Origin of the sequence: Alteromonas sp. 07-89-2 (genome assembly GCF_013113925.1) — a bacterium.
GTDB lineage: Bacteria > Pseudomonadota > Gammaproteobacteria > Enterobacterales > Alteromonadaceae > Alteromonas > Alteromonas macleodii.
Window position 1 is genome coordinate 1 of the sequence record NZ_VTYM01000029.1, and the last position, 51,037, is coordinate 51,037.

General features: G+C 43.7%; 46 protein-coding genes. 30 read left to right on the forward strand and 16 right to left on the reverse strand.

All coding sequences use genetic code 11. The features are described 5' to 3' along the window. Window positions 1–510 precede the first annotated feature (510 nt). From nrdA to F0261_RS16740, 4 genes are all read left to right on the forward strand, one after another. Window positions 511–2,832 (forward strand): class 1a ribonucleoside-diphosphate reductase subunit alpha, encoded by a 2,322-nt coding sequence (gene nrdA, locus F0261_RS16725; protein WP_014949648.1) that lies wholly within the window; start codon window positions 511–513, stop codon window positions 2,830–2,832. A 123-nt stretch (window positions 2,833–2,955) separates the two neighbouring features. After that, on the forward strand, window positions 2,956–4,086 hold the full coding sequence (gene nrdB, locus F0261_RS16730) for a class Ia ribonucleoside-diphosphate reductase subunit beta (protein ID WP_014949649.1): 1,131 nt from the start codon (window positions 2,956–2,958) through the stop codon (window positions 4,084–4,086). 12 nt (window positions 4,087–4,098) lie between these two features. Then, on the forward strand, window positions 4,099–4,371 hold the full coding sequence (yfaE, locus tag F0261_RS16735; protein WP_014949650.1) for a class I ribonucleotide reductase maintenance protein YfaE: 273 nt from the start codon (window positions 4,099–4,101) through the stop codon (window positions 4,369–4,371). 114 nt (window positions 4,372–4,485) lie between these two features. After that, window positions 4,486–5,223, forward strand: a complete 738-nt coding sequence (locus F0261_RS16740) for an SDR family oxidoreductase (RefSeq protein ID WP_171338505.1) — start codon at window positions 4,486–4,488, stop codon at window positions 5,221–5,223. Window positions 5,224–5,305: 82 nt separating this feature from the next. Here F0261_RS16740 and F0261_RS16745 read toward each other — a convergent pair whose 3' ends face one another. Further along, a complete protein-coding gene (locus F0261_RS16745) occupies window positions 5,306–5,548 on the reverse strand; it encodes a DUF2164 domain-containing protein (RefSeq protein WP_171338506.1) in 243 nt (80 codons plus the stop codon). Between the two features lie 326 nt (window positions 5,549–5,874). Here F0261_RS16745 and F0261_RS20020 point away from each other — a divergent pair, with 326 nt between their 5' ends. Both F0261_RS20020 and F0261_RS16755 read left to right on the forward strand, forming a co-directional pair. After that, the gene (locus F0261_RS20020) at window positions 5,875–6,045 is read left to right on the forward strand and encodes a hypothetical protein (RefSeq protein ID WP_253819445.1); all 171 of its coding nucleotides are present in this window, start codon (window positions 5,875–5,877) and stop codon (window positions 6,043–6,045) included. A 472-nt stretch (window positions 6,046–6,517) separates the two neighbouring features. Next, window positions 6,518–7,615, forward strand: coding sequence for an NADH:flavin oxidoreductase (locus F0261_RS16755; RefSeq protein ID WP_171338507.1), 1,098 nt, complete (start codon window positions 6,518–6,520; stop codon window positions 7,613–7,615). Between the two features lie 37 nt (window positions 7,616–7,652). Here the strand turns inward: F0261_RS16755 and F0261_RS16760 are convergent, their stop codons facing one another. From F0261_RS16760 to dapA, 6 genes are all read right to left on the reverse strand, one after another. Beyond that, window positions 7,653–9,986 (reverse strand): EAL domain-containing protein, encoded by a 2,334-nt coding sequence (locus tag F0261_RS16760; protein ID WP_171338508.1) that lies wholly within the window; start codon window positions 9,984–9,986, stop codon window positions 7,653–7,655. 65 nt (window positions 9,987–10,051) lie between these two features. Further along, on the reverse strand, window positions 10,052–10,507 hold the full coding sequence (locus F0261_RS16765; protein WP_367613872.1) for a GGDEF domain-containing protein: 456 nt from the start codon (window positions 10,505–10,507) through the stop codon (window positions 10,052–10,054). A 120-nt stretch (window positions 10,508–10,627) separates the two neighbouring features. After that, window positions 10,628–11,503 (reverse strand): DMT family transporter, encoded by an 876-nt coding sequence (locus F0261_RS16770; RefSeq protein ID WP_171338509.1) that lies wholly within the window; start codon window positions 11,501–11,503, stop codon window positions 10,628–10,630. A gap of 187 nt (window positions 11,504–11,690) precedes the next feature. Beyond that, on the reverse strand, window positions 11,691–12,404 hold the full coding sequence (purC, locus tag F0261_RS16775) for a phosphoribosylaminoimidazolesuccinocarboxamide synthase (RefSeq protein ID WP_014949658.1): 714 nt from the start codon (window positions 12,402–12,404) through the stop codon (window positions 11,691–11,693). Between the two features lie 12 nt (window positions 12,405–12,416). Then, entirely contained in the window at window positions 12,417–13,520 is a 1,104-nt protein-coding gene (gene bamC / locus F0261_RS16780) for an outer membrane protein assembly factor BamC (protein ID WP_014979413.1), read from the reverse strand. Window positions 13,521–13,532: 12 nt separating this feature from the next. After that, window positions 13,533–14,417 (reverse strand): 4-hydroxy-tetrahydrodipicolinate synthase, encoded by an 885-nt coding sequence (gene dapA, locus F0261_RS16785; RefSeq protein WP_061485944.1) that lies wholly within the window; start codon window positions 14,415–14,417, stop codon window positions 13,533–13,535. Window positions 14,418–14,595: 178 nt separating this feature from the next. Between dapA and F0261_RS16790 the strand changes: the two genes are divergently transcribed. Together F0261_RS16790 and bcp are read left to right on the forward strand one after the other, a co-directional pair. Further along, window positions 14,596–15,159, forward strand: coding sequence for a glycine cleavage system protein R (locus F0261_RS16790; RefSeq protein WP_014976680.1), 564 nt, complete (start codon window positions 14,596–14,598; stop codon window positions 15,157–15,159). Further along, the gene (bcp, locus tag F0261_RS16795) at window positions 15,137–15,601 is read left to right on the forward strand and encodes a thioredoxin-dependent thiol peroxidase (protein ID WP_014949662.1); all 465 of its coding nucleotides are present in this window, start codon (window positions 15,137–15,139) and stop codon (window positions 15,599–15,601) included. Before F0261_RS16790 ends, bcp begins: the two co-directional genes overlap by 23 nt. Window positions 15,602–15,761: 160 nt before the next feature. Here the strand turns inward: bcp and F0261_RS16800 are convergent, their stop codons facing one another. After that, window positions 15,762–16,835: an AI-2E family transporter gene (locus F0261_RS16800; protein ID WP_061485945.1), complete on the reverse strand. Its 1,074-nt coding sequence runs from the start codon at window positions 16,833–16,835 to the stop codon at window positions 15,762–15,764. 344 nt (window positions 16,836–17,179) lie between these two features. Here F0261_RS16800 and F0261_RS16805 point away from each other — a divergent pair, with 344 nt between their 5' ends. Further along, window positions 17,180–18,643, forward strand: coding sequence for a M48 family metalloprotease (locus tag F0261_RS16805; RefSeq protein ID WP_061485946.1), 1,464 nt, complete (start codon window positions 17,180–17,182; stop codon window positions 18,641–18,643). A gap of 17 nt (window positions 18,644–18,660) precedes the next feature. Here F0261_RS16805 and F0261_RS16810 read toward each other — a convergent pair whose 3' ends face one another. After that, complete coding sequence (locus F0261_RS16810; RefSeq protein WP_061485947.1) at window positions 18,661–19,173, reverse strand: TlpA disulfide reductase family protein; 513 nt, start codon at window positions 19,171–19,173, stop codon at window positions 18,661–18,663. 218 nt (window positions 19,174–19,391) lie between these two features. Here F0261_RS16810 and arsC point away from each other — a divergent pair, with 218 nt between their 5' ends. The 4 genes from arsC to F0261_RS16830 all read left to right on the forward strand — a co-directional run bounded on the left by arsC (window position 19,392) and on the right by F0261_RS16830 (window position 22,845). Further along, on the forward strand, window positions 19,392–19,745 hold the full coding sequence (arsC, locus tag F0261_RS16815) for an arsenate reductase (glutaredoxin) (RefSeq protein WP_014979417.1): 354 nt from the start codon (window positions 19,392–19,394) through the stop codon (window positions 19,743–19,745). Continuing rightward, a complete protein-coding gene (gene wrbA / locus F0261_RS16820) occupies window positions 19,745–20,335 on the forward strand; it encodes an NAD(P)H:quinone oxidoreductase (protein ID WP_014979418.1) in 591 nt (196 codons plus the stop codon). Before arsC ends, wrbA begins: the two co-directional genes overlap by 1 nt. A 76-nt stretch (window positions 20,336–20,411) precedes the next feature. Beyond that, window positions 20,412–20,834: a DUF2069 domain-containing protein gene (locus tag F0261_RS16825; protein ID WP_014979419.1), complete on the forward strand. Its 423-nt coding sequence runs from the start codon at window positions 20,412–20,414 to the stop codon at window positions 20,832–20,834. 43 nt (window positions 20,835–20,877) lie between these two features. Then, window positions 20,878–22,845 (forward strand): hypothetical protein, encoded by a 1,968-nt coding sequence (locus F0261_RS16830; protein WP_171338510.1) that lies wholly within the window; start codon window positions 20,878–20,880, stop codon window positions 22,843–22,845. Window positions 22,846–22,949: 104 nt separating this feature from the next. Here F0261_RS16830 and hda read toward each other — a convergent pair whose 3' ends face one another. Both hda and F0261_RS16840 read right to left on the reverse strand, forming a co-directional pair. Then, complete coding sequence (hda, locus tag F0261_RS16835; RefSeq protein ID WP_014979421.1) at window positions 22,950–23,687, reverse strand: DnaA regulatory inactivator Hda; 738 nt, start codon at window positions 23,685–23,687, stop codon at window positions 22,950–22,952. 6 nt (window positions 23,688–23,693) lie between these two features. Then, on the reverse strand, window positions 23,694–25,145 hold the full coding sequence (locus tag F0261_RS16840; protein ID WP_171338511.1) for a DUF2066 domain-containing protein: 1,452 nt from the start codon (window positions 25,143–25,145) through the stop codon (window positions 23,694–23,696). A 304-nt stretch (window positions 25,146–25,449) separates the two neighbouring features. Between F0261_RS16840 and purM the strand changes: the two genes are divergently transcribed. The 5 genes from purM to F0261_RS16865 all read left to right on the forward strand — a co-directional run bounded on the left by purM (window position 25,450) and on the right by F0261_RS16865 (window position 31,404). Continuing rightward, a complete protein-coding gene (purM, locus tag F0261_RS16845) occupies window positions 25,450–26,490 on the forward strand; it encodes a phosphoribosylformylglycinamidine cyclo-ligase (protein WP_014976688.1) in 1,041 nt (346 codons plus the stop codon). Beyond that, the gene (purN, locus tag F0261_RS16850) at window positions 26,487–27,137 is read left to right on the forward strand and encodes a phosphoribosylglycinamide formyltransferase (protein WP_014979424.1); all 651 of its coding nucleotides are present in this window, start codon (window positions 26,487–26,489) and stop codon (window positions 27,135–27,137) included. Before purM ends, purN begins: the two co-directional genes overlap by 4 nt. Then, entirely contained in the window at window positions 27,097–27,858 is a 762-nt protein-coding gene (locus F0261_RS16855; RefSeq protein ID WP_253819447.1) for a DUF3108 domain-containing protein, read from the forward strand. Before purN ends, F0261_RS16855 begins: the two co-directional genes overlap by 41 nt. 386 nt (window positions 27,859–28,244) lie before the next feature. Beyond that, window positions 28,245–30,707, forward strand: a complete 2,463-nt coding sequence (gene fadE / locus F0261_RS16860) for an acyl-CoA dehydrogenase FadE (protein WP_014976690.1) — start codon at window positions 28,245–28,247, stop codon at window positions 30,705–30,707. Beyond that, window positions 30,691–31,404, forward strand: a complete 714-nt coding sequence (locus F0261_RS16865; protein ID WP_014979426.1) for a CAP domain-containing protein — start codon at window positions 30,691–30,693, stop codon at window positions 31,402–31,404. The genes fadE and F0261_RS16865 overlap by 17 nt, the downstream gene beginning before the upstream one ends. Before the next feature lie 35 nt (window positions 31,405–31,439). On the opposite strand, the gene F0261_RS16870 is transcribed toward F0261_RS16865, so the two are convergent. Further along, the gene (locus F0261_RS16870) at window positions 31,440–32,075 is read right to left on the reverse strand and encodes a response regulator transcription factor (protein WP_171338512.1); all 636 of its coding nucleotides are present in this window, start codon (window positions 32,073–32,075) and stop codon (window positions 31,440–31,442) included. 173 nt (window positions 32,076–32,248) lie between these two features. On the opposite strand from F0261_RS16870, the gene cmoA reads away from it, so the two are divergent. The 9 genes from cmoA (at window position 32,249) to F0261_RS16915 (ending at window position 42,398) form a co-directional block, all read left to right on the forward strand. Further along, window positions 32,249–32,980, forward strand: a complete 732-nt coding sequence (gene cmoA / locus F0261_RS16875) for a carboxy-S-adenosyl-L-methionine synthase CmoA (RefSeq protein WP_014979428.1) — start codon at window positions 32,249–32,251, stop codon at window positions 32,978–32,980. A 53-nt stretch (window positions 32,981–33,033) separates the two neighbouring features. After that, window positions 33,034–34,032 carry a tRNA 5-methoxyuridine(34)/uridine 5-oxyacetic acid(34) synthase CmoB gene (cmoB, locus tag F0261_RS16880; protein WP_171338513.1) on the forward strand — a complete coding sequence of 333 codons (999 nt, stop codon included), beginning with the start codon at window positions 33,034–33,036 and terminating at the stop codon, window positions 34,030–34,032. A 94-nt stretch (window positions 34,033–34,126) separates the two neighbouring features. Next, complete coding sequence (locus tag F0261_RS16885) at window positions 34,127–34,999, forward strand: kinase (RefSeq protein ID WP_171338514.1); 873 nt, start codon at window positions 34,127–34,129, stop codon at window positions 34,997–34,999. Then, window positions 34,996–35,805 carry a mannosyl-3-phosphoglycerate phosphatase gene (locus F0261_RS16890; protein WP_014979430.1) on the forward strand — a complete coding sequence of 270 codons (810 nt, stop codon included), beginning with the start codon at window positions 34,996–34,998 and terminating at the stop codon, window positions 35,803–35,805. The genes F0261_RS16885 and F0261_RS16890 overlap by 4 nt, the downstream gene beginning before the upstream one ends. 12 nt (window positions 35,806–35,817) lie before the next feature. Next, window positions 35,818–37,041: a glycosyl transferase gene (locus F0261_RS16895; RefSeq protein WP_014949682.1), complete on the forward strand. Its 1,224-nt coding sequence runs from the start codon at window positions 35,818–35,820 to the stop codon at window positions 37,039–37,041. A 5-nt stretch (window positions 37,042–37,046) separates the two neighbouring features. Further along, the gene (locus tag F0261_RS16900) at window positions 37,047–38,801 is read left to right on the forward strand and encodes a sugar phosphorylase (RefSeq protein ID WP_014979431.1); all 1,755 of its coding nucleotides are present in this window, start codon (window positions 37,047–37,049) and stop codon (window positions 38,799–38,801) included. Between the two features lie 57 nt (window positions 38,802–38,858). Next, a complete protein-coding gene (locus F0261_RS16905) occupies window positions 38,859–39,572 on the forward strand; it encodes a phosphoglycolate phosphatase (protein WP_014979432.1) in 714 nt (237 codons plus the stop codon). Window positions 39,573–39,710: 138 nt separating this feature from the next. Beyond that, complete coding sequence (gene glp / locus F0261_RS16910; protein WP_014979433.1) at window positions 39,711–40,925, forward strand: gephyrin-like molybdotransferase Glp; 1,215 nt, start codon at window positions 39,711–39,713, stop codon at window positions 40,923–40,925. A 99-nt stretch (window positions 40,926–41,024) separates the two neighbouring features. Further along, window positions 41,025–42,398 carry an MATE family efflux transporter gene (locus F0261_RS16915; RefSeq protein ID WP_171338515.1) on the forward strand — a complete coding sequence of 458 codons (1,374 nt, stop codon included), beginning with the start codon at window positions 41,025–41,027 and terminating at the stop codon, window positions 42,396–42,398. A gap of 45 nt (window positions 42,399–42,443) precedes the next feature. Here the strand turns inward: F0261_RS16915 and F0261_RS16920 are convergent, their stop codons facing one another. The 3 genes from F0261_RS16920 to F0261_RS16930 form a co-directional block, all read right to left on the reverse strand. Further along, window positions 42,444–43,244 carry an NTP transferase domain-containing protein gene (locus F0261_RS16920; RefSeq protein ID WP_171338516.1) on the reverse strand — a complete coding sequence of 267 codons (801 nt, stop codon included), beginning with the start codon at window positions 43,242–43,244 and terminating at the stop codon, window positions 42,444–42,446. Between the two features lie 137 nt (window positions 43,245–43,381). Beyond that, on the reverse strand, window positions 43,382–44,563 hold the full coding sequence (locus tag F0261_RS16925; protein WP_171338517.1) for a VWA domain-containing protein: 1,182 nt from the start codon (window positions 44,561–44,563) through the stop codon (window positions 43,382–43,384). Further along, complete coding sequence (locus F0261_RS16930; RefSeq protein ID WP_039220753.1) at window positions 44,563–45,399, reverse strand: MoxR family ATPase; 837 nt, start codon at window positions 45,397–45,399, stop codon at window positions 44,563–44,565. The genes F0261_RS16925 and F0261_RS16930 overlap by 1 nt, the downstream gene beginning before the upstream one ends. Window positions 45,400–45,670: 271 nt before the next feature. Here F0261_RS16930 and cysK point away from each other — a divergent pair, with 271 nt between their 5' ends. The 3 genes from cysK to F0261_RS16945 all read left to right on the forward strand — a co-directional run bounded on the left by cysK (window position 45,671) and on the right by F0261_RS16945 (window position 48,053). Beyond that, window positions 45,671–46,636, forward strand: a complete 966-nt coding sequence (gene cysK / locus F0261_RS16935; protein WP_014949690.1) for a cysteine synthase A — start codon at window positions 45,671–45,673, stop codon at window positions 46,634–46,636. Window positions 46,637–46,879: 243 nt separating this feature from the next. Further along, on the forward strand, window positions 46,880–47,338 hold the full coding sequence (locus tag F0261_RS16940; protein ID WP_014949692.1) for a hypothetical protein: 459 nt from the start codon (window positions 46,880–46,882) through the stop codon (window positions 47,336–47,338). Window positions 47,339–47,738: 400 nt separating this feature from the next. Next, entirely contained in the window at window positions 47,739–48,053 is a 315-nt protein-coding gene (locus F0261_RS16945) for a hypothetical protein (RefSeq protein WP_253819448.1), read from the forward strand. Window positions 48,054–48,417: 364 nt separating this feature from the next. On the opposite strand, the gene F0261_RS16950 is transcribed toward F0261_RS16945, so the two are convergent. Next, window positions 48,418–49,464, reverse strand: a complete 1,047-nt coding sequence (locus F0261_RS16950) for an IS110 family transposase (RefSeq protein WP_049589043.1) — start codon at window positions 49,462–49,464, stop codon at window positions 48,418–48,420. Window positions 49,465–51,037 lie beyond the last annotated feature (1,573 nt).

The window sequence follows — 51,037 nt, forward strand, 5'->3', positions numbered from 1 at the left end:
CCATATATCGTGTTTATATAAAAACTATTTTCTAAGAATAAATTAATTTTTATGTCGAAGAAATAATTAAAAATGCTTGCAATCCAGATATTTTACGCTTGTAGAACGCTAAAAAGTTAGTTGTTACTAACATAAATTTCATGCCAGATTGAGTGCTTGAAATACCACCAGATATTGGGTTGCATTAAGACTAAAACCTCACTATCTTGTGTTTAATTCAGCACGTGATCCCAATGCAGATTTTCTGGGATCGCACAGATCGCTAACGGGATTATGGCAATGCCATATGCAGTGTGTGACATCAACCTCGCTGAAAATATAAATGCAGTGAAAAAATTAAATGAGCAGTCTCTACTTTGTACTTTCAGTATTGGTTTAGGCCGCTTTCGTGTGTGTTGTTATCTGGCGTGAGCCAATGGTGATAATGTCACTCACACTCAATAAATTAAAAATGAAAATGGGCATTACATAGCCCACGCATCAAGCGCTAACAGACAAACGGCCAGTAACATGAACAACAACTTATTAGTCACCAAACGCAATGGTGAAAAAGAGTCCATCGACTTAGAGAAAATCCACAAAGTCGTGACATGGGCAGCCAAAGGACTTAAAAACGTTTCAGTTTCACAAGTTGAAATCAAAGCACAAATCCAGTTTTATGACGGTATCAATACTAGCGAGATCCATGAAACGCTGATCAAATCAGCGGCAGATCTTATTTCTACTGATGCGCCAGATTATCAATACCTAGCTGCGCGCTTGGCCATTTTCCACCTTCGCAAAAAAGCCTATGGTCAATTTGAGCCGCCTGCCCTACTTGAGCATGTGGGTAAGATGGTTGATATGGGCAAATACGATAAGCACTTGCTTGAAGACTACACGCCTGAAGAATTTGCTGAAATGGACTCGTATATCGACCATTGGCGAGACATGAACTTCAGCTACGCTGCAGTTAAACAGCTTGAAGGTAAATACCTAGTTCAAAACCGAGTTACAGGTGAAATCTACGAAAGTGCACAGTTCCTATATATCTTAGTGGCGGCATGCCTTTTCGCAAATTATGACAAAGCGACGCGTATGGACTACATCCGCCGCTTCTACGATGCCGCTTCAACATTCAAGCTGTCATTGCCTACACCTATTATGGCTGGCGTACGTACGCCTACTCGCCAGTTTAGCTCATGTGTACTTATCGAAACCGGCGATAGCTTAGACTCAATCAATGCAACGGCAAGTGCCATTGTTAAATACGTAAGCCAGCGTGCTGGTATCGGTGTAAACGCAGGCCGTATTCGCGCACTAGGTAGCCCTATTCGCGGCGGTGAAGCATTCCATACGGGTTGTATTCCGTTCTACAAATACTTCCAAACAGCCGTTAAAAGCTGTTCACAAGGTGGTGTTCGTGGTGGCGCTGCTACGCTGTTTTACCCTATCTGGCATATGGAAGTTGAATCACTGTTAGTGCTTAAGAACAACCGTGGTGTTGAAGAAAACCGTGTACGTCACCTAGATTACGGCGTTCAGTTCAACAAACTAATGTACCAGCGCATGATGAAAGACGGCTATATCTCACTATTTAGCCCGTCTGACGTTCCAGGTCTTTACGATGCCTTCTTCGCTGACCAAGAGAAGTTTGAAGAGCTATACGTTAAATACGAAAACGACGACAGCATCCGCAAAAAGCAAATTAAAGCCATGGAGCTATTCAGCTTGTTCATGCAAGAGCGTGCAAGCACAGGTCGTATTTATCTACAAAACGTTGACCACTGTAATACGCACAGCCCGTTTAACCCAGAAGTTGCGCCAGTTCGTCAGAGCAACCTGTGCCTTGAAATTGCGCTACCTACTAAGCCGCTTCAGCACGTTAATGATGAGAACGGTGAAATTGCACTATGTACGCTGTCAGCGTTTAACTTAGGTGCGATTAAGTCACTGGACGAGTTTGAAGAGTTGTCTGACCTTGCAGTACGTGCGCTAGATAACCTGCTTGATTACCAAGACTATCCTGTTCCTGCTGCGTATAACGCAACAATGGGACGTCGTACGCTGGGTGTTGGTGTTATCAACTTTGCATACTACCTTGCTAAAAATGGCGTTAAATATTCTGATCACAGTGCGAACGGTCTAGTTCACCGCACATTCGAAGCAATGCAGTACTATCTACTTAAAGCGTCGAACAATCTTGCGAAAGAAAAAGGTGCGTGTCCTAAGTTTAACGAAACCACCTATTCTCAAGGCATCATGCCAATTGATAGCTACAAGAAAGATCTTGATAGCGTATGTAATGAACCACTTCATTACGACTGGGATGCACTTCGTGAAGAAATCAAAACTCACGGTTTGCGTAACTCTACGCTGTCAGCATTAATGCCGTCAGAGACGTCTTCTCAGATTTCTAACGCGACAAACGGCATTGAGCCACCGCGTGGTTTTATCAGCATTAAGTCGAGCAAAGATGGTGTTCTTAAGCAAGTTGTACCTGAGTACGAAACGCTAAGAGACCAATACGAGCTACTTTGGGATATTCCTTCAAACGATGGTTACCTACAACTTGTTGGTATCATGCAGAAGTTTATCGACCAAACTATCTCAGCGAATACCAACTACGATCCAAGCCGTTACGAAGGTAACAAGGTACCAATGAAGCTTCTTCTTAAGGACCTTCTTACTACGTATAAACTGGGTGTTAAAACACTTTACTATCATAACACTCGCGACGGCGCGTCAGACACCTCTGCTCTCGATGCTAAAGCGAGCGAGCCTATGCCACGTCAAGAAGAAGTGGTTGTAGAGGAAGATGATGATTGTGCAGGTGGTGCGTGTAAGATTTAGATCACGCCCCCCTGTTTAAATGGCAAATGCATAAAAGGAGTTAACTGCATTTGCCATTAACGTTTCGCAGCAAGAACACAAACAATAATACGCGTTAATCATTAAGTTTTTAGTTAGGCCATCATGAAATACACTACGTTTAATCAGCAAAGTACTAATCCATTGATCGAGCCGATGTTTTTCGGTAACCCCGTAAACGTTGCACGCTACGACCAGCAAAAGCATGCCATATTCGAAAAGCTTATTGAGAAGCAAATTAGCTTTTTTTGGCGCCCTGAAGAAGTTGACGTTTCTCGCGACCGTGTTGATTTCCAAAAATTGACCGACCCAGAAAAGCACATCTTTATTTCAAACCTTAAGTACCAAACCCTGTTAGATTCGGTGCAAGGCCGTAGTCCGAACATCGCGTTCTTACCTATTATTTCACTACCAGAGTTAGAAACTTGGGTTGAAACATGGTCTTTCTTCGAGACTATTCACTCACGTTCGTATACCCATATTTTGAGAAACTTGTTCTCAGACCCAAGCGAAATATTCGAAGATATCGTAGTGAATGACGAAATTAAGCGACGTGCTGCTGATATTTCTAAATATTACGATGATCTCATTTTCGCCACTCAGCTTTGGCAAACACAGGGTGAAGGCGTACATACAGTGAATGGTGTTGCACACACTATCAACATGTATGAGCTTAAGAAGAAGCTTTACCTATGCATGAACTCGGTGAACGCACTGGAAGCAATCCGTTTCTACGTGTCTTTTGCCTGCACATTCGCTTTCGCTGAGCGGAAGCTGATGGAAGGTAACTCTAAGATTATTCGTTTGATTGCCCGTGACGAGAATCTGCACTTATCTTCAACACAGCATATCCTTAATTTGTGGGCTAAGGGTAAAGATGACCCTGAAATGGCGCAAATTGCAGAAGAATGTAAAGAAGAAGCGCGTGCTATCTTCATGAACGCTGTTGAGCAAGAAAAGCAGTGGGCTGACTACTTGTTCCAAAACGGCTCAATGATTGGTTTGAATAAAGAAATTCTTTGCCAGTACGTTGAGTACATTGCGAATCAACGTATGTCTGCTATTGGTCTAGACACCCCGTTCGAGATAAGCAGTAATCCACTTCCATGGATGAATAACTATTTGAATTCAGACAACGTGCAAGTGGCACCTCAAGAGTCTGAAATCAGCTCTTATCTTGTTGGTCAAATCGACTCTGCCGTGAGCGAAGACGACTTTGCTGATTTTGAGCTGTAAAACTACAGCTTAATGAGCAGCAACGATAAATCACTCCGCATCGACGTTGTCGATGTGGGGGCGATTATTTCCCCTTCTGATTCCACTATCTTAAACGCCCTTGAAGCAGCGGACGTTCATATTCACTACCATTGTCGTGAAGGCTTTTGTGGTGCATGCCGCACAAAGCTAATTGAAGGCGAAGTTGAGTACACCACAGATCCCCTCGCCTTCATTGACGACGATGAAATTCTTCCTTGTTGTTGCGTGGCTAAATGCCCGCTAAAAATAAAAGTACCGCTGTAAAATCTTCATTCATCGCTCTTACTATCACTCTCACAGTGTTTCTGCGCGTTAGAGTAATCCACTTCAATAGTTTTACGTAGCAACTTAACACTAATCAAACGTAAGGATAATGTTATGAGCGAAGTTTCTGGAAAAGTTGTCATCATTACAGGTGCAAGTAGCGGACTTGGAGAAGCAACGGCGAAAATGCTTGCGGATAAAGGTGCTAAATTAGTGTTGGCCGCCCGCCGTGAAGACCGTCTTAAAAAACTTGTAGATGAAATTGAATCTTCAGGTGGCCAAGCTACTTATCAAACGGTAGATGTCACGAAAAAGGATGAAGTCAAGGCGCTTGCGAAAGCTGCCATAGATGCCTATGGGCGTATTGACGTGCTCGTCAACAATGCTGGTCTTATGCCGCTCGCTCCGCTTGACGAGATGAAAGTTGACGAGTGGGATCAGATGATAGATGTAAACATAAAAGGCGTTATGTATGGAGTAGCAGCTGTATTAGGACAAATGCGAGAGCAAAAAAGCGGGCATATTATCAATCTTTCCTCTGTGGCAGGTCATGTTGTGTTCCCTGGAGCAACGGTTTATTGCGCAACTAAATTCGCTGTTAAAGCAATAAGTGAAGGCATTCGCAGGGAGTCAAATGGTGAAATTCGCTCTACCAACATCTCACCCGGTGCAGTGGCGACAGAACTTACTGACCACATTTCTCACAAAGACTCAAAGCAAATGGCAGATGATATGTATAACGATGCTATCGATGCAGATGCTATTGCACGTGCAGTAACGTTTGCCATAGAGCAGCCTGGCGACGTAGACATAAACGAAATGATCATCAGACCTACCCGTCAGGAACTCTAATACAGCTCATTTCTAACGAAATGGTATTGATTGGCCGTCTAATGATTAAGCCTGCAATTGCAGGCTTAATTTGTTTCTGAATCTAAAGTACTTTTTCGATGGCATACAATTCTTCATCAATGACCTGTAAGCGAGATGCAACAACGGCTCTCGCGTCGTTTACGCCTTTATTATAAAACGATGCGCCCATTTCTTTACTAATGAAGTCGATAAGAAATTCTCCGTCAAATTGACCAAGTTCCACGCTTAATTCATCATCAAAATATCGTTGCAGTTTAGCGACTAGCGCGTCTTTTTCCTCACGGGTAAATGCAATATCACTCATTGTCATCCTTCATTTGTCACTTATAAAATGTCACGTTCTTTGTTTTAGACTCAACTATCGTTTTTCTTGCTCGTTAGCAATTATAAACGTTTTAACGTTAACACGCCGCACGCCTAATTTTAGATTTTTTTAGCATTTAGACTCGGCCTGGTATGATTTTCGTATACACCTTGTAGGCTTCTCTATTTTTAATTGCTGATTGTCTAAAAACAGTTATTTTAATGCAGAGTCAACATGCCCTTTTGTTCAAAGCACTACCGCAATAGTTTGCGTAGATAATTACATCAAAATGGGGCATCGCTTTCACGTAATTTGCGAGGTTAACAATGAAAGTTCTACCTATTATCGGAATAACAACCGTACTAGCAGCAAATAGTTTACCTGCTTGCGCCAACCCTAACCCTCATAAAGATAAATCACTCCCTCCGGGTATAGAGAAGAAGTATGAACGAACAGGTGAATTACCGCCGGGTTGGGAAAAAAAGCTAGCCGTTTGAAATCGTTTAGATCGTGATATTTACAACCATGCCCGTATCATTGTGCCTTTGGGAGAAGACGGGTTAGTAACAGTTCGTATTGAAAACAAAGTGGTACGCCTTATTCAAGCCACAAGGGAAATTGTAGAGATTTTAGATTAAGCCTGCTCATAGCTGAAAGAGAGCTTCTGATATGGAGCTCTTAGCTCACTTTTACTTATGGCTTACTATCAACATTTGAAAATTGACTTGCCCTCACTCGACAGTAGTATCTGGAATCGACCATAGTTTTTTAGTTGGATAGCCATCATGTTATTCCTGCAACACATCACGCAGGATATACTAGAGCCAGTTATTCTTTGTTGTAACATCAAGACTCAACAATCCCCAACTTAATGACTTGTTTAACACTTCTATAATAATGGCGGCGTTTCATTTTCTATGATGAAAGTACAAACGGCCCCAATTGCAATAAAGAAATCAGGAACAAAAAATGGCAGCTAACGCACTGTTTAAGCCTTACTCACAGGGCAACCTATCGTTAACCAACCGAATCGTTATGGCCCCCATGACTCGTCAATTTTCGCCTAACGGCGTACCTACCAACGACGTAGCTGGCTACTATAAGCGCCGCGCTCAAGGTGGCACAGGTTTGATTATCACCGAGGGCACCACAGTAAACGATAATGTCGCTACGATGGATTCAAATATCCCTCAATTCCATGGCGATCAAGCTCTAGCCGGTTGGAAAAATGTGGTAGATCAAGTTCACAGTGTCGGTGGGAAAATTATGCCTCAACTATGGCACGTGGGTATGGCGAGGATAGCGGAAAAAGCGCCTTATCCTGAACTTCCAAGTGCAGGGCCTTCAGGTTTATTCAAACCAGGAAAACAGGGCGCTGAACCTATGACCGTTGAACACATTGAATCCGTGATTACTGCCTTTGCACAAGCAGCAGCAGATGCCAAAACTCTCGGTATGGATGGAATAGAGATTCACGGTGCTCATGGTTATCTAATCGACCAGTTCTTCTGGGAAGGTACAAACCAGCGAACCGACAGTTGGGGGGGTAACATGGAAAATCGTGGACGATTTGCGGTTGAAATAATTAAAGCCATACGTGATGCAACCGGTCCCGATTTTCCGATCGTACTGCGTTATTCGCAGTGGAAACAACAAGATTACACCGCTCGTTTAGCGCACACGCCCCAAGAACTAGAACAGTTTCTTCTTCCGCTAAGTGAAGCTGGTGTAGATCTTTTTCATTGTTCTCAGCGCCGCTATTGGGAAAACGAATTTGAAGGCAGTGATTTAAACCTTGCAGGCTGGACGAAAAAATTAACAGGAAAGCCCACCATAACGGTAGGGTCAGTTGGCCTGAATGACGACTTCTTCGGCGCATTCAAAGGGCAAGATTCCAGCACTCGCTCAGTCGATGATTTACTTGAACGTTTAGACGCTGGCGAATTTGATCTGGTTGCTGTAGGAAGAGCGCTACTACAAGATCCGAACTGGGCAAACAAAATAAAAGAAAACCGCACCAACGAACTAGAGCAATACTCTGGTAAAGCGTTAGCAACGCTCTCTTAAGCCCGATTAAATTAAGCACTAGCGCGGCAAAGTTGCGCTAGTGCTTCTCCCAAAAGGACTCGAAGTCTGATTTGCTGAGCGGTTTTGCAATGAAATAACCCTGCGCATAATCACAGCCCATGCTTTTTAAAATATCGTATTGTTCTTGTGTCTCGACACCTTCCGCTACTACCTTTATTCCGAGTTTATTCGCCATCACAATAATGGCTTCGCACAGCACCTTATCATTGCTAACGTCAGTCATCGACTTCACAAAGCTCCTGTCAATCTTGATAAAGTCTGTAGGAAAGCGCTTTAAATAAGAAATAGAGCTGTAACCTGTACCAAAATCATCCAACGCGATATCAACGCCTGCTTGCCTAAACTGGAAAAGCTTCTTGGACACCATCTCATTGGCTTCCATTAATAAGTTTTCCGTGACTTCAAGAAGTATAGAACGCGCAGAGATCTTCTGGTCTAAAAGCAGGTTTAACCATTGAGTTATATTAGATTCTAAATTGAAGTAGTGGCTAGGTGACGTATTAATACTCACCTGCAGCTCTTGACGGTTTTGGGCTTTCCATTGTTTGATATTGGCACAGACTTCATTAAATACCCAATTACTGATATCAATGATGAGTCCAGATTCTTCAGCAAGTGGAATAAATTCATCAGGTGTAATTCTCCCCTTCGTGGGATGCTGCCATCGAAGTAACGCTTCAGCTTTCATCACTTTCTGGCTACTGAAACATGCAATTGGCTGGTACTCAATAAACAATTCTTTGTTCTTAACTGCATAGCGCAAATCATTCAACAAGGTCATTCTCTTGATTGCTGCAGTTTGCATGTCGTGGGTATAATACTGATAGTTGTTTTTACCGAGATCTTTAGCACCGTACATCGCTTGGTCGGCATTCTTTAACAGGCCTTTGACATCTTTTGCGTCGTCCGGATATAAGGTGACACCTAGGCTCGCGCTAGTATGCACACGTTCCAGCTCTAAACTATAAGGTTTTACGATCTCGCCAAGTAGCTTTTGTACGACCAGTTCTATAGAACTTAGGCCTTTAATGCCGTTTAGGATAATGACAAATTCGTCACCGCCTAATCGGGAAACGGTGTCATCTGAACGCAAACACTGCTTTATTCTTCTGGCGCTCTCAATTAAAAGCTTATCACCTATATCGTGACCAAGCGTGTCATTAATATCTTTGAAATTATCAAGGTCTAAGAATATCACTGCTACCTTATCGCTCTCTCTATCGGCAGCCTTAATGGCTAACTGCAAGTGATCCAACATAAGGTTTCGGTTAGGAAGTCCTGTCAAAGAATCAAAGTTGGCTTGCTTCCATATAAGTTGATTCGCCAGCTCTCTTTCAATAGCGATGCTAGCGATATGCGCGAACTGTTCGATTAAGCGCATTTCTTCCGCTGTCGGTACTGCTTTTTCTCTATGATAAATTGCAAAAGTACCAATAGCGTCACCATTAGCTCCTTGTATTGGCTGTGACCAACAAGAGCATACACTAGCGCGCAATGCTAAATCTTTCCAATCGATCCAAAAGGGGTGCGTACTGATATCTTCAACAATGGTCGGTAAGTTCGTTGCGGCTGTATTTCCACATGATCCCCTGCCTACACCAAACTCAACGCCATCGATAGCGTCGTTATAAAAGTCAGGTAAAGAAGGCGCAGCACCCTTTTTCAGCTTGCCATCTTCTAATAGCAGGATACTGCAAATTTGATCTGTGTATTCGGCCTCTATAGCATTCACAATGTCGTGGAGCACGGTATGCAATGACTCTGCATTTACCACTTTCTCTAAAATAGCGCTCCTCACCCGGGTGATTTTTTGTGTTTGAGCTAGCTTAAATTGATACTCCTCCAATTGAGTTGAGAGATCATTGAATTCTTGTCGCTGTAGTTCCGACTCTACAAGTTTTGCAAGCTGCTCTAATTGCTGTATTTGAACGCAATTGAATATTTTTGGATTATTATCTGACACACATAGCGTTCCCACCGCAAACCCTTCTATCATCAGCCTAACACCCGCGTAAAAGCGAATGTGAGGATAACCAACCACATAAGGATTATTTTTGAAGCGAGGGTCCTCTTGAGTATCTGGAACGACTAAGGTTTTGTCCTGCGCTATAGCATGGGCACAAAACGCGACATCCCTTTCTGTTTCAGTCATATCGAGATTAATAGCCGACTTAAACCACTGCCTACTGTCATCGACAAATGTGACCGATGCGAAACTACAATTAAAAATGCTACTCGCTAGTCGAGTAATACGGTCAAAGCGCTCTTCTGGTGGGGTATCGAGCACTCTCAGTTTGTTGAGTGCGGCCAGCCTCTCATTTTCATTTACAATAGTCGGGGGTGTGCGCACAACTCACTCCTAAATCGAACACGGTCGAATTGCGCACATTGTGCAACACGCTTTCAATAGCGTGGTTAAGCCAGTTGAACATTATTTCTGCCACTCTCTTTGGCTTTGTATAATGCGTCATCGGCTTCCGATAGTGCTGACTCAATAGTGTCATGATGTTCTTTTACATAAGATACACCCACACTAACAGTGATATCAATAAACTTCCCGTTCACATCTAGAGGTTTTTTACTTATTCGATCTCTTAACTTTTCAGCTAACTTGAAGGCGCCTGCGCGGTCGGGGTCGGGGTCGGGGTCGGTATCAGGCAATAACAGTACGAATTCCTCGCCGCCAGTGCGCGCTACGCAATCTGCATTACGCGAAGACATTTTTAAAATTTTTGCTACGTGCTTAATCGCTTTATCACCCATGTCGTGGTCGAGAGTGTCGTTGATACGTTTAAAAAAATCGATATCGATCATCACCACTGACAACGAACGCTTGTAGCGGTAACTATCCGCCGTTGCTTGTTGGAAAATTCAAATATTGCTCTTTAGTGCAAAAATACGCGTAAACGCTCCCCCTTTAAACTTATATAGAATTATTTCGCTACGGCGGAAAATAACGCTTTTGCTGTTTTAAACGTAGCGTATAAAACGCTATTTTTTTATAACCAAGTAGATGCCACCCAACGTAGCTATTGAAGCAACCAGGATCTGCATTGTGAGTGGCTCACCAAGCGCTATCCACCCCATCAGCGATGCTATGACAGGCACGCTCAGTTGCACTGTCGCGGCGGTGGTTGATTTGATAAGGGGAAGCGCGCTGTACCAAATAGCGTATCCGCAACCCGATGCAAACACCCCTGATGCAAGCGCGTAATAAACACCCTCGCTGTCTAAGACAAAATTATCTGTGCCCACGAAGCAAACCACCCCAACCAAAGGAACACAGAAAAACGCTGCAAAGACGAAATTACCCGATGTAGATAATAGGGCTGAGCTACTTTTTTTACCCAAAAGCGAATAGACGCCCCAGGCCATACCCGCCAAAACCATAACCGCGCCTGCTAAAAGAGGCGGTGCTGCCGCGCTAGGCAACAGTAAGATAACAAGGCCTAAAAATGCCAACACAAACCCCAACCACTGCCATTTTATAAACCGCTCGCCATTGAACAACCCTACGGAAATCATAGTGAGTTGCACGGCACCAAATAATAAAAGTGCCCCCGTTCCCGTGGACATTGAAATATAGGCATATGAAAAGCAGATAGCGTAAACGAACAACGAAATGCCACCGAGTACGCTGGCGTTGTTTTTTAGGCCATGAAAAAGGCCTTGAGAAGGCACGCTCCCACTTTTGCGACGTTGGAAATAAGAAGACAAAAGTAATAACGCTATCGCCCCGCTCGCTAAACGCAAGATAGTAAAACTAGCAGGATCTATATCGGTATTAGCAAGAGCCATGCGGCAAAGTAGCGAATTAGCAGCAAATGCAATCATGGCAATAGCGACCAATACAAAGGTTTTCAACAAACCGAATCTCCCTAGTTTTAAACGCAAAAATGCTTAGCAGTACACTAACTTATCCCGTAATGCATCGAAAAGTAAATGCTAAAACTTAAGAGACAATATTTTACAACGACGTCGACAGGCCAAACTGCCTAAAACGAAAAAGAGGACCGAAAGGTCCTCTTAAATTAGTCATTACTTGATGAGAGTTTTAAAGCGATAAGCCTAAGCGCTCGGCCACTTCAATATATGTCTCGACTACAGAGCCCAAACCTTGTCTAAAGCGGTCTTTGTCCATCTTCTTACGGGTTTCTTTATCCCACAAGCGACAGCCATCTGGTGTAAACTCATCACCTAGTACGATATTGCCATCTTTGTCGACACCAAACTCTAGTTTATAGTCTACAAGCAACATACCCGCGTCATCAAAGAGTGCTTTCAAAACACTGTTAACCTTGAAGGTCAATGCTTTCATTTCAGCAATTTGCGCTTCGGTTGCCCAACCAAATGATAAAATATGGTAGTCATTTACCATTGGGTCGTGAAGTGCATCATTCTTTAAGAAAAACTCGAAAATAGGTGGGTTAAGCTCTTTGCCCTCTTCCACACCCAGTCTGCGAACTAAAGAGCCAGCAGACAAGTTTCTCACCACACACTCAACAGGGATCATGTCGAGCTTCTTAACCAAAGACTCAGTGTCAGAAACCAGCGCCTCAACTTGCGTTGCAATGCCTGCTTCTTCAAGCTTTGTCATAATAAAGTGATTAAACTTGTTGTTTACTTCACCTTTGCGTTCTAGCTGTTCAATCTTCTCACCATCAAACGCCGAAGTGTCGTTTCTAAAGTGAAGAATAAGTTTATCGCTATCATCAGTGTAATAAACAGTTTTTGCTTTACCGCGGTAAAGCTCGTCGCGTTTTTCCATTCTCAGTCTCAGTTATATATCAAGGTTATCTTCTGACATGACCTCAGCAAATGCACTGTAAAGGTCGGAAACCTGATTTGCTTCAAACGGTACACTTTCATTATTCATGAAGGTAACTGACGTGCGATCTGCACCCGCTCTTGCAACTTTCAAACGATAGTCACCTTTCTTTAGTAACTCTTTATCGCTTGAGAATAAACCATCCCACCAACTACCTTGATCACCATTGTAAGTGACAAATAATAGGCCGTTTGATTTATCTAAATCTTTAACATCAAAACCAAGTTTACGCAGTACCAACAGCATTCTTGGCCACGCTACATCATACTTAGCTTCTACGATATACGCCGCATCACCATCGGCATTAAAACCCATCTCGGTATTGATACCCTGACGGATACGAGCAATTCTTCGTGTCTCTGCTAGCTGAATTTGGTACTCATAGTGACCAATAACTTGGTTCAACACCTCAACTTCTTCGCGACGTTCTTCCATTGAAGAGACTTCTGCAACCACATCGTTGCCCAATGTTTGCATATAGTCCTTTAATTCAACAGTAAGCGCAGCACTACGGCCGTGAGGTTTAACGTCTAAGCTGAATTCAAAACGTCGACCGATTTCGCTTTCTTCATCTGTAAAGCTATACCAAGGACCTTCGACTTCTTTAGTTATCACCATCCAGTCAGTAACCAGCACTTTCTCTTCTGGGCTAAAGCTATCTACACCGATACCTTGTTCATCTAAGAAACTTAAAAGCGAGTTCCAAATTGCTCTACTCAACGGTTGGCTATCGTCAACCTGGTCAAACCAGATAGTCGCTGAGCTTTTACCCTCTTCAATGTGGGAGCCAGTTACTAATGGTAAAACAAGCGCAGGCGAACGAACCATCAAAGATTTGCCCACTAGCTTCGGGTCGGCCTCTTGGCCTAAGTCAGGTAATGCAAAATCACGAGAAAAAGCAGGTGCATCTAAATCAGAAGGTACTTTTAGCGATTCTTGTTCTTTAGTTTTTAAGTATTCGTAGCTGCCAGACGCGGTCTTTCTATCTATTTGGCTTGAACAACCTGCAAGTGCAACCATCGCTACTGAACTTGCTATAGCCAGCGTTCTTTTCATCTGTGTTCCTTATTAACCAGAAATCAATGCGTATTTTTTTAGTAGTTCTTCGATACGTTTTTGGCTTGATAGTTCCGGTAAAACCATAGGTAATCGCATAACTGCGCTTTCCATCATGCCCATTTTATACAATGCCCACTTCGGCATTACTGGATTTGGTTCAATAAATAGTTCGCTGTGAAGTAATTTAATGGTTTCATCGATATCGCGACATTTATCAAAATTATTTTCTAGCGAAGCTTCACACATTTGTGCGATTGCTTTAGGCACTATGTTAGCCGTTACGGAGATAACGCCATGACCGCCTTCACACATAAACTCGCAGCTTGAACCGTCATCGCCGCTAAGTAAAACGAAGTCATCGGGAACCAAAGGCTGAGTAGCCTTAAGGCGTGCAATATTGCCAGTCGCGTCTTTAAGACCAACGATATTTTTGTGCGTTGCTAATTTAGCCACCGTTTCAGGCAGCATGTCGGCTACGGTGCGGCCTGGCACATTGTAAAGAATAACAGGTAATTCACTAGCGTCTGCAATTGCATTAAAGTGCGCGACCATACCCGCCTGTTGAGGCTTATTGTAATAAGGTACTACGCTAAGGAAACCGTCTATACCTGTAGAGCCTAATTGCTCTGTAAGAAAAATAGCCTCTGCCGTAGAGTTTGCGCCACTGCCGGCAATAACCGGAATTGCTCCCGATGCCATTGCAACGGTTTCTTTAACCACATTGATGTGTTCATCAAAAGGTAGCGTTGCTGACTCACCAGTAGTTCCAACCGACACTATACCGTGGGTGCCCTGCTCTACATGAAACTTCACAAGTTTCTCTAAAGACTTGTAATCAATATCGCCGTTTTCGAACATCGGCGTGACGAGTGCTACGTAACTACCAGTAAACATAATCTCTCCGAAAAATGTGAGCGCACATGGTAAATATGTCGGTGCTTAAACACAAGTAATAGCGCAAGTAAAATGACAAGAATTTGACAATATCTTATTCAAAGGCAAGAAAAAGGCGCTGACTTATAAAAAAACTCTGTGCTAACATCCCGACATTATTAACATTGAAGTGAAGTAGATGTCGAAACACCAACTTATCGTCACCATCTTGGGGACAGACAAAAGTGGCATTTTAAGCGAAATTGCAACGACGGTATCAGAAGCTCAGTGCAATATTCTAGATAGCAGGCAAGCCATTTACGGCAAAGAGTTCTCGTTGACCATGATCATAGAAGGAACGCAAAGCGCTATCACAAAAGCTGAATGTATTTTACCTTCGCTATTTCAGCGCCTTGACCTGCTTTCTATGATGAAGCGCACTAGCCATCACGAAAAGCAGAACCTTGCCCATCTTTTTAATGTCGAGTTTAGCGGAGAAGATGCAGCTGGCTTGATTAAAGCGGTAACCGGCTTTTTTGCCGAGCGTCATGCAATGATAAGCGCATTTAGACAACGCACATTTAAAGACAAAACGTCGGGTAAAGACAACATGCGCTGCAAATTTGTTGTTTCTCTTCCCTCTAATGAAAATGTAGACGCACTAGAATCTGATCTAATGTCCCTGTTCACTTCGTTAAATGTGACAGGCAAAGTTGTAGACAAACAAAAAAAGGATCCCAATGAAAACGTTACAAGCTGGTGATAAAGCCCCACAATTCTCATTGCAGAACCAAAATGATGAAACCGTATCTTTAGCTGATTTCGCAGGTAAAAAAGTACTGGTTTATTTTTACCCTAAAGCGATGACGCCAGGTTGCACAGTACAAGCCCAGGGCTTACGCGACGTAAACGAAGAACTAACGGCGAAAAATGTGGTTGTGCTTGGAATTAGCCCAGATGCAGTTAAACGCCTGCCTAAATTCATCGAAAAAGAAAACCTAAACTTTACGTTGCTTTCAGATGAAGACCACGCCGTTGCCGATGCTTTTGGTGTGTGGGGACCTAAAAAGTTTATGGGTAAAGAATATGATGGCATTCATCGCCAAACATTCCTCGTGGATGAAAACGGTGTTATTGAGCACGTCTTCAACAAGTTCAAAACAAAAGAACACCACACAGTAGTACTTGATTATCTAAACAGCTAAACCTGTATATAATTCAAAAAGCCCCGATAACATTATGTTTTCGGGGCTTTTTTATACTTGCTCAATTCGTATGAGTGTTTACCTATAACGCCTATTTGAATCAGTAATAATTTTGAATCTCGTACTGGATGGCGCTGACTGGTTCGCCAAATGGGAATAACTATTTTGCCTCTTCGGGTGCAATAACGGGGTTACTAGACCACGCTGTAATTACCGCCTTCACGAGGGTAGCGAGAGGAATAGCGAAAAATACGCCCCAGAAACCCCAAAGACCTCCAAACACTAATACTGCTACGATTATATAAAGCGGATGCAAGCTAACCGCTTCCGAGAATAGCAGCGGTACCAACAAGTTACCGTCTAACGCCTGAATAATGCCGTACGCTATCATTAAATACCAAAATTCTGGTGAAATACCCCACTGAAACATAGCGACAACAGCCACGGGTATAGTAACCACTGCTGCACCGATGTACGGAATAAGTACTGAAAATCCCACCAATACGCCAAGCAAAATAGCATAACGTAAGTCCATCAATACAAACGTTACGCAGCTCACCGCGCCTACAATTATAATCTCGATCACTTTGCCGCGAATATAGTTGGCAATTTGAGAGTTCATCTCGTGACCAACTTGCGTAATTAAGCGTCGCTCCTTAGGCAGCAAGCGAGATATGCTGTCTAAAAAGAAAAGCTTATCTTTTAGCATGAAAAACACCATAAGCGGTACGAGGATCACGTAAACGAGCAACGCAGCTAAGTTGGCGATATTACTAAACGAAGCAGAAATAAGGGTTTCGCCCACTTCAACCAATTTGTCATTTAAACCCTCCATCATTTGATGGATTTGATATACCTGAACGTAATCTGGATATTTGTCCGGAAGCGTTAATATCCATTCTTGTGCTTTCTGCCATATTAGCGGCGTTTCTTGAATTAAGTTAACGCTTTGCTTTGATATAATTGGAACAAGGCCAATTAAGGTTAATATGGTTATAGTGATAAAGCCGAGCATTACAACGACGCAGGCGAGCGTTCTACTTACGCCGACATTTACCAAGCGACAGACTGGCCAATCGAGTAAATACGCAATCACTGCTGCAACCAACACAGGCATAATTAGCCCGCCCCACAATAGCAACACTGCCGTGGTCAAAAGGATCAAGATAAGCAACATTGCTGCATCAGGATCAGAAAATTTGCGTCGGTACCAACGACCAAAAACGCTAATCATATAAACGCCTAGAAATTACTAAGAATAGGACACGCATCATAGTTGATAGCGCTAGCACTTAGCAATAAGTAGCACTTAAGAATCTTTCAAAATCAAACTGGTATGATGTTTTTACAGTATAAGCATTAATGTGTAGAGTGGTTGTTACAACAGTAAAAGAATAAACTGGATGCGTTTGTGTCGCATTGGTATAACTGACATGTCATAAACGAGATGGCATAGGCGATATTGCCTTGTGCCTTCGAAAATGATGCATATAAGAAAAAAATAAAATTTGAAACTGTTTAGCAACTTAGCGCTCTAAGGATTAAGCAGTATTAACCGTATACAATGATTGTAGGTTCATGAGAAAAAAGTTTTCAGCATCTTTGATTGCCCTTTCCTTCGTGCTCACATCGAGCCTCACGGCTGTTGCACAAGATGCCAATTACAGCAATAAAAATGCGTTACCTGAAATAGGTGTTGTTGCGTCAGACGCCATATCGCTTGATAAAGAGATGATTGTAGGCGATGCCGTAATGCGGCAAATGCGCGGTCAAAGTCCTGTAATCTCAGATCCGGTGCTGGATGAATATTTACAGGATGTAGGCAACCGATTGGTTGTCCATGCTGACAACGCCAAATTTCCTTTTGAATTTTTCTGGGTAAATAATGATGCCATTAACGCATTTGCGTTTTTTGGCGGTCACATTGGTGTTCACACAGGTTTAATGCGTCGTGCTGAAAATGAAAGTGAACTGGCTTCGGTGCTAGCGCACGAAATTTCTCACGTAACTCAACGCCACATAGCACGACGTATGCAGGCGCAGCAGCGCTCATCTCCCCTAGCCTTGGCGTCACTTATCGGCGGGGTGCTAATTGCTATGGCCAACCCAGAAGCGGGTATTGCGGCCATGCAGGCGGGAACCGCAGCCTCTGCACAATTGCAAATCGACTATACCCGTTCAAATGAACAAGAAGCCGATAGAATTGGTATCGCAATGCTTGCTCGTGCGGGCTTCGATCCGAGTGCGGCTGCTTCATTCTTTTCTACCATGGCGGAAGAGTACCGCATGGTTTCTCGTCCACCCGCAAGGCTGCTTACTCACCCTTTAACCGAAACCCGTATTGCTGACGCGAGAAATCGCGCTGGTGACTACCCTAGACGCTACTTACCCATTAACAAGCAATTCGAGTTGGCAAAAGCACGTATAAAGGCACGCTACTCGTTTAAAGCTGATTACGCTGTAGAATATTTCGAAGCGGCAGTGGCTCAAGACGTACAGCGCAGTAAAGAAGCGTCACTATATGGTTTAGCGCTTGCTTATATGCGCGCCGAAAAAATCGAACAAGCCAAAGACATTATGGATGAGTTAATAGCAAAAGATAGAGGAAACCTTTTTTATCTCGACGCTATGACAGATATCTATATTTCGCAAGGTGAGCCTTTAAAAGCCGTTGAAATGCTAAGACCTCACGTTACGCATAACCCTAGAAATCAAGTATTGGCACTAAACCAGGCCAATGCTTACATAAGCGCAAACAAATATGAAGAAGCGGTGTCTCTACTTAAGGATTTTCTGCTGGTTAAAAAAGATTATCAACTGGCACATCAGTTGATGAGTGAGGCGTATCAAAAGTCGAAACGTTTCTCGCAAATGCATCAGAGCAAAGCGGAAGTATATGCATTGTATGGTGCTTATAACCGCGCGGTTGACGAACTTCAATATGCGTATAATTTCGCAGGCGATGATCACCTTGAAAAACAAAGAATCAGAGCGAGAATAAAACAATTTCGCGACCAAGAAGAGCGTTTACAACGACTCTAGACCATCGCACTTCCCTGCTATTCGTCAGCGCCTTTCAATTCAGCTAGGCGCTGACGCAGATGCGCTGCCGTAATTTCTCCCATTATCGTATCCTTTATTTTCCCATCAGGTCCAAGAATAAACGTTGCTGGTAAATAAGGGGGTTTTTGCATGGGCAGTTTAGTGTCTGGCGAACTTATAATAACAGGCAAATCAATATCAAACTTCTCAGCCATGGCTTTGAGTTCAGGCTTCGTTTTAAGGTCATAGTTAATAGCAAAAAGACGGGTATCGTCAGGTAGCGAATGATTAAATGTAACGAGCTCAGGCATTTCTCGTAGACATGGTGCACACCATGGCGCAAAGTAATTTACCACAACCCACTTCCCCTCAAGATCTTGCCAAAGGTAAGCAGTTCCATCTAATGTTTCAAAGTCATGTTGAAGACGCTGATACGTATATGCACCGGCAAACGCAACAAGCGCTAACAGCACTAGAAAGAGTATAGACTTTATTTTTCCTGCATTGCTTTTTGGCTGTGACAACAACATATAACCTTCTAATTTTGACTATTTTTTCATAGTGCCAGATTCTTACTTCGCGCACTAACATAAATTCAACCACGCTTTTTAAACACCGTTTTCCAGAAACGATGCTGTAAACAAAGAATAGTACGAATTTATTACCCGTTATCGGTAAACTGCTTGATATTCTATGACAAAAACGCAATAGTTCGCGCCAATTCATATAATCATGAACAAGAGTATTTATGACAGACATTACCATTATTCACAATCCTCGCTGTTCAAAGAGCAGACAAACCCTAGCATTACTTGAAGAGCAAGGTGTAGCGCCTGTTATTGTTGAGTACCTAAAGCACCCTCTAGACGCAAAAGAACTGAAAGAGATATTTAAAAAACTTAACCTTGGATCGGTTAGAGATATGATGCGTACTAAAGAAGCAGAATATAAAGATGCTAACTTAGGTGACATCGCACTGTCTGACAATGCGCTTTTTGAAGCAATGGCTCACACGCCCAAGTTGATAGAGCGTCCCATTGTTATTAATGGCGAGAAAGCCAGAATTGGTCGTCCACCAGAATCTGTTTTGGAAATTTTATAGTGCAACCTGTTCTCGTACTTTATTACAGCCGCAACGGCAGCACAAAGCGATTAGCTGATGCCATCGCCCAAGGTGTATCGTCATTAGGTGTTCCTGTGATAGTACGTACAGTCAAGAGTATCAGCGATGCAGCTAATGACGCGGCATCTAGTGCTGTACCCGAGGTTTCTCTTCAGGAACTCGAACAGTGCAGTGCCCTAGCGTTAGGTAGTCCTACGCGTTTCGGCAATATGGCAGCGCCAGTAAAACACTTTTTGGATTCTACAAGCAGTCAATGGTTAAAAGGCGCGTTGATTGATAAGCCTGCGTGCGTATTTACATCTTCTTCTTCCATGCACGGCGGCCAGGAATCCACATTACTTTCCATGATGGTTCCGCTTATCCATCACGGCATGGTGATTTGCGGGCTACCTTACAGTGAGCCTGCGCTACACAACACCACAATGGGCGGCAGCCCTTACGGTGTAACACACGTCGCTCATCACAGTTTAAGTGCACCAGAGCAATTGAGTGCAGATGAAAAAGCGCTATGCATTGCTCAGGGTAAGCGACTTGCAATGTTCGCTAAAAAACTAGCAGACAACGCCTAACAGTTACGTTATTTGGCGCATAAAACGTAGACCTTATAAAGAACATTAAAAAACAAATTGTTTCGGAGACATTACCATGGCACAAGATACGCGTTTTTATCGCTATCTCGCACTTATAAGCCACACCGGGTTAATCGTATGGATAACACTGTGGCAATTTACATTTACTAAAGAGCATACTTACTCTCCTTTGTTTATTGCCTTGTTTTATATTTTACCTTTATTGTTACCTTACTGGGGTATATTAAAAGGCAAGCCATATACTCACGCATGGGCCAATTTTGTCGTTTTGTTTTACCTCATTCACGGATGCACTGTGGCATACGCGGTACCTGATGAACGTTGGTATGCAGTGGTAGAGATTATTCTATGCACGGGTATGTTTGTCGGCTGTAGTGCGTTTGCTAGAAAACGTGGTCGTGAATTGGGTTTGGGCCTTAAAAAGCTTAAAGAAGAGATGCAAGAAGAAAAAGCTCGCTTTGAGCAAGGTCAACAATGATCATGTAATACACAGCGAAAACACATGCTGCCAAGGGGTTAATATGACACGCCATTTGCCTGAATTTACATTAGTAATCGCATCATTATCGTTACTTGCAGCATGTGGAGGTTCTGGTTCAGGCGATAGTTCAGCCCCAAGCACTCCTTCCATTCCTCCAACCATTAGCATTTCAGGCCCTACAAACGCCGTTGTAGGCGATGCGGTCGACTTTGCTGTCGCCTCGCCTACTGGCCACGCTATTGTCGATATCGATTGGCAAGTCTCAGGCGTATCTCAGCAGCCTCTCAGTGCTCACACGCAGGCTATAGGCTTTGATGTTACCTCTTCAGGTAGCTTCGATATCGCCGTAAACGTTAGCTTAGAAAATGGCACAACTCTTACAGACACCATAACGTTACAAACGAACGAAAGTACCGCGCCGCTTGCCGCATTACGATTGGGTCATGAGGCATCCGAAGGCGGCAGAGTTTCTCTTCGCGTTGACACCGTTAACTCGCAAGGGTTAACAATCTCAAATATCACGTGGCAACAAACGTCTGGACCAATCGTCAATAACTTCAACTTTGATGATGGTGATTATTCTCATTCGATATATTTTCAAGCGCCTCGAGTCAGCAACGACACAATCATTGAAATAGAAAGTACCGTTACACTCTCAAATGGCGAGATGTTAACCGATAGCGCGCAAGTTCTAGTGAAAAACATCGACATTAACAATAGCGGCTTTTTTGTAGATGACGAGACAAGTATTCCCGAAACGGTAAGCGCGCATATGCAGCCCTATAGAGCCGACAGCCCTTACGCGTCGGCACTTGTTGATTGTGTTTATAACAATCAGGTTTCAAACAGCTGTACGTTCTCTCAGCTACCACTGATTGGCCAAGTTACCGAAAGCCCCACTATCGATGATATTTTAGATAGAACATACGTCTCGCATCCGTGGATGGGCGATGCATTTAGAACATATTTAGAAACTTCAGCAACCCGTGATGACATGCTTAAGTTACTACGCGCAACTAACGCGATTGTGATTTCTTACGATATCCGCCCGTCATTTTATTGGGTTGCCACTGGTGCCATTTACTTAGATGCCAACAACTTTTGGCGCACACCGCAAGAGCGAGACACGCTAAATACTCGCCCAGATTATAGAAGTGGTTTTGGTAGTGAGCTCGATTTTACGACGTCATGGCGCTACGTGAAAAACGGGGCCTATTATTTCCCTAATATCAGCACAGCGAACGTAGCAGATAGACTTCCACGTGACGTGAGCGACGTAGAAGCAGCATTAAGCTATTTGCTATACCACGAGCTAGCTCACGCCAATGACTTTTTCGACTACACCGAATGGCAACAACTCAGCAATAGCGCGAGCCCACTGTCGTCTTATGATGACAGCTCTCCCATTTCTACGGGGCTAACAACTTCATTGCCTCTTACGTCGTCACAACTCCATGCTTTGGCCGAAGTTCGATACGGTGGTGCAACCGCTTCAAGCGCGCAGCGAAATTATACCGCGCTACAAGTGGCAAATTGGTTTGAGGATGATGGTGCGGTTGCTTTCTATTCTTACTTTACAGAACGAGAAGATCTCGCCATGTTATTCGAGCGCTTCATGATGCTTTACCGGCTTGAGGCAGAAGCGGATGTAGGCGTATTTACAAGAGAGACACTGGAAGACGGCAGTTTCATTCCTACTTGGGCTCAGAGAAACCGTGTTAATGATGATAACGTTACTATGCGCGTAGATTACGTATTAAGTAGAATTTTACCCGAACTCGATGTACCTGCTATTCAAGCGTCACTTCCAAGCCCTTATCTGCTTCCGAACGATATTACCTGGCGGGACTCTGCGTCTAGTACAAATCCAAACGTACAGTCTGCGAGCGATAAGTTAATGCTACAGAACGGCGGAAACAATTCGGTTACTTCCGATGGAACTCTAATGACGGTAGCAGAAGAATTTAGCACCACATCAAGCGCTCATAGTTTAAGAAAAGAACAATAAACGGCAACACAGCAGCGCTTAGACTATCTTAGGTTAAGTTCGCGCTTTGGCTAACCTAGGTTAAGCTCGCGCTTTGACTAATTTAGGTTAAGCTCGCGCTTTGACTAATTTAGGTTAAGCTCGCGCTTAACCATGCCCACCGACAAGCGTTTTTGTTCTTGGAGTGAGCGTGTGTCTAAACGGGCTAATAGTGACATGAGGCTTTTTAGGTCTCGTTCACTATGGTGCAAAAGAAACTGTAGTGCTTGGTTTGATAGCTTTAATCCACGTTCCGCTGCACGTAAGCGCACGGCTTCTTCACGACCATTGTCATCCAGTTGGTTTACGTGATAAATAACCCCCCACGCCAAGCGAGAACGCAAGTCAGGTAAAACAAAAGCCGGGTTAGATGGGCCTAGGTGACTAGAACAAAGTACCATAGTTTGTTTAGTCTCAATCACTCGGTTTAACAAATCGAACAACGCTTCTTCCCAACGTAAATCGCCCGCTATCGCGTGAATGTTGTCTAATGCGATTAACGAAAGATTCTCAAGGCCTTCAAAAATATCGAGCGACCACGCTTCATAATTATTAAGATTTAAATAAAGGTGACTAACCGATTTTTCGGCTAGTTGATGACAAGTGGCAAACAATAAGTGGCTTTTACCGATAGCGGTACTGCCTAGTAAAGTAAGCAAAGGCAGCTGAAGCGATGCTAAAGGCCCCAATTCAGGAGCCTCGCGCCAGTGTGGCAGCGCATCTGCAATCTGCTTAAGGACTGAAACTACTTCTTCGTTACCCGTATTGACAAAACTATCGAAGTTTTCGTCAACAGGTAGCGTGACAGGCAAAGGCAGCTGCATGCTAAATTAATTGCTCCAATAGAAACTGTGTCCTTTCACGGTTTGTCCGTACGAATCGGTTACGGGGCGTAATTTGCTTTCTAGTTTAATACTGTTAAGTAAATCGTCCACCGTTCCAATTAATGTAAGTGAGTACGTGGCAACAGAACCAGATTGCTCTACTAGTGTAGCGTTTTCAATCACACTTAAACTATTTAAATAGTCAGTAGCGCTGGCGTAACTTTTTACCGAGCCAATATTGGCAATCGATACCTTGATAACTTCTCGCTCAGACGCTTCGATTCCTACGATGGCATAAAGCGACGATAAGTAATTTGAGTAGGCATCGATTAACTGATTGCCAAGAACTTCGGGCGAATCACCGTATATGCTGCCATAGCTAACCTTACCGCCACCAACGAACACCCAGTCTAGTGCATAGTCACCTTCATCGGCACGCTTCGCATAGTTGGCAAACTCGTTCATGGTGAACGGCATCGTTGTGCTCTCTTCCTGGGCCAACTCCTTCGCCGAGGTTCCGTCAGCATTATTCACGTTTTGGTTTGTAGCGTCATAACCGTCGTTTAACTGAGCATCAACACCGTTATTAATCGCACCGGACTCAACGTTATCTGAAAAGGTGCGCTGTGCGTCCGTATTATCTACACGCGGATTTCGCTCATCGAAACTTTGTTCATCAGTTTGTGCTCTAAACTGTGCTTCTTCATCTAGCACGCTATCAAGAGATTCTACTGTGCCAGAAGGCACAACATTTTCCGGCAAATCAGGAATTGCACTCGCATCGTTACGATAAACTCTGGCACCAATAATGTTGTCGACGCCATAGCGTGTAGATGCTTTGCGCAAAGGCTCAACAAATCGTCCCCACACGTCATAGGTAGAAATATTTACATTGTCGGTAAGGTCCATTAAAGGCAAGCTTAATGGTACGCCTCGTTCTTTCGCTGTTTGTTTGAGCGTATGTTGTAATTCTGTATTGAGAGATTCGTCTAAGATGACGCGAGTTTCGTTTTCGTCTTCCTGCGCAAGCCACACTATCGTTTCAGGGCGTCTATCACCCCAGAGCGGAAGCATTTCACGCTGAAGAAGTTCATTGAGTTTCGCTTGATCGAACTCCGCAACGTAATACGTTCTGCCTTTGTCAAAAGCAAATCGATAGGAACGAAGCAGCGATTGAGGCGACGATAAGGCTGCTCTAACACCGGCATTATCGAGCACGCTTGTGCTGCCCGACATCTTCACAAAAACCTGCCTTAATGCTTTTTTAAGCGCGTTTTGTTGGGTACGCTGAGTTTGATCTTCAACTTGAATCTGCGCTTCGTTGACCACAACGCGTTGAGCCGCATTTATAAAGGGGGCGTAAGTCAGCGCAGCAAAAAATGAAATGCCCAAAATGCCTTTCAAGCTAACTCTCGTTAAATTAGTTCCATTGGTGTTACGCTTTACTGCCGTTAACATTGACACTCCATACTCTCTTAAAATCAATTCCTTACCTATCGAATCGTCAGTTAATCTCGTTTAACTATTTACGGTAAACTCGGACTAACCTGCGCGCATTTCACTCTACTTTTTAGAGCGAGACATTTTATCAAGCAAGATGTTCACCAAAAGATAGCCTTCTATTGTCTTTTATATTGGGTTTAATTTCACCCCTAAAATAAAAAAGATCAAAAAGCGTATAAAATAGCCTTCACAAATTGGACTTGTGACGACTTGCTGGTAGAATCCGCGGTTTTCTACCTCTTAGTTTCAGGGCCCAACCGTGAGCGAAAATAAAACCTCTTTAAGTTACAAAGATGCAGGCGTAGATATCGATGCAGGTAATCAACTTGTTGAACGCATTAAATCTGTTACCAAGAAAACCCATAGACCAGAAGTAAAAGGTAACCTGGGTGGTTTCGGTGCACTTTGTGAACTGCCTACTAAATATAAAAAGCCGCTACTTGTTTCAGGTACTGACGGCGTGGGTACAAAACTAAGAGTTGCTATGGATGCTAACCGTCATGACGGTGTTGGTATCGACTTAGTAGCAATGTGCGTAAACGACCTTATTGTTCAAGGTGCTGAGCCCCTATTCTTTTTAGATTACTACGCAACTGGCAAGCTTGACGTTGATGTAGCCGCGTCGGTTGTTACCGGCATCGGCGCCGGCTGTGAGCAAGCTGGTTGTGCATTAATTGGTGGTGAAACAGCCGAAATGCCTGGAATGTATCACGATGGTGACTACGATATTGCAGGCTTCTGCGTAGGCGTGGTTGAAGCTGATAAGGTTATTGACGGCACTAACGTTAAACCAGGTCAAAAACTAATTGCACTTGGTTCATCGGGTCCTCACTCAAACGGTTACTCATTAGTTAGGAAGATTATTGAAGTTAGTGGTGCAGATGTAAACGCCGACCTAAACGGCAAGCCTATCATCGACCAACTTCTTGAGCCTACTCGCATCTATGTTAAATCGGTATTGGCATTGCTTGAAGAAGTACAAGTGAGCGCTATTTCTCACATCACGGGCGGTGGTTTTTGGGAGAACATCCCTCGCGTGCTACCTGAAGATGCGAAAGTGGTTATTGACGAAAGCACCTGGGAATGGCCTGCAATCTTCTCTTGGTTACAAGAAAACGGTAACGTGACTCGCCACGAAATGTACCGCACGTTTAACTGTGGTGTTGGCCTTGTAATCGTTGTTGACGAAAGCGATACCGATGCTGCGCTGAACATTCTTAAACAACACGGTGAAAATGCTTGGGTTATTGGTGATATCGCAGCAAAAGATGGCGAAGAGCAAGTAGAGATCAACGCGTGAGTAACAGTGTAACCAAACTATGCGTACTTATTTCAGGTAATGGCAGCAATTTACAAGCCATTATCGATGAAATAAAAGCAGGCCGTCTGAATGCGGAAATCAGCGGCGTAATCAGTAATCGCCCTACTGCTTATGGTCTGGAACGCGCTAAAGAAGCCGGGATCAATGCGGTTTGCTTAGATCATACAGGCTTCGATTCACGAGAGTCTTATGACGGGGCGCTCAAAGCACAAATTGAGGCTTTTGGCGCAGACTGTGTTGTTCTTGCGGGCTTTATGCGTATCTTAACACCGGAGTTCGTCGACAGCTTTGCTGGAAAATTAGTGAACATTCATCCATCTTTGTTGCCGAAGTACAAAGGTTTGAATACGCATCAGCGAGCTATCGACAATGGAGACAAGGAGCACGGCGTTAGCGTGCACTTTGTTACACCGGAGCTCGACGGCGGCCCTGTTATCATTCAAAGCCGCGTACCTGTGTTTGAAGACGACACAGCAAGCGACCTGGCCGAGCGTGTTCAAGAACAAGAACGTCGTATCTATCCGCTTGTGCTATCTTGGTTTAGTGCAGGCCGATTATCGATGCGAAACAATAAGGCAGTTTTAGATGAGCAAGAATTACCAGAATCTGGTTATGCAAGCGACTAAGCCTTTTGCTTTAGGTGCACTGTTAGCAGCATCGCTTTCAGTGGCCTCGCAAGCAAACCCTAGTACAGAAAATACGGATAGTGCAGAGCTACCGCTTCAGCCCTACAAGGCAACCTATACCGCATACAAATGGGGTGACGACGTAGGCGAAGCGAATATTGAGCTCTCGAAATTAGGTGACCAACAGTACTCTCTAATTTACACGTCAAAAGTGTCTAAGTTTTTCTTGTCTGACAAACGCAGTGAACATTCTATTTTTACTGTTAATGATAATACCGTCGTACCTTCTGAGTACTACTATAATCGTTCTGGCACAGGACCTGATAAAGAGCTTAAGGTAACGTTTAGTCATCAGGGACAAGGCAAAATTGCAGTCGAGAATGGCGAAACATTTGATTGGAACGGTGAATTTGATAACCAGATTTATCGTATTGACCTTGCAAAACAGTTAGCGGAAGGTAAGACATCTCTAGATTACCACTTCGTGAATTATCGTGGCGAACTTCGTCACTACGGCGTTCAAGTGGTGGATGAAGAGGTATTGTCTTTACCTTTCGGTAAAATCGAAACTGTAAAAGTTAAGCTTATTCGCGACTCAAATAAGCGTGAGACGTTTGCCTGGTTTGCGCCATCACTTAACTACACGTTAGTTCGTCTGCAGCAGTTCAAAGAAGGCGATGAACAGGGCGATATCAAACTGAAATCGTTTGAGACGCAGTAAAGCGTAAAGATAAACCGTTTTTTGTCTCAACAACTTTTTCACAATTTTTGAATAAAGCACGTTATGAACTAGCATTCAGACGTGCTTTTTTATTTACACTGTTGCTGTCTTATCCTCACGTAACCTCTTCTAGTTTCGCAACACAATTCACATTCTAAATCAGTATTTATAAGCAACGACTATACTTATAGAGCGGATAACGCACTACCCTATTATTTATGTCGTTGTTAATAGAATATTCATGTAAAAATCTTGATCTTTGCCCTATTAAATAATAGGTTTACAGCATGCTGGTCTGACCTCGATCTGTGACTGCTTTTCATAAAGCAACTCACTACGCTCGAGTTAAGACTAGCGTAACGTTTAACGCCTTTCAGGAGTGAAGTATGGCAGATTTTATATGGTTTTTACTGGTCGTTCTGACACTAGCGGTAGCTAGTTATCAGCGAACCAGCTTGGTAACAGCGGTTGCCATGGGCGCAGGTGTTATGATTTTAGGCACCCTTTTCGGTGACATCGGCCTGCTTGGTTGGGTAGTGTTCCTTGCTTTAACACTGCCGTTCACGCTTGCAAATATCAGACAGCAGCACATCTCTAAGAAGCTGCTAGCCTTCTACCGCAAAGTTATGCCTGAAATGTCGAGCACTGAGCAAGAAGCTATCGACGCAGGTACGGTATGGTGGGACGGTGATATTTTCAGCGGCAAGCCAGACTGGGATAAATTACACCGCATTCCGAAAGGTCGACTCACTGCTGAAGAGCAAGCATTCTTAGACGGTCCTTGTGACAAAGTGTGCTCAATGGTCGATGAATGGCAAATAAACCATAAAGATGCTGATCTTTCACCTGAAATTTGGCAGTTCCTTAAGGAACACAAATTCTTCGCGATGATCATCAAGAAAGAGTATGGCGGTCTAGAGTTTTCGGCATATGCCCAGTCTCGCGTTCTTCAAAAACTTGCAGGCGTTAGCGCGGTGCTATCAAGCACAGTCGGTGTACCAAACTCATTGGGCCCGGGCGAATTACTTCAGCACTATGGTACAAAAGAGCAACAAGATCATTATCTTCCCCGTCTTGCTGCCGGTGAAGAAATCCCTTGTTTTGCATTAACCGGCCCAGAAGCTGGCTCTGATGCAGGTGCGATCCCTGATGTTGGCGTTGTATGTAAAGGCGAGTGGAATGGCGAAGAAGTGTTGGGTATGCGCCTAACGTTTAACAAACGCTACATCACCCTTGCGCCTGTTGCTACGGTTATTGGTCTTGCCTTTAAACTTCAAGATCCTGAAGGTCTTCTAGGTGATAACAAAGAGCCGGGCATAACATGTGCCCTTATTCCTCGCGACACTAAAGGTTTAGAGATTGGGCGTCGTCACTTCCCACTCAATACGCCATTTCAAAATGGCCCTATTAAAGGTGAAGATATTTTCGTTCCAATCGATTACATCATTGGTGGTCCGAAAATGGCAGGTCGCGGCTGGCGTATGCTGGTTGAATGTTTGTCGGTAGGTCGCTGTATTACCCTTCCTTCATCTGCTGCTGGTGGTGCTAAATCAGTATCTCTTGCAACGGGTGCGTATGCACGTATTCGTCGCCAGTTCCGCATGCCTGTAGGTCATATGGAAGGTGTTGAAGAAATGCTTGCGCGCATTGGTGGTAATGCATATTTGATGGATGGCGTAACACGCTTCTCAACAGTGGGTGTAGACCTTGGTGAGAAACCTTCTGTTATCTCGGCTATCTGTAAGTACCACTTAACCGAGAAGATGCGTCAAATCATTAATGATTCGATGGATGTTCACGGCGGTAAAGGCGTTATGCTTGGGCCAAACAATTACCTTGGTCGCGGCTATCAAGGTGTACCAGTATCAATTACGGTTGAAGGCGCAAACATTCTAACCCGTAACATGATGATCTTTGGTCAAGGTGCAATGCGTTGTCACCCTTACGTGCTAAAGGAAATAGAAGCTGCGTCTATCGAAGACAAAAAAGAAGCTTTGAAAGCGTTTGATAAAGCGGTATTCGGTCATATTGGCTTTGCGGTAGCTAATACTGTTCGCAGTATTTGGTTCTCGTTAACCAATGGCGCATTCAGCAGCGCACCGTTCACTGACGAAACGGCGCGTTACTACAAACTACTTCAAGGCTACAGTGCAAACTTAGCACTACTAACCGATGTTTCTATGGGTGTGCTTGGTGGTGATCTTAAACGTCGCGAGCGTTTATCAGCGCGTTTAGGTGATATCCTAAGTGGCCTTTACATGGGTAGTACAACGCTTAAACGCTTCGACGAAGAAGGTCGTCTAAAAGAAGATTTACCGCTTTTACATTGGGCAATGCAAACTACATTGCACGATATCGAGACAGCAATTGATGACTTCTTGGCTAACTTCCCTAACCGCGCAATCGCTGCAGCGCTTCGCGTTATGGTGATTCCGTTTGGCCGACGTATTGGTAAGCCTTCAGACAAGACAGAACATGCTATTGCACAAATGCTTCAAACGCCTTCAACTGCACGTAGCCGTTTAGGTTATGGTCAGTACCTCACCCGTGAGGAAGGAAGCTTGTTTGGCGATCTTGAGCAAACTCTTGATGATGTACTAGCAAGTGAGCCTATCTTCGAACGTATTTGTAAGCACAAAAAAGCTAAACTACCGTTTACCCGTTTAGATGTGCTTGCTGACGAAGCGCTAGCAGAAGGAATTATTAACGAAGAAGAAGCGAATCTACTTCGTAAGACTGAAGCTGGAAGACTTCGCACTATCAACGTCGATGATTTCGACCACGAAGAATTAGTAGCGAAGGTTAATTCCAACACCACTGCTAAGAAACGAGGTGGCAAAGCTGCTTAATTTCATACCCAAACAAAAGGGCCGCTCTCGCGGCCTTTTTTGTCAACGATTCATTCTATTTACATCACTCACCTACGTATTTTCTAGCCTTTGCTTGGCCGATCAAACAACCTGCGGAAATACCGAACAGGCGAGAGAACTCTCTTTATTAATTGCTAATGACAAAGGTCAACAACGTTCGGTACTAAAATGTAATCCTACGCTTGTTATGCTGGCTGAAACAAAAGCCAAAGACATGGCCGAAAGAGGGCTAGTTTCGCATTTCTTAGGCGGCAGCCCAAATACCCGCATTCGCGATGCAGGGTTAGCTCTGCCCGATTACTACGGTGACGCAATGAGTAACCAGGTTGAGGCTTTGGCTGGTGGTTATACGACAGCGGAAGACGTATGGTACGCGTTGAAAGGTTCTACGTCTCACCGACAGCATTTACTTGCTGAACTACCCTTTTATCAAGAGCAAGATCAAATTGGTATTGCCTTTTACAAGGACTATTCAACTCCCCATGTTGAATACTGGGCAATCTACCTAACCAAACTAGCAGATTCCTCTTTACCCGATTCGGAAACAAAGCCTCAAACTTCGACTACGCTACTATTGAAGGGCCAAAAGAAGTTTGAAAATGTACCTGACAAAGGCTTAGGAATAGTTACTAAAAGTGGTGAGGTTACGCTAAAAACAAAAAAACCGGATGAATAATCCGGTTTTTTATTAGCGCTAGATAAATACTTAGTTTAGCTAAGTTGGAGTTTATCCATCAACAATACGGCTTGCGTACGCGTGTTGATCTCTAGCTTGCGAAGAATGGCACTAATGTGAGCTTTAATGGTTGCTTCCGTAACGTTCATCTCGTGAGCGATTTGCTTGTTCATTAAGCCTGCGCGTAAGTAAGAAAGCACTTGAATCTGTTTAGGTGTAAGTTCACGGAAGCGCTGAAGTAGAACTTTTAGCTCATCGTCAACTTTCTCTAGTTCTTCTTCCATACCTTCTGGAAGCCACTTTTTGCCACCAATAATGTCTACAATAGCCTGAGCAATTTCTCGTGTTTGCGACACTTTGGGGATAAAGCCCTGAGCACCTAGGCTCATTACTTGAGCGACAACCTCAACAGTATCGCTGCCCGAAACAACACCAACAGGAATATTCGGATATTGCTCACGCAGGGTGATAAGGCCGTTAAAATATTCACCGCCAGGCATATTAAGGTCAAGAAGGATCAGCTGAACACCGTCGAATTCGTTTAGCTTCGCCATCGCATCATCCAAGCTTCCTGCTTGAATTATCTGTGCGTTTTCAAAGTAAGGTTCCAACGCGCCGCTCAAAGCTTCGCGAAACAATGGGTGATCGTCTGCTACTAGAATTCTTGTCATTAGCGTTACTGCTTCCTTATTGTATTATGAGTATAGATTAATACTTTAGATCATTAACGAAAAGCCCTAAACCAGAAAAATCACGCAAAATATAACAAATTTGGTGTTTTCCATTGGCATTTACGTATCAAACGGTAAAATTGCGCCCCAAATTAGTTAATTGAAGATCCACAGTGAAGAAACACGACAATATATACGCAAAGGCACTCAATAAAGTAGATGACTTTAAATTTGACGAGTCTGTCGTTGATGTGTTTCCCGATATGATTCAGCGCTCAGTGCCTGGATACGAAACCATTGTTCACACCATAGGCGAATTGGCTAAAATTGCCGTTACGCCCAATACCGTCGTTTATGATCTTGGCTGTAGCTTAGGTGCTGCAAGTTTATCTGTGGCAAGAGCTGTACCTAACGATACATGTGAAATTATTGGTGTGGATGCTTCAGAAGCAATGGTAGAGCGCTGCAAACGCGTCGTACAGACCTTCACACTGCCAAACCCAATTGTTATTGAGCATGGGTTTGCACAAAGTGTAGAAATTAAGAATGCCTCTTTGGTTGTGATGAATTTCACTTTGCAATTTATCCCACCCGCTGACCGCGAAGCGTTATTAAAGCGCATTTATGATGGGTTAAACCCCGGCGGTATGTTGGTGCTATCAGAAAAAATACGCCACCCTACCCTTACTGGCAATGAGCTGCTGGTAGATTTACATCATCAATTTAAGCGCGACAACGGTTATAGTGAACTAGAAGTGAGCCAAAAGCGCGCCGCGTTAGAAAAAGTTATGCTAACCGATACATTTAACGAGCATGATACTCGCTTGAGAAAAGTCGGGTTTACCGATGTTGTGATGTGGTACAAGTGTTATAACTTCACGTCTATGGTTGCCATTAAAGGCTAAACAAATCTCGCTACGTCCGTCTTTCCGCAACGCCAACACATATTAAGAACAGTATGAGCAAATTAGAACAAACTTGGTTTACCGATTGCTACAAATCGTTAATAGACAGCCCGCTATCACATTGGCTTCAAACGCTGCCGGCACAAATGGACACTTGGCAGCGAACTGCTAAACACGGTGAGTTTGATAAATGGTGCCGTTTACTTTCGAAGCTGCCGACTACGTCGCCGAGTTGTGTTGATTTAGCCTCAAGCGTTTCTATTGGCACCGAAAATGACGTAGATGAATATGTCCAAAAACAAATTGAAGGATTACTAAAGCAGTTTATGCCCTGGAGAAAAGGACCATTTAATCTTCATGGAATTCATATTGATACAGAGTGGCGTTCGGACTGGAAATGGGACCGCGTAGCACCTCATATTAGTTCGCTGAAAGACCGAAACGTTTTAGACGTAGGTTGTGGTAGTGGTTATCACATGTGGCGCATGCTGGGTGAAGGTGCCAATAACGTAATAGGTATAGATCCTACCCAACTGTTTCTTATTCAGTTTCACGCCATTAAACAATTTATTAGTAAAAGTAGTGTGCCTTCCGAGAATATCCACTTTCTACCGATGGGCATTGAAGACATGCAGCCACTGAGAGCTTTCGACACTGTGTTTTCTATGGGTGTACTTTACCACCGTAAAGACCCAATGGCGTTTCTGCAGCAACTTAAAGACCAGCTAAGAAAAGGTGGCGAACTGGTTCTTGAAACCCTTGTCGTGGACGGTGATGAAAACACAGTATTGATGGCGGGTGAACGCTATGCACAAATGCGAAATGTCTGGTTCTTACCGAGCACTGCAGCCCTATCTGTTTGGTTAGGCCGCTTAGGCTTTGAAAATATTCGCGTTGTAGATATCAACCACACAACCCTAGATGAGCAGCGCGCAACGCCTTGGATGGAAACGCAATCTTTGAAAGATTTTCTCGATCCGGAAGATATTACTCGCACTATCGAAGGTTACCCTGCACCACAAAGGGCCGTGATTGTCGCTAACAAGAAGTAAGTCGTAAGACCACGCCTCTGTTACCCTATTGGCACAAATGTTGTTATCTTAATCAAGAAGAACGTGCGAATTCTGCATTGATTAAGGTGACAACATGGATATACATGGCTTTCTAACGACGCATCAATTGCCAAGTACCTATGCAGAAACTGCACAAAAATGGTTCACTCCATTATGTGAGCAACTGCTTAAGCACCAAGATGGTGCAACACAACCATTTATCGTAGGCATAAATGGTAGCCAGGGTTCAGGTAAATCAACTCTGACCAGTTTTATTGAGTCCTTCCTTACCTCGGTCCACAACAAAAAAGTGGTATCACTCTCAATTGACGATTTTTACTACGACCAGTCGCAGCGAAATGCGCTAGCGATAAAAGTGCACCCGCTTCTAGCAACTCGTGGTGTGCCGGGTACTCATGACATTCCTCTAGCGTTAAATACGTTTCGCAGTTTAGAAAAAGGCACGCGTACATCGCTGCCACGCTTTAACAAAGCCACAGATAACCCGTTCCCAAAAGAACAGTGGCCTGTAATCGAATCTTCACCCGATTTCATCATACTTGAAGGATGGTGCGTGGGCGCTATTTCGCAAACATCTAGCGAACTTAAACGGCCAGTAAACCACCTTGAAGAAGTAGAGGACCCATTGGGCATTTGGCGCTCTTTCGTAAACACTGAACTAGCGGGCGATTATCAAACGTTGTTCGACAAAATAGACTACCGCATTATGCTGAAAGCACCGAGTTTCGACTGTGTGTATCAATGGCGGCTAGAGCAAGAACATAAACTCGCCCAAAAAGCGTTAAAAGATAGCGATGGAGTGATGTCTGATGAAGAAGTGGCAAACTTTGTGCAACACTACCAACGCATCACTGAACACGCATTACGTCACTTGCCTGAAAAGTGCGACACCGTGTTTTATCTAGATGAAACAAGAACGATAACTAAACAGGACGTAAAACGATGACGAAAACGCTTGTTTTCACCGATATGGACGGCACGCTGTTAGACCACCATACCTACTCTTTCGAGGCGGCGAAACCGGCTTTAACGGCATTAGAAAAAAAGGACATTCCCGTTATTCCCACTACCAGCAAAACCTTTGCTGAATTACAACCGCTGCGCGAAAGTATTGGTTTAGACGGGCCTTTTATTATTGAAAATGGCGCCGCTATTTTCATCCCTCATGGCTTTTTCAAACAAAAACCCAGCGGTACGGTTTGGATAGATGGCTACTGGTGTAAGGCGTTTATCTCAAACAAAAATTACTGGATTAAGCTACTTGAAAAAATAGGTAGCGAATTTGACGGCAAGTATAAACAATTCTCAAAAATGTCGATTCATGAAATTCAGGAATGCACGGGGCTTGACGAAAGGTCAGCGTCACTCGCTGCCAAACGCCAGTTTGGCGAACCGGTTTTGTGGCTTGGCACTGACGAAGAAAAACAACGCTTTTTAAAGGTAGTAAAAGATCGCGGTGCTTTCCCTCTGGAAGGCGGCCGCTTCATTCATATTTCAGGTAATTGCGATAAAGGCCAGGCCCTCAAGTGGCTGGCCAATGAATATCAAAAGCAACATACCACCAAAGTTAACACTATTGCCCTTGGCGATGGTAAGAACGACGTTGCAATGCTTGAAGCTGCGCACGTCCCCATTCGCATTTTATCCCCGGTAAATCCTCCACCAGCAGTAAAAAAAGAAGAGGTCTATACCAGCACCCTAACCGGCCCTGAAGGCTGGAACGAAATGCTTACTCAATTGCTATCCCTATGATCAGGAGGACACATGGCTGATTTTTATCAAAATGGTGTGGTTACTACGTTACATAACTTAGCTCGTCGTCCTACCGAAGAGCTTGAAGCAGAGCTTCTACAGTTTTCACAAAAGCGCCCTATGGCACTTATTTTACCGTCGCTCTTTTCTGAATTAGAAGGCGACGCACTTCCACATATCGTCAACGAATTAACAGACGTGCCCTACTTATCAGAAATTGTCATCGGTCTGGACCGAGCCAATGAAGAGCAGTACAAACACGCACTAAAATTTTTCGGCAAACTTCCTCAGCATCACAGAGTGCTATGGAACGACGGTCCTCGCCTTAAAGCACTTGATGAAGAGCTTCAGGCTCAAGGCTTGGCGCCAAAGGAGTTAGGTAAAGGCCGAAACGTTTGGTACTGCATGGGCTACGTACTAGCATCGAATCGTGCTGAGTCTGTTGCACTACACGATTGCGATATCGTTACCTATAATAAAGATTTGCTCGCCAAGCTTATCTACCCTGTAGCCAACCCAATGTTTAACTACGAGTTTTGTAAGGGTTACTATGCGCGTGTGGCTAATGGCAAAATTAATGGCCGTGTTTCTCGACTTCTCGTTACGCCATTACTTCGTGCATTAAAACGCATTATGGGAGACAACGAATACTTGGAGTTTATGGACAGCTTCCGCTATCCATTAGCGGGTGAGTTTTCGTTTAGACGCGACGTACTAAACGATATTCGCATTCCAAGTGACTGGGGCTTAGAAATTGGTGTGCTGTCTGAAATGCACCGCAATTATTCGCATAACCGTCTGTGTCAGGCAGATATATGTGATATTTACGACCATAAACATCAGGATTTATCGCTTAATAACGACCAAGGTGGTTTGTCTAAAATGTCTATCGACATTACCAAAGCCATTTTCAGAAAACTTGCCACACAAGGCTATACGTTTAGCAACGAAATGTTCCGCTCAATTAAAGCCACCTATTTCCGTATTGCGCTAGACTTTATAGAAACCTACCACAATGACGCGGTAATGAATGGCTTGAACTTAGACATTCACAGCGAAGAGAAAGCAGTAGAAATGTTTGCCAGTAACATCATGAAAGCGGGGCAAAACTTTTTAGAAAACCCTATGGAAACGCCGTTTATACCAAGCTGGAACCGCGTGACCAGCGCGGTTCCCGATATTTTAGAGCGACTATTAGAAGCGGTTGAAGCCGATACTGCAGAATATATGGAGTAAGTAATATGGCATGGGACCATCTCCATGACAAAGTAAAACACCATTTAGAAAGCATTTATGCCGATGTATCGCTGGACGTCTCGTATGAGACGCTAGCGACTGAGTTAATGAACACTATAGGCATTCAACAGCAAACAGATATTGCTTCACCTCAGTCTCATCACAATTATTGGGATGAAGATGACATTATCATGATTACCTACGGTGATAGTGTCATTGACGAAGGGGAGCGCCCGCTGGTTACGTTAAATAAGTTTTTGCACCGCTACTGCAAGAATACCGTTAATAACGTTCACATCCTGCCCTTCTTTCCATACAGCTCAGACGATGGGTTTTCGGTTATCGATTACTCTACGGTGAATGAAGCACTGGGGTCATGGGACGATATTGAAGTCATTGCTGAGGATTATGGCTTGATGACCGACTTAGTTATCAATCACTGCTCTGCAAGAAGCGTGTGGTTTGATAACTTTGTGAGAGGTGAAGGACCGGGATCTGACTTTTTCTTCACGGCAGACCCATCCGATGACCTCTCCATGGTAACTCGCCCTCGTGTGTCGCCCTTGCTGCGAGAAACGGAAACCGCCAACGGTACAAAGCATGTATGGTGCACGTTTAGTCACGACCAAGTTGACTTTGACTTTAGAAACCCCAAGGTGTTGTTAGCGTTTATCGATATCATCAAGCTGTATATTGATAAAGGCGCTAAAATCTTTCGCTTAGACGCAGTGGCATTTCTTTGGAAAATTGTAGGTACAAACTGCATTAATCTATTCCAAACCCACGAAGTCATACGTTTGATCCGAACGTTGATTGAACATGTGGATCCTTCCATCATAATCATTACCGAAACCAATATTCCCAACAGGGAAAACCTAACGTACTTTGGTAATGCTAACGAAGCCCATGCTATCTACAACTTTTCGCTTCCGCCGTTACTTGTAAATACATTAGTAACGGGTGATTGTACGTATTTGAAAAGCTGGATGATGAGTATGCCACCGGCGCAAAACGGCACAGCCTACTTTAACTTTATCGCTTCGCACGATGGTATTGGCTTGCGTCCGGCGGAAGGCCTACTATCAGATGAAGAAATTTCAGAGCTTGTGCATACAATGCAGCACTTTGGCGGCAAGGTGTCGTGGCGCGCTTCTGATCACGGTCAGCAAAAGCCTTACGAGATAAACATCACCCTGTTCGACGCGCTGCAAGGAACCACCAAGGGCCCTGATAAGTATCAAGTGGACCGATTTATTTGTGCTCACGCCATAATGTTAGGTATGGAAGGTATACCAGGAATTTACATTCACAGTTTACTCGGCACATCCAACGATTATGAAAAAGTCGCTAATACAGGACAAAATCGTTCAATCAACAGAAAACGTTGGGACTTTAACGAGTTAGAGGCTCTGTTGGACTCGCCCTTTTCACAGCACCATAAAGTACTCACTCGAATCTCCCAGCTTATACGTATACGTAAAGCACAGCCTGCATTTCATCCTAACGCAACGCAGTTTACATTGCAGCTTGGTAATCAATTATTTGGCTACTGGCGACAAAGTCTCGATAGAAAGCAAAGTATTTTCTGTATTAGTAATATTTCAGACGAAGAACAAACAATTTTGCTGTCTGACATTAACCTTATTGGCACAGATAATTGGATTGATCTCATCACCCGTGACGAGATAGCCCTTTCTAATGGTTTCTTACAAATGAAGCCTTATCAAGTGCTTTGGATCAGCAACCAAGATTTTGAATGAATCTTTGAGCTTATAACGCCAGTCGACCAATAAATCTACCGCGGTAAGGATACTGCGGTGTTATGCTTGTCACACGAGTTAGCAAATCAAAAGTTTGTAATGCAAGAAATTAATACCTTTTTTTTCGATTTAGATGGAACCTTGGTGGACTCTGTTCCTGATTTGGCAACAGCGTTAAACCAAACATTAAACGACTACCAATTACCAACGTATAACGAGCAGACAATTAGACACTGGGTTGGAAATGGTGCTCGTGTTCTGGTGGAACGCGGATTGAGCGGCAACGCAGAGATCAGACACCATTACACATCAAACGAGATTGATGCCGCTTTAGAAAAATTTCTGTTCTATTACCGAACGCTAGAAACTAAAAGTACAGTGCTGTACGAAGGCGTGTTCTCAACACTTCACGCGCTAAAAGAACAAGGGTTCACGCTAGCATTAATCACTAATAAACCTTCGGAATTTATTGAGCCTATTCTTTCATCGTTCTCAATATTTTCGTTGTTTTCGCTTACCATTGGCGGTGACAGTTTACCGGAAAAAAAGCCATCTTCCTTTCCCCTTCTGCATGCCTGTGAAAAGCTTGGTGTTTCACCCTCACAGTGTGTAATGGTTGGAGATTCTAAAAATGACATTGTTGCCGCAAAAGCCGCGAACATAAAAAGTGTAGGGCTTACCTACGGGTATAACTATGGTGAGAACATCGCAAAATATAAACCTAACTGGGTTTTCGACGATTTTGAAGAGATATTAACGCTCGCTTCTTAATTCATCTGACATAGCCCTTGATGAAACTTCAATTGCGTCGTTTACGCATACTTTCTTTTATTTCACGCTTTAACCTTTGGTATAAGGCCGCTTTTTCTGTAATATCCGCGTGTTAAATCATTTCATGGAGTTGTTGGTATGTCATCTAAATGGCTTTCACTAGAAGAAGCCCTCACTAAAGCATTAGACGCTGCAAAAGCGATAAACGACGTTGAGCAAGTGAGCATTTTTGACGCCAACAACCGCATCTTGGCCCAAGATGTAACTGCCCACGTTGATGTCCCGCCCTGGGATAATTCAGCAATGGATGGCTATGCCGTAAATGCGGAAGATCTCAAACACAGTGATAAACTCGAAGTACAGGGTGTAATTACAGCTGGCATGAGTGCTGATGAGCCGCTTGAAAAAGGCAAAGCATTTAAAATAATGACGGGGGCCCCGGTGCCTGCCAATGCTAACGCCGTTGTAATGGTAGAGAATACTGAAAGTCATGATGGCGCGGTTTTGATCAATAAAATTCCATCGGCGCAAGAGAATATACGTAAAAAGGCAAATGATATCGCCAGAGGCGATACACTAATAAGCAAGGGCACGCGCCTTCACGCCGAACACCTTATGCTGCTTTCCTCCCAAGGAAACAGTAAGGTGGAAGTATTCAGAAAACTTCGCGTTGGTGTAGTCGCGACTGGTTCTGAACTTGCTGCACCTGGCGAACCCTGTAAATCGACACAAATTTTCGAGTCTAATCGCGTTGGTGTAAGCAGCATTTTAAGCAATGAAAACGTAGAGCTTGTTGATTTCGGCATTGTAGAAGACGACGAAGCTTCTTTGCGTAAACTCTTCATTGAGGCGAGCGAGCGTGTAGATGTAATGGTAAGTAGCGGTGGTGTATCTGTGGGCGATGCCGACTATGTAAAAGATATCATCGCTGAATTGGGCACTATCGACTTTTGGAAAGTCGCGGTTAAACCGGGTAAACCCTTTGCTCTGGGCAAAATAAACAACACGTTGTTTTGCGGTTTGCCGGGCAACCCTGTGTCTTCGTTTGTTACCGCAAAATTATTGGTTGTGCCTGTTATTAAAAAAATGCAAGGGCAAGTACAACCGCACGAGCCGTTCTTTGTTAACGCTAGCATTACGACACCTCTTATGCGACGTGCAGGCCGCCGAGACTTTCAGCGTGCAACCATGGTAAGAAATAATCAAGGTGAATGGGAAGTCACACCATTTAGGTCACAAAGCTCTGGCGTTATGACTTCAATCACTTCTGCTAACTGCCTAATGGTAGTACATGAAGATATGAGTGAGTTAAAAGTTGGCGATACGGTTCCGGTTATGCCGCTACATTTTTAACAAGTTCGTTGTTGATACGCTACTTCGTTAAGGCTTTAAGCTCGTTTTTATTTTCTGCATTTTTATCGCCCTAGGCGACCCATATAGAGACACATTACCGTGAATAAGAAACGCTTTCTTTTAGAAGGAAGAGACATTTTAAAACTAGCATGGCCATTGTTGGTTGCGCAGATTACTCAAATGCTAATGGGCGTTAGCGATACTATTATGGCTGGGCGCTACAGTGCAACCGATATGGCTGCGGTAGCACTTGGATTTAGCATCACTGTGCCACTGCTTTGCTTTATACAGGGTATAGCGCTGGCACTTCCCCCAATCATTTCACGGTTGCAGGGAAATAAAAATTTAAGTGGTATTGCCGACGCAAGTCAGCAAGCTGGTTATCTGGTTTTCTTTGTGGGATTAGCGGTAGCAGGCTTAATTCCATTTACTGAAAGCATCGTCGCGCTGTTCCCTATGGCGCCCGAGCTATTTAGCATTACCGTAGACTACGTACTTTATGTGCTGTTCGCTATGCCTGGATTTGCACTTTACCAATGGCTTAGAAACTATTGTGAAGGCTTAGGTAAAACCAAGCCAACTATGATCATTACCGTAATTGGCTTAATGGCAAACATTGTTGGAAACTACCTGTTTATTTATGGTGTTGGCCCACTGCCTGCTATGGGTGGCGCCGGCTGTGGTATTGCTACCGGCATCGTTATTTACACTATGCTGATTGCAACCTTTGTCTATGTGCGCTTTGCCCCTGCCCTGCAAAAATATAATTTGTTCAGCCAGCTATACAAGCCAAACATGGTTACCATAAGCCGAACCTTTAAGATGGGTTTACCCATCGCCATGACGATTTTGTTCGAAGTAACCCTGTTTTCACTAGTTGCATTGCTATTGGCACCATTTGGCGCTACCACGGTAGCGGCCCATCAAGTTGCCCTGAATTTCTCGGCGCTTATGTTTATGTTTCCCATGAGTATTGGGATGGCTGCCGCGATTCGTATTGGGTATCGCATTGGGCAAAGAAATCAGCGTCAGGCCAAAATAGCAGCCCGTACCGCTATTCTTATCGGCTTTTTCACCTCTGCGTGCACTGCTAGCTTCACATTGTTAGCAAAGGGTTTCATTATTGGGCTATATACTAGCGACGATGCTGTTTACACGCTAGCCAATGCACTACTTATATACGCTGCACTGTTTCAGCTGTCAGACGCCGTTCAGGTTATCTCTGCCAATGCTCTACGCGGTTACAAAGACACTACGGCGATGTTTATCATTACCTTTGTGTCGTACTGGTTAATAGGACTTCCTACCGGTGTAGTTTTGGGAAGAACAGACTGGGTAACGGCTGAGCCGATGGCTGCAGCGGGGTTCTGGATAGGATTCATCGTAGGCTTAAGTGCAGCAGCCGTAATGCTTGGAGCCCGTCTTCTTTACATTCAAAGGCCAAGTGCAGCCCATCGCATCGCGAGTGCTTGAGCACCTTAACTGCCGAAGACTGCCTAAAATGCGATAGAAAAAGGGCTAGTCTCGCTGTTTAAATTTTACCCAATCTTGCGGGGTGTCTATATCAATTCGTGCATTAGGTATAGACACAGCCCTTACATTCCCTAACTTCGCATACTTTTTAATGATTGGCTTAGCGCCGGTATCTCCCTGAAGCGCTAATAATTCGCTAAACATTGCTTCTGGGAAAATAGCAGGCACTGTTAACCGACTATTAGGCTCCCCGTATTTCTGCCCATCCCTCTGCCCGTCCTTCTCCCCATGCTTCTGCCACTCGCTACACACTATGTGGTTTGGGTAAGCTTTAGAAGCATCAATAAGGCGGGCAAGATCCTGTGTGTTTAGACTTGGCAGGTCAGCAAGGGTAACAAGCACATGTGAAGGATTGGTGCCCGAAGATGTTCCATCTAATAACGACGATGTTTGTAGAGGCGATTTTGGAAGCGAAGTTGGTGAAAGCGACGTTTTAGGTTGTAATGCCAGGCGTAGTAAATGTAAAAGCCCGCTGCGAATACTTGATGCTATCCCCTCTTCCCACTGCGTATTGTGTATCACCTCAACGGGTGTTTCAGGTAGACCAGAAAAAGCTTCAGCTAACTGCGAACTCACGCTGTCGTGCCATTTGCCTGTAACAACCGTAACTGGATGTTTGCTGATCGACACTATTTTATCGCGAGCTTGAATAAGTTCGTTAGCACTGTGCTGAACAAGCGGCAATTTTGTAATCGGATGCTCTGATAAGAGTTTGTTGCCGTTATAGCGGGAGCTTTGCCCGCCAGCAAGTAAAACGAAAGCTAAGCGATAAACAACCGAACTCAATGTAACACCTTTTAGTCAACGCGCTTTATCTAAGCGAGCGCAAAACCATTTACGCTTTAACAAAGCCAGTTCCCAGGGAAATAACATTGTCGCCATCGCGGTTTTCGTGAGTATGAAACCTTGTAACCGCAAAGGGCTTAACGGCTTCTGCTAAGCCCCTTTATAGCAGCCGTTAGTCCTTCAAGCGTAAGCCCATACATTCTGTCTTCCATTATTTCACGAATAATTTTAATAGACGAATAATACGGCCAATAATTTTCAGGCTGTGGGTTAAGCCATACCGCGTTATTAAAGTGGTTTAACAAACGCTGAATCCATACACTACCTGGCTCTTCATTCCAATGCTCTACGCTGCCCCCTGGGTAGGTAATTTCATACGGCCCCATGGTTGCATCACCTACAAAAATAACTTTATAGTCTTTTCCGTAGCGGTGAATGATATCCCAAATAGAAATGCGCTCTTTATTGCGGCGAAGGTTATCTTTCCACACTTCTTCATACACGCAGTTGTGAAAGTAAAAGTACTCAAGGTACTTAAACTCGGTCTGCACTGCTGAAAAAAGCTCTTGGGTGCTCTTAACGTGAGGGTCCATAGAGCCGCCCACATCAAAAAACATCAATACCTTAACCGCATTATGACGTTCTGGCGCCATATGAATATCAAGCAAGCCACCTTTCTTTGCGGTTTCACCTATCGTCGTAGGTACATCTAAATGCTCGCTGGCACCCGTGCGAGCAAACTTGCGCAGCTTTCTAAGCGCCACTTTAATATTACGCGTACCCAGTTCGACATCAGAGCTTAAGTTTTTAAACTCACGCTTATCCCACACTTTAGCCGCCGAGAACTTTCTATTCCCTTTTTGCCCAATTCGCACGCCCTCTGGGTTGTCGCCATACGCGCCAAAAGGCGAGGTGCCGCCCGTGCCAACCCATTTGTTTCCACCTTGGTGGCGCTTTTCTTGTTCTTCTAAGCGCTTCTTCAAGGTTTCCATCAGTTCGTCGAGGCCGCCCGCTTTACGCAGTGCCTCGCGCTCTTCAGGGCTTAAATTTTTCTCAATTTCCTTACGCAGCCATTCTTCAGGAATGTCTTTGCCAAACAAATCAACAGATTCAACACCTTCAAAATATTCAGCAAACGCCCTGTCGAACTTATCGTACTGAGTTTCGTCCTTCACCATTATGGTACGCGACAAACTGTAGAACGCTTCGATATCGGCATACACCACGTGCTTTTCAAGCGCACTAAGCAAATCCAGCAACTCGCGCAGCGTGGTTTTAACCTGATATTTTCGCAGTGTATAAAAAAACTGAATAAGCATTAGCGACGCGCCATAAAGACCAGTTTTTCAAACAAATGTATGTCTTGTTCGTTTTTAAGTAGTGCCCCGTAAAGTGGTGGAATAGCAGCTTTTCCGTCTTTTGAGTGAAGCGCTTCTGGTGGAATATCTTCAGCAACCAAGAGCTTAAGCCAGTCGATAAGTTCAGAGGTAGAAGGCTTTTTCTTAAGCCCTGGTACATCTCGAATTTCAAAGAAGGCCTTTAACGCTTCATCAAGCAGCTTTTTCTTTAAATCTGGGAAATGTACGTTAACGATTTCTTGCATTTCCTCTGGATTCGGGAACTGAATGTAGTGGAAGAAACAACGGCGCAAGAAAGCGTCTGGCAGCTCTTTTTCGTTGTTCGATGTAATAATAACAATAGGACGCTGCTTCGCGACTACACGTTCCTGCGTTTCATAAACGAAGAACTCCATCTTATCGAGCTCTAGCAGCAAGTCGTTGGGAAACTCAATGTCAGCTTTATCAATTTCGTCAATTAATAGTACCGGGCGCTTTTCTGCGCTAAAGGCTTCCCATAATTTACCTTTTACGATGTAGTTGCTGATATCGTGAACGCGATCATCACCAAGTTGAGAGTCGCGAAGACGTGACACTGCGTCGTATTCGTACAAACCTTGCTGTGCTTTAGTGGTTGATTTAATGTGCCACTGAATTAGTTCGGTGCCTAAACTCTCGGCCAATTCTTCAGCAAGCATGGTTTTACCTGTGCCCGGCTCGCCTTTAATTAAAAGCGGACGCTCTAGCGTAATAGCTGCGTTAACCGCCAGCTGTAAGTCTTTGGTTGCGATATAATTAGACGTGCCACTAAAAGCCATTATTGTTGTACTCCGTATAATTTTTCGTCTTTGCAATTTTAACTATAATATCAAGGCCTTCTCATGATTGCCCATAGATATAACATATAGCTAAAAAGCACTTTGCATTTTACTGATTGGGACCAATGATATAGGGGTATGACGAAATCCCCTAATTCAGGCTGTGAATTATTAACTATCACACGCGTTGAATTATTAACTACTAAAAAGGTCGTACAGATCACGACAGACGGGGTTTCCTATAAAATAAGGAACGAGGTAAGGATTTATAATGAACGTATTTGACGACAATTCCCTATCTATTGGCCGCACGCCACTAGTAAAGCTAAATCGCGTAACATCAGGTAATGTATACGCAAAAATTGAATCGCGTAACCCAAGCTTCAGCGTTAAGTGCCGCATTGGCGCAAACATGATTTGGGATGCTGAAAAGCGCGGTGTCCTTACCGAAGGTAAAGAAATTGTAGAGCCGACCAGTGGTAACACAGGTATCGCTTTGGCGTTTGTTGCAGCGTCTCGCGGTTATAAGCTAACGCTAACCATGCCTAGCAGCATGAGCCTTGAGCGTCGCAAACTTCTAAAAGCTTTGGGCGCAAACCTTGTTCTTACTGAAGCGCCTAAGGGCATGAAAGGTGCCGTTGCCGCTGCACAAGAAATTGTGGCATCAGATCCAGACAAATACGTACTACTTCAACAGTTCGACAACCCGGCTAACCCAGCTATTCACGAAAAAACCACTGGCCCTGAAATTTGGGAAGATACAGACGGTAAAGTAGATGCATTCGTAGCTGGTGTAGGTACGGGTGGTACAATCACGGGTGTAAGTCGCTACCTTAAAAATACGAAAGGTAAAGCAATTACTTCTATTGCCGTTGAGCCAACAGACTCTCCAGTAATTACCCAAGCGCTTGCGGGCGAAGAATTAACCCCTGGCCCACACAAAATTCAAGGTATTGGCGCAGGTTTCATTCCAGGTAACCTAGACCTAGACCTAATTGACGAAGTTGAGCAAGTTACCAACGAAGAATGTATGGACATGGCGCGCAAGCTAATGACCGACGAGGGTATTCTTGCAGGTATTTCTTCTGGTGCAGCCGTTGTTGCTGCTAAGCGTTTTGCTGAACGCCCAGAAAACAAAGACAAAGTGGTTGTAGTACTTCTAGCAAGCGGCACAGAACGTTACCTAAGTAGCCCTCTGTTTGCTGGTGCGTTCGACGAACAAGAAGAAGTTCAATAACCGCCAAAATGTTTAATTATTTAAAAACGAGGCCTAGTGCCTCGTTTTTTAGGCCTACTCTTTTCTATTTCTCCTGAAGTTTTATGGACACAAACACCTGAGTTTTACACTCTATTACTTTGCTTTTGTGCGCAATATTGTGAATAATCAAAGCATAGATTAGCGAAGCGGCGAGCACATTGACTTCGTTGAGATATAAAACTATCAATAAGAAACGGACCTCTTTACATTAAGGTAATCCAAATGAAAACGCGTATGTGGTACGCCCTTTTCGGGCTTTTTACAGTGTTGATTTTATCCGCTTGCGGTAAAAAGGAAGAAGGCATCGGGCGGTACGGCATGCTTGATGAAAGTACCCCTGAGTACACCACCGTAGCGTTTCTCAAAAGTGTTTATGAAGATGACAACCTTGATACAGCAATTCGCCTATCAAGCGAAAAACTGTCTCGTATATTAACGAGATACCACACTAACAGTAACGTTCAGCGCCACCTCTTAAACCTTAAATATGACACCGTCACCATCACTCCTCAAAGCGCAGGCCGAGTTGGCCGCAACGAATTCGCAGAAAAATCGACAATCACGGTATTTTTAAGTGGAACATACAACGACGATAAAATTGAAGACTTGCGTAGCCTAGACTTGATTAAAGAAGACGGTGAATGGAAGGTTAATAAAATTCATCCAGATGCCTATTTATAATAGTGTAGATAAACGCTGTTTTTATGGCCAGCAACGTAGCTTTTTACAAATGAAGAAAATAAAAAAGATGTTTTCCGGCTTTTATGCTTAAAAGCGTTTATTTTTTGTTCAAAGCATTGTTTTCGGATAATAATTTTAAAACGCTCATAAGTGATATACGGATAGTTTCCACCTTGCATAAAGGATTTTTTCTGTACATTAAATTGTTAGCAGCCAAGTCTAGGAATTTAAGATTAATACGATGTTAAAACCTTCAAACAGCACCTACTTCGTAAGTAATGTGGAATCCCTTAACCTTGGTTTCAATTTAGTCCTTTTTGCGATTTTTAAATTCACACCTTTGCTACAGTCGCTGTCAGCACTAATCAAATTAAAACCTAAACACATCGGAGTTATTGTTGTGAGCATATGGATAATTGCTTTTACCACAGTAGTTCTTAACAGTTGGGGGGCGTATCAAGTCCAAAATGCTATTTGGGCGAATGAGGCTCAGGTCATATCTGGTTGTATAACTGACCACAAAACAGTAAAAAGTAATAGTAGAGAAGAAACTTTCTTCGTTTCAGGTATAAAATTCAAATACAACGATTACGCTACTAAACAGTATTTTTTTGCCAATCGAGAGCACGAAACGTTCATTCAAAACGGACAGTGCGTGACTATTGTTTACCTGTCTAAATACGGGAACGGAATTTTAAAAATCGACAAGGTTTGAGTGGCATTGGCTGCTAACACATATGAGCCACACATATAGAGGCTCTCTTAATACGATCTCATCGCTGCCTGTTACTATGCAATCCTTTACGTGTACAGGGGCACTAGACATTCATCGGTTAACCTGATGCTGGCACTATTCAAACGTAGTGGCTGATTTCTGTCGCCAGTTAGGGGCAGGCTCAGTTCAGGTGCAAGCGATTTAGCACAGAGTATTGATGCGCAACAGACGGATGTCTAATCAAAGCGTAGTGGCTGTGGACACTGGTATAGTTCATGTTGAACAGGTTCTTTTCCCTAAATCATCATGAACACAATACTCGCCATTCGACCAGTTAGGCGTTCAGCTCATCCGCCTGTGCGACTTACCCTGCTAAAAAGCGTTCACTGTCGAATACCGTCTGGTTCTTTAGCATAAAATACATGCAGCGACCTAGTTTATGTGCCAATGCAGAGAGTGCTTTTGCTTTGCTCATTCGTTTCTGCAGCTTAGCGAGATAGGCTTGCGCCGGAGGATTACCCTTCAAAAACAGCACTGCGGCTTCAGAGAACGCCCATTTAAGGTGCGCGTTACCAATTTTATTACCCTGCGTACCGTAGGCTTTACCGGCTGATTCCGCTTTACATTTAACTAGCCGAGAATAAGACGCAAACTTCTGAACACTGTCGAAGCGCTTAATAGTGCCAATCTCATAAAGAATGGTGAGGGCCAATACTCGCCCAACGCCAGGTAATGAACGCAACAAATAGTAGTCACGGCCGTTGTCATGTTTAGTCAATTTTTCTACATAACATTCAATGCTACTGACTTCATGGTCATAAACTTCAATTAATCGTAGATTCATATCAATACTGCGTTGAACCTGTGGATTGGGGAAATATCCGCGCATTGCATCGCGACCGGTGGTGTAGCTTAGGTCTGATTTTTCAGGTACTGGTAGGTTGTACTGTGACAACGCATTCTTTATGAATGCCTTTAACTCGGCACTATGGCGCATAGCATGCGTTCGTCTACGTAATAAATCTCGAATAGCACGCTTCTCCTTGGGATAAACGTAAGCCAAAGGAAAATTACCACCTCGCATAAGCTTGGCAATTTTATACGCATCAATTTTATCGTTCTTGGTTTTACCGCCATGAATCGCCTTCATATAGAGGGCGTGGCCGAGAATAAAATCAATATTATGATGTTCGCAAAAATCACTGAGCCAGTACCAGCAATGCATACATTCTGCGCCCACCACAATATTCCCGATGTAGGGTGCAAGAAGGTGTAAGAGCTGCTCAGGAGAATCTTTTATCTTCTTATGAACCAGTATCTCGCCGCGAGCATCTAGGATGCATAAATAAAGCATTCGTGCATGAAGATCGATTCCGCAGTAAAAAGGATGTAAGTTAGTATAGAATTGCATTGAGTCTTCTCCATTTTGGGTTTGGTCGCCTTCCAGCTTAGCCAATAAAATTGGTTAAGCTGGGGAGAAGGCTCAATAAGTATCAAACCACTGTAGTCGCCCGCAAGCGGGCTGGGACAAATACACGTAGGCTCAGTCGCTTCGCTCCAATTTTAGCCTACGTGTATTTGCCCCTAAGTGGGGTGTTATATGCTTTTCAGGAAGCTCATCAATTAGGAATTTTATGAATCTAAACGCTACATTTTGGGGGCAAGTACTCTTCATTCTCGCTTTAGTTGTAATTTTCTTTACCATCAAATTTGCTAAAGGTAAGGCTGACAATATCGGGTTGGTTGCCATTTACGCCGTCTTGCTCAACTTCTTGATTCCGCCTGTTGGGTGGTTCTATTGTTACCGATGGGCAAACAAGTAATTACCTAAAACAAATACATCCTCTATGTAGCTAGGGTTTGTTTTTATTAGAGTGAATGTGTAAAAGGTTTTAAGTTGTACGCATATAACAACTCAATCAACACACTCACTTCGTTCGCTGGGACGCATACACGCGGGGCGGCTTCGCCATTATGCCCCACGTGCCTGCGCCCGTTATTGAAAAGTTATGTGACTAAGGGAATAGAATCATCTAATGACTAATGAAGACAGACTGCAACTACCTAAGATACAGTTATTGGTCCTTTTTTTATCTAGTTGCTTCTTCATACTTCCTTGTGTTTTCAAGCTCAATGTTTTAGCTAGTTGTACTTTTGCATTCGTCATTTTTTTCTATCTGCTCAGTGAAATAGACTGGTTGCGTAGGTACTTTGATATGTCCAATAAACAGTTAGCGCTTAATATTATCTTAATAGCAATTAGTGGGCTTCTGGCCTTCGAAGTGTTTTTTATGTTCGCTCTGGTTGCCATATATCCAGTTTCTAAATTCCATAAAACTTAGGTACTCTGTATTGGCAAAGTCACATAACAAAAAAATTAAGTCACTCACTTCGTTCGTTGGGACGCATACATGCGGGGCGGCTTCGCCATTATGCCCCACACTCCTGCGCCCCTTATTTAAAAGTTAAATGTACCCATGACATCATGCCCTCACTGCAATAAAAAAATGAAAATGCTAGATATACTAGGCATGGATAATTGGAGGCCTACAGCTTGTAGTTATTGCAATAAACTTAGTATGGCCACTGATAAATCTCTTATTTTATGGTTTATCATATTTTTAGTATCGACCGGTTCGGTTTTTTATGCGTTATCAGCGTTTGTAGAAATAGACAAAATTTTAGCAGTGCCGGTAGTACTGTTAATTTGGCCTTTGTCATTTTCATTGATAGTCAAAGCAAAAAAGTATCGTGAGAGAAAGTATTGGTTGCCCAAAAGTAGGCTAATAGGGTATTTCGTTTATCTTGTCGCGCCTGTATTTGTAATTATTTTGGCACTCGCGATGGCTAGACATTTTGAGTTTGGCATGTGAAAACATTTAACACATATGAGCCTCCGGGCTGTCAATGAAAAAAGATAGTCCTTTGACCACTATTTCAAGATCAATACCGTTGCCTTTTTAGAACTCGTTTACTTCGTTTGT

Coding starts and splice junctions, on each gene's coding strand:
- nrdA (WP_014949648.1), top strand. CDS start 511: ATGAACAACAACTTATTAGTCACCAAACGCAATGGTGAAAAAGAGTCC.
- nrdB (WP_014949649.1), top strand. CDS start 2,956: ATGAAATACACTACGTTTAATCAGCAAAGTACTAATCCATTGATCGAG.
- yfaE (WP_014949650.1), top strand. CDS start 4,099: ATGAGCAGCAACGATAAATCACTCCGCATCGACGTTGTCGATGTGGGG.
- F0261_RS16740 (WP_171338505.1), top strand. CDS start 4,486: ATGAGCGAAGTTTCTGGAAAAGTTGTCATCATTACAGGTGCAAGTAGC.
- F0261_RS16745 (WP_171338506.1), bottom strand. CDS start 5,548: ATGAGTGATATTGCATTTACCCGTGAGGAAAAAGACGCGCTAGTCGCT.
- F0261_RS20020 (WP_253819445.1), top strand. CDS start 5,875: ATGAAAGTTCTACCTATTATCGGAATAACAACCGTACTAGCAGCAAAT.
- F0261_RS16755 (WP_171338507.1), top strand. CDS start 6,518: ATGGCAGCTAACGCACTGTTTAAGCCTTACTCACAGGGCAACCTATCG.
- purC (WP_014949658.1), bottom strand. CDS start 12,404: ATGGAAAAACGCGACGAGCTTTACCGCGGTAAAGCAAAAACTGTTTAT.
- bamC (WP_014979413.1), bottom strand. CDS start 13,520: ATGAAAAGAACGCTGGCTATAGCAAGTTCAGTAGCGATGGTTGCACTT.
- dapA (WP_061485944.1), bottom strand. CDS start 14,417: ATGTTTACTGGTAGTTACGTAGCACTCGTCACGCCGATGTTCGAAAAC.
- F0261_RS16790 (WP_014976680.1), top strand. CDS start 14,596: ATGTCGAAACACCAACTTATCGTCACCATCTTGGGGACAGACAAAAGT.
- bcp (WP_014949662.1), top strand. CDS start 15,137: ATGAAAACGTTACAAGCTGGTGATAAAGCCCCACAATTCTCATTGCAG.
- F0261_RS16800 (WP_061485945.1), bottom strand. CDS start 16,835: ATGATTAGCGTTTTTGGTCGTTGGTACCGACGCAAATTTTCTGATCCT.
- F0261_RS16805 (WP_061485946.1), top strand. CDS start 17,180: ATGAGAAAAAAGTTTTCAGCATCTTTGATTGCCCTTTCCTTCGTGCTC.
- F0261_RS16810 (WP_061485947.1), bottom strand. CDS start 19,173: ATGTTGTTGTCACAGCCAAAAAGCAATGCAGGAAAAATAAAGTCTATA.
- arsC (WP_014979417.1), top strand. CDS start 19,392: ATGACAGACATTACCATTATTCACAATCCTCGCTGTTCAAAGAGCAGA.
- F0261_RS16825 (WP_014979419.1), top strand. CDS start 20,412: ATGGCACAAGATACGCGTTTTTATCGCTATCTCGCACTTATAAGCCAC.
- F0261_RS16830 (WP_171338510.1), top strand. CDS start 20,878: ATGACACGCCATTTGCCTGAATTTACATTAGTAATCGCATCATTATCG.
- hda (WP_014979421.1), bottom strand. CDS start 23,687: ATGCAGCTGCCTTTGCCTGTCACGCTACCTGTTGACGAAAACTTCGAT.
- F0261_RS16840 (WP_171338511.1), bottom strand. CDS start 25,145: ATGTTAACGGCAGTAAAGCGTAACACCAATGGAACTAATTTAACGAGA.
- F0261_RS16855 (WP_253819447.1), top strand. CDS start 27,097: ATGAGCAAGAATTACCAGAATCTGGTTATGCAAGCGACTAAGCCTTTT.
- fadE (WP_014976690.1), top strand. CDS start 28,245: ATGGCAGATTTTATATGGTTTTTACTGGTCGTTCTGACACTAGCGGTA.
- F0261_RS16870 (WP_171338512.1), bottom strand. CDS start 32,075: ATGACAAGAATTCTAGTAGCAGACGATCACCCATTGTTTCGCGAAGCT.
- cmoB (WP_171338513.1), top strand. CDS start 33,034: ATGAGCAAATTAGAACAAACTTGGTTTACCGATTGCTACAAATCGTTA.
- F0261_RS16885 (WP_171338514.1), top strand. CDS start 34,127: ATGGATATACATGGCTTTCTAACGACGCATCAATTGCCAAGTACCTAT.
- F0261_RS16890 (WP_014979430.1), top strand. CDS start 34,996: ATGACGAAAACGCTTGTTTTCACCGATATGGACGGCACGCTGTTAGAC.
- F0261_RS16895 (WP_014949682.1), top strand. CDS start 35,818: ATGGCTGATTTTTATCAAAATGGTGTGGTTACTACGTTACATAACTTA.
- F0261_RS16900 (WP_014979431.1), top strand. CDS start 37,047: ATGGCATGGGACCATCTCCATGACAAAGTAAAACACCATTTAGAAAGC.
- glp (WP_014979433.1), top strand. CDS start 39,711: ATGTCATCTAAATGGCTTTCACTAGAAGAAGCCCTCACTAAAGCATTA.
- F0261_RS16925 (WP_171338517.1), bottom strand. CDS start 44,563: ATGCTTATTCAGTTTTTTTATACACTGCGAAAATATCAGGTTAAAACC.
- F0261_RS16930 (WP_039220753.1), bottom strand. CDS start 45,399: ATGGCTTTTAGTGGCACGTCTAATTATATCGCAACCAAAGACTTACAG.
- cysK (WP_014949690.1), top strand. CDS start 45,671: ATGAACGTATTTGACGACAATTCCCTATCTATTGGCCGCACGCCACTA.
- F0261_RS16940 (WP_014949692.1), top strand. CDS start 46,880: ATGAAAACGCGTATGTGGTACGCCCTTTTCGGGCTTTTTACAGTGTTG.
- F0261_RS16950 (WP_049589043.1), bottom strand. CDS start 49,464: ATGCAATTCTATACTAACTTACATCCTTTTTACTGCGGAATCGATCTT.